We start from the raw sequence: 55,452 nt of genomic DNA on the forward strand, positions 1-55,452 counted from the left end.
ACAAGAACTCCCACGACGTGCGCGCCGTCCTCGACGAGCTGGGCGCCAAGCACAAGTTCATCAAGCCCCACTGCCCCTGGCAGAACGGCAAGGTCGAACGCTTCAACCGCACCCTGCAAACCGAGTGGGCCTACCGGCAGGTCTTCACCAGCAACCAGCAACGAGCAGCCGCCCTTGCGCCCTGGCTCGAGCACTACAACACTGAACGCCGCCACACCGCACTCGGCGGCCTCGCCCCGACCAGCCGACTGTCAACAACCTGACGGCCGAGTACACCTAGCACGCACCTCGGCCACCGGCGAGCAGCAGTTCTCGATGGTCCGACCGTGGCTGCGGCTGGCACTGCCGGACGGGTCGCGCATGGCCGCCGAGGCCTGGTTGTCGCACCGGCCCTCGGTGACGATCCGCAAGCACCCGTACATCGACACCGACCTGGCACAGATGAAGGCGCTGGGTGCGATCGATGACTCGCTGCACGCCTTCTTGTCAGCGGCCATCCGGGCCGGCAAGAACGTCATGGTCTCTGGTGACGCGGGCTCGGGCAAGACGACTCTCGTGCGAGCGCTGCTCAACGAGCTCGACCCCAACGAGCGCCTGGCCACGATCGAGGCGCAGTACGAGCTGCTGATGCACCGCCTGCCGCACCGGCACCAGCGCGTGTGGGCGGCGGAGGCACAGAGCGGCGGCGAGGTCGGTGTCGACGGTCGCCCTGTCGGCGAAGTCTCGTTGACCCGACTGATCGAGCTGAGCCTGCAGAAGAACGTCAAGCGCATCGTCGTCGGCGAGGTCGTCGGCGAGGAGGTCATGGCGATGATGGAGGCCATGCAGGGCGGACGCGGATCTGTCTCGACCGTGCACGCCCACTCGGCGCTGGACACCGTCGAGCGTCTGGTCACGCTGATCACCCGCGCCCGGGGCAACCTCGACACTGCCTTCGGCTACCGGCTGGTGGCGCAGAACGTCGACCTGATCGTGCACATCTCACTGGTCGACGAGTCCCACCTGGAGGGTGGACGCAAGTGGCGTCACGTCGACGAGGTCGTCGCCCTCGAGGTCTCGCGAGACACGCACGTGGCCCACACGAGGATCTTCGAACCGGACGAGTTCGGACGCGCCCGCCCCACGGGAGCGCTGCCCCCGTGGATCAGCGACGTGGAGCGTCACGGATTCGACGCCGGCTGGTTGGACCCTGCAGCCAGCACGTGGGGGCCAGCTCCCGACCTGCTGGTCCGCGATCGGGGAGCGCGATGACGGGCCTGGTGATCATCTCGGCGATGGGCCTGGCCCTTGGGTTGACCCTCGTGGTCGCCGGGTGGACCTCACCGCCCGCCCCGGCCTCTCGCCCCAAGCGGACGCGCACGGCGACCTTCAGCGCGACCGACCGGCGCAATCTGCTCATCGGGGCCGTGATCGGGCTGCTGCTGGCGTTGTACGGGTGGGTGATCGCGCTGGTCATCCTGCCCGTCTTTGCCGTGGCCCTGCCGTGGCTGATGCGCGTGGACCGCGGCACGACCCCGGAGCAGCTCGAGGCGGTCGAGGAGTGGGTGCGCTCTCTGGCCAGCGTCATCGGCGCGGGGCAAGGCATTGCCAGCGCGATCATCGCCACGCGCACCTCGTGCCCGCAGCAGATCCGGCCGCAGGTCGACATGCTCATCAGCCGCATCCATGCCCGACGTCCCCTGACGGACGCGCTCTACGCCTTCGCCGACGACCTGGACAACCAGGTCGGTGACTTCGTGGCCACGGCCCTCATCCAGGCAGCCCAGCACGAGGGGGCCGGTCTGCGCGAGGCCCTGAGCGGTATCGCCGCCGACGTCACCGAGGAGGTCCGCGCCCGACGGGACATCGAGGCCTCCCGAGCCGGGGCGCGTACCCAGGCACGGCTGATCACGATCATCGTGGTCACGGTGCTGGCGCTGTTCGTCTTCGTCACCCCCATCGGAGCCCAGTACCGCACGCCCAACGGCCAGGTCGGTCTCCTGCTGCTGGCGATGCTCTTCCTCGGCGCGCTGTACTGGCTCAAGCGCGTGGCCAGCGTCAAGCCGTTGGCCCGCTTCCTCGTCACGCCCACCCCGAGCGAGGGGCGGTCATGAGTCCTCTCGTGCTGGCCATGCTCCTGTCCGCCGTGACGGGCATCGGCGTGACCCTGGTCCTCGCGGGGCTGACGCCGTCCAGCCCGGCCCTGGACGCCGCAGTCGCGCGCCTGCGGCCGGACACGCTTCGCCCCGAGCGGGGCCGGACCACGCGAAGCAGCGAGCTGACGCGGACCGAACGGCTGGGCTCGTGGGCGCTGGCGCGCACCGAGCGGTACACCTTCCTGCGTGCTCCGGAGGCGGACCTGGCCCTGCTCCAGATCCCGGTCGAGGTGCACTACGGCAAAAAGGTCATCGCGACCTTCGCGTCGCTGCTGGCGTGCACCTTCCTGCCGATGCTCCTCGGGCTCGGCTTCGTCATCCCCTTCGGTATCGGGATGCTGTTCGCGGCCTTCGCGTGGTTCGTGCCGGACCTGAGCGTGCGCGACCGGGCCAAGGACAGCCGTGAGGACTTCGCCTACGCGTCCGTGTCGTACCTGCGTCTGGTGGCCATCGCCCGAAGGGCGGGTCTTGGGCTGGTGGCTTCCCTGGACTCGGCAGCGCACAAGTCCGACTCGTGGATGTTCCTGCGCATCCGTGAGGAGCTGCGGCTGGCCCGCTGGGCCGGCGAGACGTCGTGGGATGCGCTCGAGCGGCTCGCTGGGCGCACGGGGGTGCCCGAGCTGAAGGAGGTCGCGGACATCATCCGACTGGCCAACGACTCGGGCGCCAGCGTCAGCGACAACCTGCTCGCCCGCGCGGCCTCGATGCGTGACCGTCTCCTGACCCGCGAGCAGACGGCGGCCAACGCGGCCACGTCGTCGATGGGCATCCCGCTGGCCGCACTGGCCGTGCTCTTCCTCATCGCCATGCTCATCCCCGCAGCCATGCAGCTCTCCCCGGGCTGACCCCCTTCGACCTGACCAACTGACCGAAAGCACCACCACCAGGGAGGAACCCAATGCTTCGCTTCTTCACCGTCATCGCCATGCTGTGCATGGCTCCCGTGCGCCGCCTCGACCGGGCGGTCGAGGCACGCGGCCAGGACCCCGAGGCCGGACTGACGACCCTCGAGTACGTCATCCTCGGCGCGCTGGTCCTCGCCGTCGTGGTCACCGTCGCCGCGGTGATCACCGGCAACCTCGAGGACTGGGCCGACCAGATCCCCAGCCCGTAACCCGGTGAACGGCTGCCAGTCATGATGCTCTCGCCACGACACGTGGACGCGCCACGCACCTCGGGTCGGCTACACGCCGACCAGGGGGTCGTGACGCTCGAGGGTGCCGTGCTGGCTCCGGTCATCATCTTCGCGACGATGGTCATCGTCCAGGCGGCCGCGTACTTCATGGCCAACACCTCCGCGACCAACGCCGCGCAGATCGCGGTGGAGAGCGCGCGCGTGCAGGGGGCGGCCGACGCCGACGGTGTGACTGCCGGACGCAGGTACCTGTCAGGGGTGTCGGCCATGGAGGACGCCGATCTGAGGGTCTCCCGGTCGGCGACGACGGTGACCGCGACCGTGACCGCCCCGGCCCCCTCGATCGTCCCCTTGGTCCCCATGCCCGACGTGCGCGCCGAGATCAACGCTCCGGTGGAGCGGGTGACGCAGCCATGAGGTCGGACCGGGGGAGCATCAGCCTGGAGCTGGCGATCTGTGCACCGGTGCTGGTCGGCATGCTCGCGCTGGTGGGCATCTTCGGACGCACCGCGATGGCCACGTCGCACGTCGACGGGGCGGCCTTCAGCGCAGCCCGCGCGGCGTCGATCGAGCGCGAAGCGTCCCAGGCGCAGCCGGCAGCAGAGAGCGCGGCCCGCGACTACCTCGACCAGCAGGGCATGTCGTGCGAGGACGTCACGGTCACCGTCGACACCAGCGGCTTCGCGGCCCCGGTGGGCACGCCCGGCCAGGTCAGCGTGGACGTCTCCTGCCGGGTGCCGCTGTCGGACCTGGCGGCTCTCGTCCCGACCAACGACCGCACCTTCACCGGTGAGGCCGTCAGCCCGATCGACCGATACCGAGGAAGGTGAACGCAGTGGGGGAGACGCGACGGCGTCTGCGTGACGAGCGCGGCTATGCGGCGGTGTGGACCGTGGTCATCGGCAGCGCCCTGATGCTCGTGGGAGGGCTGGTCTACGACGTGGCCGACAAGGCCAACGAGGCCAGACGGGTGACGATGGTCGCCAACGAGACCGGCCGTGCGGCGGCCCAAGAGGTGACGACCGGCGTCATCTCCGGACGGTCCGACGGCGTCGACCCGCAACGCGCCGCGGAGGCCGCGGAGGCCTACCTTGACTCCACCGGCATGGACGGTCAGGTCACCGTCAGCGGCAGCCAGGTGAGCGTGACGACGACCCAGTCGTGGTCGCCGAAGATCATGCCCATCCTGCAGCCCGACACCCTCACGGCGACCGCCGTGACCGATCTCGAGCGCGTCACCCCCGGGAGCGCGCCATGAGCAACGCGCCCGCCTCCCGGACCACGGTGCTGGCACGCGGCCTGGCCTCACTGCTGGGCATCGTGCTGATCCTCGTCGGGCTGCCGCTCGCCCTGATCGTGCTGGGCGGCAACCCCCTTCCGTCGCAGCTGCCCAGTCTCGAAGAGGTCGGCGGCGCACTGACCCGCCCGGATGACGGCACGCTGCTCATCGGGATCGTGACCGTCGCCGGCTGGCTGGTGTGGGCGAGCCTGACGCTCTCCTTCCTCGTGGAGATCCCCGCTGCCATCCGCGGAGTCCCGGCCCCACGACTTCCCGGTCTGTCATGGCAGCAAGGTCGCGCCGCGGCCATGACGGGCGCCGTTGCCGCGATGCTCGCCGTCGGGGCACCCGCCGTGGCCCAGGCCGACCCCCGCCCCGTCGTCCGGGCCAGCGCGACGGCCCCGGCTGCTCAGCCCGAGTCGGAGTCCGTGCAGACCGTGACCGTCCGCGCCGGGGAGACCCTGTGGGGGATCGCCGAACGGGAGCTGGGCGACGGCCACCGCTACCCAGAGCTGGTCGAGGCGTCGGCTCACGTGGTGCAGCCCGATGGCGGTCGCCTGCGGGCGGGCGACACCATCCGCCCCGGCTGGCAGGTCGTGGTCCCGCAGACCGTCGTCAGCGGCCACGCCGAAGGGGAAGCAGCCCAGCCGAGCCCCGCTCAAGCGGACCTCGAGCAGCAGATGAGCGGAGCCACCCCTCCTCGGCACGATGCAGGTCCAAGCCCCGTGCGGGCACAACCTGCCGCTGACCTGCGAGGTGGCAGTGACGGCTCCGTGGGTACGGCACCAGTCGCCGACACTGCGAGTACTGCCGCCACCGTCGGGTTGGGCGTCATCGCGTGCGCCGGTGCTCTGGCGCTGGTGCGCTCACGACGACGACGTCAGCGACGCACCCGCCCGCCCGGCTGGCGCCTGGTCGTGCCGTCGACCGCTGCGAGCCGCGCACTGGCACGGCTTGAGGCCGAAGGCGACGAGGCTGCGCCGCGCGACCTGTATGCGGCGTTGGCTGATCTGGCACGTCGCTGCGCTCCCGGGGCGCTTCCCTCCCTTCGCGCGGCACGCCTGAGTGCCGAGACGATCGAGGTGTATGTCGTGGAGGAGGATCTGGCCGTGCCCCACCCGTGGGTCCCGGCCGGTGGAGGGACCTGGGTGCTCGACCGGTCCGGCGCGCCGGCCGGCACCGGTGACGGCTCCAGCCCGTGGCCCTGCCTGGTGACTCTCGGGCAGGACGACGACGGCGGTCACATCTTCATCAACCTCGAGCAGATCGGTGCGCTGCAGCTTGCCGGCGCCGGCCCCGACGTCGACGCGGTGCTGGCCGCCATCGCCATCGACCTGGCCACCTCGGCACATGATCGACCGCAGGTGAGCCTGGTGGGGGCCGGCGCAGACCTCGTGGAGGCGCTCGGGCTCCCGGACGTGACGTACACCCCCGACGTCGGTGAGGTCCTGGACCGCTGGGAAGGCAGTGCAAGGTCTGGATCGCCGCACGTCTTGCTGGTCGGTACCGATCTGAGCGCAGCCGAGGTGCAGCGGCTTCGAGCCCTGCGCTCGCAGGCACCTGCGGGGGCGCTGGCCGTCGTCTCGAGGTCCGAAGGCCTGTCTCAGTGGTCGCTGACCGTGGACGCCAGCGGGGGCACGCTCGCTGGGATCCTCGACCCCACCGGGATGATGGTGCGCCCACCACTCCTGGCTCGCCCCGACTACATGGACCTGCTTGAGCTGCTCCGCTCGACCTCCCATGAGCCGGTCCCGGGGCCCGGCTGGTCACAAGGCGCCCGTGTGGATCCCCTGACCCTGCAGACGCTGCCGCGCAAGAGCCTCGCCCGTCCCGCGGGGCCTGCCGACGAAGAGACGACCAGCCTCGCGCAGTTCACCAACGAGCACTCGCGCATACGGGTGCTGGGTCGTGTCGAGGTGACCGGCACCGGACCGCTGCCCGAGGACGAGGCGCTGGCCACCGAGCTGGTTGCCCTGATCGCCCTTCACCCGGGCTCCGACCTCGCGGGCGTCGCCCACCTGCTCGGGCTGCCGGAGCACGACGTGCACGGGGCCGTGCGCCAGACGCAGCAGTGGATGCATCCGTTGACGGACGGCGAGGCGAAGGGGGATGCCGTGCACCTGCAGCTGGAGGACGTGAGCGTCGACTGGCAGCACCTACGGAAGCTGGTGGGAACGACCTTGGCCGATGCGGACTCACCACGAGTCCGTGAGGCGCTTACACTCGTGACCGGCCAGCCCTTCGACGCCACACCCGAGGGCCGGTTCTCCTGGGCGATCAATGACCGGTGGGAGATCAGCGCCGCGGTGGCCGACATCGCCCACGAGCTCGCCCAACGATGCCTGCGCGCAGGTGACCCTGCAGGAGCTTCGTGGGCGGCTCGCAAGGGTCTGCTCGCCGAACCTTTGAGCGAGATGCTGTGGCGCGACGAGGTCCACGCAGCGTGGCAGGCGGGCCAACGGGACAAGGCGAGCAGCGTGCTTGACGAGGCCGAGTCCACGGTCGGTGACCTCTCCGGTCTCGCCCAGGAGGCCGCCGCCCTCGGGGAGGAGCCCCGCCCAGCGCCCGCCGGGCAGGCCACTCTTGCCCCGCAACGGCCGGAAGGGGTGAGGTCCCGATGAGCGCGCAGGTCACGCACGGGGCGGACACCGGCAGGTTGCGTGAGATCGCCGCTGGTCTGTCGGGGCTGTCCAAGCAGGTCGCGGGTGTCGAGCAGGCAGGGTCGTCGCAGCTGGGCACGTTGGTGGAGTCCTGGGTCGGCGACGACACGGAGGTCTTTGCCAGTGATTGGCGGGAGGCGTCGCCGCAGCTGACGGCTGCGGCGGACCGGTTGTCTGCGTTTGCCCGGCTCTTGGAGGAGCAGGCTGAGCAGCAAGATCAGGCATCCAGTGGCGGGGCGGTGCCCGGCGGGCACGGGCGAACGCCTCCTGGCCGTGATCCCCTCGACGATGTGCGTGAGCTTCTGCGAGGGCTCGACGGGAGGCGTCCTTCGTGGGTGAACGCGTCGACAGCGCTACCGACCGCTGGGCCCTTTGCCGACAACCCGATTAGCAACTGGTGGGCAGACGTCAAACGCAAGGTCGGGAAGGTTGGTGTGGAGATCCCGGTACCGCCCACCCCCGGCGAAGCGGTCGACGCGGCCAACGACTGGTGGCAACACGAGGTGATCTTCACCGAGCGCGGCGCGGACGCACTGGATGCGATTGATGGCGCAGCCGACTTCGTGGAGTCGGTCCCGAAGTTGGACTACGTGATCCCGGTTCCCGGCACCCCCTTCGCGATCCCATCCGACAACCCCTTGTCGCGGTTTGGTGCGTCCACCGCGGCCGACGAGATCCGCTCGTGGGGTGACATGGCCCAGGACCCCAAGGGGTACTGGAAGAGGGAGTTGTCCTCGAACGGCGGCCGCGCCAACCTGGCGGCCTCTGTCCTGCTCGGGCCTGTCGGTCGCCTTGGCGGCCGCGGTGCGAGGCGAGTGGCCGATGAAGTCGAAGACATCTACCGGGGGATCCGACGCGACCCGGTGAAGAAAGTCGGCTCCTACGACATCCCAGAGGGAGCAGTTCGCGTCGACAGCGGCAAGAAGTTCAACTGGAACAAGGAACTGAACAATCCGAAACCGAACAGCACCTACGTCGTCGACAACCGATTCGTGTACGTCACCGACGAGCACGGTCGAGTCACCGAGGCGCACGGTGTCCTGACCGACGAGCCTGGCCGCCGCAGCGGGTACCAGCAGCGCAAGGCTGGCGGGGATGACCGGCTGCCGGGCGACCAAGGCGGGCGCATCTTCGGCAAGGGCGTCGGCGGTCCGGGCGAGGGCATCAACTTGCTCGCCATGTCGAGACAGGCCAACCAGTCCGACTACGCCCGTCTCGAGAACCAGTGGCGCACGCTGCTGAAGGAGAAGCCGCCACCAGAACTCGAGGCCAAGGTCATCCCGGTCTACTCGGGCGACTCCAAGCGCCCCGACAAGTTCATGGTCGAATGGAGCAAGGATGGCGAGCAGCAAAAGCGAACCCTCATCAACAATGACTAGGAGGAGCGACCCGTGGACGTCCAGCAGGTAGCAGGCATGCAAGCGGCGATCGTGCGTGATGCCGTTGATCAGGCGCCAAGTGGCTGGACGCGAATCCAGATCGAGGTGTCGTCGTTGGACGGAGTCACCGTGTTTGATTCGCTTGCGGACTTGCCGAGCGCGCCCAAGCCCGTTCGTTATTTTCCCGACGAAGCCACGTTCTTGTCAGCTGACTTGCCGAAGGCGATGTACCAGCCGGGCAAGGGGACTTGGTTTTCGATGGAGTGCACTGTCGAGCCATCGGGGGAGTATCACTTCACGTTCAACTACGACCAGCCGGTGGTATTCGACGACCGTGAGCCCACGGACGACACATGGATGAACGACCTGCGCCGCTACCCCCGTGATTGGGACAACATCCCTGACTGGCATCTGGTGAAGCAGCGCTACACCGAGGACGAGTGGCTGGCCAGCGTCCAGCGGTACAAGGACTGGCTCGCAAGCGACGACCAGAGTCCCTTCACGGGCTGAGGGGCCGGTAGGGCCGCTCGGGCCAACCGCGAGCCGCAGGTCGTTGGTGCGGATGCATCGGCTCTGAGACCGCCTGTGCAGTGACACCTCGACCGCGGTCGTCTGGTGCGGCTCGTCGACGGCTGACGCCGTGGTGCCGGTTGGCAGGTGCCAGAAGGTGACCACGGATGTGGATGCGATACTTCATGGGCCTGCCGGGCTGCGAATGGTGTTGCGACGCATGGGGAGTGCTAACCGTCGCGCCGAGCCCGGGACCAATAGTGCGGTCCGGCTACGGGAGCGAAAAGTTGCTTGATGCAGACGACCGTGCCTCGAGGTGTGGGAGTGGAGCACCCGTGGTGGAGTGGGCTGGGGACCAGATTCGCGGCACCCGTCGCGGCCGACCGAGAGGACATCTATGCAGGGGATGCTGATCCGATCTTCTTCGGCATGGTTCGCATCCTTCCAACTCACAAGGATGCGGCGCGATATCTGGGCCGCTTCAGTACGTGAAGAACGGATATCTGGAGGAACTTGATGCACCCACGTGACGTGGCCACCCTTGAGGATCTCCGCGCGTATCTGGAGGGCGAGCGCCGTGAGTGGTTCACCATCGGCTGGCGAGATGACCGTGATGTCTACATGACCGATGGCACCACGCTGTTCGAGAGGTTGTCGGACGGCCGTGTCGAGGTGACTGGTTGGAGCCGCGGCACCCACATGTCCACCGCCGAGTACCCCGATCTTCGATCCGCGGTACAGGTGTTCGTCAACGACCATCTTGCGGACAAGGTGCGGCTCGAGCTGTCGGGGCAAGGGCTGTACGAGTTTGTGCAGGTCGTCAAGGCGACCTCGACGGACGGCCCGGTCCCGTCCGAGGGGCGCTGGGTTGTGGTGGTGTCGGAGGGTGCGTTCCATGTGGGTGGGATGACGATGGGGCGCTTCCGGCACTACGAGTCTTTCGAGGATCCTCAGCTGGCGGTGGATGTGCTGCAACGGTTGGTGCGGGGTCGGGGTCCGGTCGAGGTGGCTCCTGACGGGCAGGAGCTGGCTCGGCGGGGGCAGGTCACGGGGCAGGGGATCGTCGAGCGCACCCGGCAGCGGGGCCACGCGGGTGAGCCTGGGGTGGGGCCGGGGGATGTCCTGGATCGTGTGGGCCACGAGTCGGGGTCGCAGCTGTTTGCGTTGGGCACTCCCTTCGCGATGCGGTCGCAGCCGCCGGACATGGTGGGGGCGGAGTATCACCGCTACCGGGTGGTTGACGGTCTTCCGGATGCGCGGGAGGGCACGGCGGTGGCGTGGTTCGGGCAGCCGGGTGGCGGGGCGATGATCGTCGCGGAGCATCCAGTGCGGTGGTACCTCGACCATGGTCATCTGGTGGAGCTCGTCGACGGGTGAGGTCGTGCGGGCGTTCGGCAGCTGGCGGAAGGGTCGCCAGGGGTTTCGTCGCGGTAGGTCACGGGCCTCGCCGGCTTGCGGGCGGGTGTTGCGGCTCGTGGGGAGTGTGGCCCATCGCGCTGGGACGGGACCTGTACGTGCGGTCGTCGACAGGGTCGATCACTGGGGTGACGTGGACGACCGCGTCTCGAGGTGCGTGTGTGGGTTTCCCTTGATGGGGTGGGGTAGGGGCCAATGTTCGCGGCACCTGTCGCAGCCGACCGAGAGGACATCCATGCGCCCGACGCTTACTCGATACACCCAGGCTTTGGCATGCGCTGCCGCGCTGCTGACCTTGGCTGCGTGCGGTGGCGACGCTGACGGTGAGAAGACGAGCGCGTCGAGCAGTTCGACGTCCTCGGAGCCGACCTACGACGACGACTACGCATACGCTCAGGCGGAAAAGGCTCAGACGAAGCTTCGTGGCATTAAGCCCAACGAGCCAATTCCGAAGGGAGCAACGTGGGCCACTCGCTCGTACATCAAGGCGTACAACGAAGACGTCGCCGACCAGAAGAACGCCGGTGTAGTGGAGAGGGGCTCGGTCACCGTAGATGCGATGCACCCGTTGGATTCAAACCCCGAAGCGCCAGGTGGTTGGGATCTCACGATGTATCAATGCAGTACATCCACGGTCCGGTATTTTAAGGATGGGGAAGACGTCACCGCGCGTCCCGAAGACCCGAACAAGCCGATGCCGTCCGGGCCCCAGAAGAATGTCCACCTTCTCAGCTTCAAGACGCCTGATGATGGCCGGACCTGGCAGATTGACAATGCCCAACTCGTCTACGGCGCTGAGGTCAAGGAGACGCCGTGCGCAAGCGACTGACCCTAGCGGTCGGGGTTGCATTATCACTTACTTTCTCGACAACACTGCCATCCGCTGCCTTTGTGCCTACCAAGACCATCATCGACAAGAACGGTAAGGGTTCTCGGTGGAAAGTAGTGGCTGATACACCATCGGTTCCCAAGAGTCAGACCACGACGCAGCCGCAGGGCCCCGCCGAAGCGGTGTCAACTGCGTCAAGCAGGGATATCTGAAGGACCTTGATGCACCCACGCGATGTCGCAACGCTTGAGGATCTGCACGCGTACTTGCGTTCCGTGGGGCGCGATTGGGATTATCTCGGGTGGCTGGGTGATCCCGAGGTTCGGGAGACGGATGGGACCACGCGACTGCAGCGTCTGGGCGATGGTTCTATCGAGATCACGGGGTGGAGCCGTGGGAAGCAGAGGACCCGGTATCGCTTTCCGGATCTACGGTCCTTTGCGCAGGGGATGGTCAACTCCGATCTCGCGCACAACTTCCGGGCACATCTGTCGCAGCGCGGTCTATGCCGGGACGTGGCTGTGTCTCGGATGCCGGCGCCGAGCGAACCGGATGACGCCCCGCCCGAAGGGCGCTGGGCGGTGGTGGTGTCAGAGGGTGCCTTCCATGTGGGTGGGATGACGATGGGGCGCTTCCGGCACTACGAGTCTTACGAGGATCCTCAGCTGGCGGTGGATGTGCTGCAACGGTTGGTGCGGGGTCGGGGTCCGGTCGAGGTGGCTCCTGACGGGCAGGAGCTGGCTCGGCGGGGGCAGGTCACGGGGCAGGGGATCGTCGCGCGGACCCAACAGCGGGGCCACGCGGGTGAGCCTGGCGTGGGGCCGGGGGATGTCCTGGATCGGGTCGGTCACGAGTCGGGGTCGCAGCTGTTTGCGCTGGGCACTCCCTTCGCGAGGCGGTCGCAGCCGCCGGACATGGTGGGGGCGGAGTACCACCGCTACCGCGTGGTCGACAGGCTTCCGGATGCGCGGGAGGGCACGGCGGTGGCGTGGTTCGGGCAGCCGGGTGGTGGGGCGATGATCGTCGGGGAGCATCCGGTGCGGTGGTACCTCGACCACGGTCATCTGGTGGAGCTGATCGACGGCTGAGGGCGAGGTGATGGTCGGCCGGTGCCAGGAGGTGACCAAGAAGCTGGGCGCCGCAACTGGCGCTCGGCCAGCTTACGAATGGTGTTGGGGCGCATGGGGAGTGCTGCCCATAGCGCCGAGGCAGGCTCCCTTCGTACTGTCATCTACGAGAACCAGAAGCTGCGTGACGTAGACGACCATGCTTCGAGATGCGTGAGTGAGCTTTCCATGATGGTGTGGCTTGGGGACCAATGTTGGCGACACCCGTCGCGGCCGACCGAGGGGACATCCATGCGCCCGACGCTCACTCGATCCAGTCAGGCCTTGGCCTGCGCTGCTGCGCTGCTGACCTTGGCTGCGTGCGGTGGCGACGCTGACGGTGAGAAGACGAGTGCGTCGAGCAGCTCAACGTCATCGGAGCCGACGTACGACGACGACTACGCCTTTGCGGAGGCAAAGAAGGTCTCTCCCAAACTTCGCGCACACGACCCCAACACCCCACTGCCCGAGGGAACCGAGTGGGCCACGGCCTCCTACATCAAGGCCTACAACGGCTCAAGGGCGGAGATGAAGAAGCAGGGGATCAGAGAGAAGGGCACGGTTACGGTCGAATCCACCCATCTCGCGGAGTCGAACCCCGACGCAGTGGGCGGTTGGGATTTGACGGTGTACGAGTGCAGCACCTCTACCGTTCGCTACTACCAGGGGAGCAAGGACGTCACCTCTCGCCCTGAGGACCCCAGCAAGCCCGCTCCCAAGGGGCCCCAGGAGAATGTCCATCTCGTCAGCTACACGACCCCGGACGGCGGCAAGACTTGGCAGCTCGACAAGTCCCAACTGCTGCTCGGTAAGGACGCGAAGGAGTCACCGTGCGCAAAGTAGTTGTGCTCGGATCGGCCGCAGCCCTGACTCTGGCTGTGGCTCTGCCGGCGTCTGCCCTCCTCCCCACCGAAACCATCGTCGATATCAACGGGAACTCCGGACAAGCGTGGTTCAACGCCGACGATGAGGAGGGCGATGGGAGCGAGGACGAAGGTACTGGAACCGGCGCCGGGGCTGGAGACGGGAGTTCACCGGCGAGCACGCCCACCAATCAGCCTGCGGTGTCGCCGGCGAAGCCCCTGACAGAAGAGGAAAGGTCGCGCATCGCTGCAGGTCTCGGTGCGTGTGTTGGCGCGAAGGTTGCCTCTGGAACTGCTGTATCTGGATGTTTTGGGTCGGTACCGAAGGTTTCCCCCGTGGTTCCGGCCGCGCAGGTTGTACGACCGCGGGTGTCGGTGGCTTCTGTCCGTCAGGAGGCCGTTGACCAGATCACGTTGACCAAGCCTGATCTACAGGCGTCGGCATGCCTGGCCGACGCGGGCTCGTGTCGGGGCACGTCATCCCGGTCTACTCGGGCGACTCCAAGCGCCCCGACAAGTTCATGGTCGAATGGAAGCAGGACGGTAGACGGCAAGATCGAGTGATTGTCCGAAACACGTGAGGAGGCGCGGTGGACGCGGTGCAGGTGGGACAGATGCAGGAGATGATCGTTCGCGACCTCATGGAGCAAGCTCCGCCGGGGTGGACTCAGGTGAGAGCGGCGGCCACGTCGATCGATGGCTACATGCAGTTCTCGGCTCGTGCAGACGTACCTGGACAAGAACCCGACGTCATGTGGCCGGACACGGCAACCATCGTCACGTCGGATCTGAGTGAGGCAATGTACAAGTCCGGGAAGGGCACGTGGTTTTCGATGGCGTGCACCGTTGAGCCATCGGGGGAGTACCACTTCACGTTCAACTACGACCAGCCAGCCACATTCGGTGATCGTGAGCCCGCGGAGGAGTCGTGGATCAACGACCTGCGGCGGCACCCCCGCGACTGGGACAACATCCCTGACTGGCACCTGGTCAAGCAGCGATACACCGAGGACGAGTGGCTGGCCAGCGTCCAGCGGTACAAGGACTGGCTCGCAAGCGACGACCAGAGTCCCTTCACGGGCTGAGGGGCCGGTAGGGCCGCGCGGGCAACCGCGAGCCGCAGGTCGTTGGTGCGGATGCATCGACTCTGAGACGGCCTGTGCGGTGACACATCGACCACGGTCGTCTGGTGGAGCTGATCGACGGCTGAGGGCGAGGTGATGGTCGGCCGGTGCCAGGAGGTGACCAAGAAGCTGGGCGCCGCAACTGGCGCTCGGCCAGCTTACGAATGGTGTTGGGGCGCATGGGGAGTGCTGCCCATAGCGCCGAGGCAGGCTCCTTTCGTACTGTCATCTACGAGAACCAGAAGCTGCGTGACGTAGACGACCATGCTTCGAGATGCGTGAGTGAGCTTCCCAAGACCCTCAAGAAGGGCACCGACGTCCGGACCGACCAGAAGGGCAAGCCGATCAAGGCCGGAACCGAGATGGTCAACCTTGTGACGATGAAGCGCGGACGCCACCACGACGACCCGTGGAAGGTCGACGCCACGCAGGTCGGCTACAAGAAGTCTTGCAGCAGCTAGAGGGAAACATCGTGAGGACTGCAATCGCGTCGCTGGCGCTACTCGGCCCAGGACCCCAAGGGGTACTGGAAGAGGGAGTTGTCCTCGAACGGTGGCCGCGCCAACCTGGCAGCCTCTGTCCTGCTCGGGCCTTTCGGTCGCCTTGGCGGCCGCGGTGCGAGGCGAGTGGCCGATGAAGTCGAAGACATCTACCGGGGGATCCGACGCGACCCGGTGAAGAAAGTCGGCTCCTACGACATCCCAGAGGGAGCAGTTCGCGTCGACGGCGGCAAGAAGTTCAACTGGAACAAGGAACTGAACAATCCGAAACCGAACAGCACCTACGTCGTCGACAACCGATTCGTGTACGTCACCGACGAGCACGGTCGAGTCACCGAGGCACACGGTGTCCTGACCGACGAGCCTGGCCGCCGCAGCGGGTACCAGCAGCGCAAGGCTGGCGGGGATGACCGGCTGCCGGGCGACCAGGGCGGGCACATCTTCGGCAAGGGCGTGGGCGGGCCGGGCGAGGGCATCAACCTGCTGGCGATGTCGAAGCAGGCCAACCAGTCCGACTACGCCCGTCTCGAGAACCAGTGGCGCACGCTGCTGAAGAAGAAGCCGCCACCAGAACTCGAGGCCAAGGTCATCCCGGTCTACTCGGGCGACTCCAAGCGCCCCGACAAGTCCATGGTCGAATGGACGAAGAACGGCGAGACCCAACCCCGAGAGTTCATTGCGAACGAATAGGAGTGCCAATGAACATTCAGAAGGTGCATGAGCTGCAGGAGTCCATCGCACGGGACATGCTCGCTGCCGCCCCGTCCGGGTGGACCAAGGCGAGTGGCTACGTCACGACCATCAACGGCCACTCATGGTTGGACTTCTTGGCCGACGTGCCTGGCCGGGACGCGCCCGTCCGATATTTTCCGGACGAAGCATCTATTGCTGCCGCTGACCTCGATCGTGCGATGTACGAGCGTGGGAGGGGGACATGGTTTTCGATGGAGTGCACGGTCGAGCCATCGGGGGAGTACCACTTCACGTTCAACTACGACCAGCCAGCCACATTCGGTGATCGTGAGCCCGCGGAGGAGTCGTGGATCAACGACCTGCGGCGGCACCCCCGCGACTGGGACAACATCCCTGACTGGCACCTGGTCAAGCAGCGATACACCGAGGACGAGTGGCTGGCCAGCGTCCAGCGGTACAAGGACTGGCTCGCAAGCGACGACCAGAGTCCCTTCACGGGCTGAGGGGCCGGTAGGGCAGCTCGGCCAACCGCGAGCCGCAGGTCGTTGGTGCGGATGCGTCGGCTCTGAGACCGCCTGTGCAGTGACACCTCGACCGCGGTCGTCTGATGCGGCTCGTCGACGGTTGACGGCCCTGCTCCCACACGGCCCCTCGAGGTGACACGATGAGCGCGCGGGGAGACCGCACCATCTCGTCCCAGGAGGATGCACGCGTGGAGCAGGAACGGTCGGGGGAGGACGCGCAGCCGGACGGTGTCGAGGCCGAGGTCGTCGAGGAGCCCGTCCACGAGGAGCCCGACGCGGAGCCGGAGCAGGACGAGGCGACGGACCCCCCTTCGGACGTCGCTTCGAGACGCTCGCAGAGCGAGCTCCTCAGCGAGCGTGATGGGGACTCGCAGAGCGAGCTCCGCCCACGCGGAACGTGGGACCCAAGCGAGCGTGATGGGGACTTGCAGAGCGAGCTCCTCAACGAGCGTGCTGAGAGCGAGGACGAGGTCGTGCACACGACCGACGGGGAGGTGCGGCAGGCCGACGAGGCCGACGACGACGCCGAGACCATCCCCGTCGCCGAGACGCGCACACCCGACCCGACCCATGAGCACGAGGCGCCCGAGGAGGAGTCGCGGGTGCGGGTGTCGCTGTCGCCGACCCTGACGATCCTGCTCGGGCTGGCCGCCGGAGCCGTGGCGATCTCCGGCCTGCGGGAGGTGTCGGGCATCATCGCGCCGACCTTCCTCGCGATGACCCTGATCATCGCCGTCTATCCGGTCTACAAGGTGCTGCGCCGCTTCCTCGGCTCGATCATCTCCGGGCTGCTGCTCATCGTCATGCTCTACGGGATCCTCGCCTTCCTCGGAGCGTCCATCGGCCTGGCGGCCAGCCGCTTCGCGACCGAGCTGGCCAGGCCGGAGTACACGAGCACCTTCACCGGGCTGGTGCGCGACGGACGCGACCTGCTGCTCGAGCGGGGCATCGAGGCCCAGGAGATCGACGAGGCGATCTCGAACTTCGACCTGCGCAACCTCACCGGCCTGGCGACCTCGCTCGCCAACACGATCACCGGCCTGACGACGACGATGCTCTTCCTGCTGACGGTGATGATCTTCCTCGTCATGGACGCCGGCGGCTTCAAGGGGCGCCTGTCGGCCATCCACCGGCACAAGCCCGACGTCGCCGACGCCCTCGTCGACTTCGGCTACCGGGTGCGCAAGTACTGGATCGTCTCGACCGTCTTCGGCATCATCGTCGCCGTCATCGACTACTTCGCGCTCGTTTGGCTCGGCGTGCCCTTGGCGATGACCTTCGGTCTGCTCGCCTTCGTCACCAACTACATCCCCAACATCGGCTTCGTCCTCGGCCTCATCCCGCCGGCCTTCATCGCGCTGCTGTCGGGCGGGGTGTCGACGATGATCTGGGTCATCGCGATCTACTGCGTCGTCAACTTCGTCATCCAGTCGATCTTCCAGCCGAAGTTCACCGGCGACGCCGTCGGCATCAATGCGACGACCGCCTTCCTGTCGCTCGTCTTCTGGGCCTACGTCTTCGGGGCCCTCGGCGCGCTGCTCGCCATCCCGTGCACCCTGCTCGTCAAGAGCCTGCTCATCGACCGTGACCCCAGGGCCCGCTGGATCAACCAGTTCATCGCCAGCGACCCGCGCGAGCGACGCAGCGCCCAGCCGACGTAGGGGAGCGGGCCACCCCTGCCGTAAGGTGACCTGTCGTGGCTGTCGACTTCGAGACCGAGATCAAGCACCTGCGCACGACCATGGCGTCCGTGCGCGAGGTGACCGACCTGCCTGCGCTCGAGCAGCAGATCAGCGACCTCGAGCAGCAGGCCGCCGCCCCCGACCTGTGGGACGACCCCGAGTCGGCGCAGGGCGTGACCTCCGCGCTGTCGCGGGCCAACGCCGAGCGCGACCGCATCGTCGGCATGGACTCGCGCATCGACGACCTCGAGACGCTCGTCGAGCTCGGGACCGAGGAGGGCGACGCCGACACGCTCGCCGAGGCCGAGACCGAGCTGACCAAGGTCGCCAAGGCGGTCAGCGAGCTCGAGGTCCGCACGCTGCTGTCCGGGGAGTACGACGAGCGCGAGGCCGTCGTGACGATCCGCGCCGGCGCCGGTGGCGTCGACGCCGCCGACTTCGCCGAGATGCTCATGCGCATGTACCTGCGCTGGGCCGAGCGCCACGGATACCCGACCAAGGTCATGGACACCTCCTACGCCGAGGAGGCGGGCCTGAAGTCGGCCACCTTCGAGGTCAACGTCCCCTACGCCTACGGCAACCTCTCGGTCGAAGGGGGGACCCACCGCCTGGTGCGCATCTCTCCCTTCGACAACCAGGGCCGGCGCCAGACCTCCTTCGCCGCGGTCGAGGTCATCCCGCTCATCGAGGGCACCGACTCCATCGAGATCCCGGACAACGAGCTGAAGATCGACGTCTTCCGCTCCTCCGGCCCCGGCGGCCAGTCGGTCAACACGACCGACTCCGCCGTGCGCATGACGCACATCCCGACCGGCATCGTCGTGTCGATGCAGAACGAGAAGTCGCAGATCCAGAACCGCGCCGCCGCGCTGCGCGTCATGCAGTCGCGACTGCTCCTGCAGAAGAAGGCCGAGGAGGCCGCCGAGCGCAAGGAGCTCGCCGGCGACGTCAAGGCCAGCTGGGGCGACCAGATGCGCTCCTACGTGCTCAACCCGTACCAGATGGTCAAGGACCTGCGCACCGAGCACGAGACCGGCAACCCGTCCGCGGTCTTCGACGGTGACATCGACGGCTTCATCGAGGCCGGCATCCGCTGGCGCATCGAGCAGGCCAAGTCCGAGGACTGATCCTCCCGCTCCCCGGGACTCGATGGGGAGTTCTCCCCACTGCGTGACGCCCGTCATGCCTCTACGGTGGTCCACGGACCATCAGGGGGTGGCGCATGGAACCGAAGGGGACGGCCGTCAAGGCGACGGCCATGAGTCGTGAGGCGTGGGACGTCGTGCTCGACGCCGGGCGCCGGCCGGGGGCGTCGAGCGCCGTCTGGGCCGAGCTGGGTGAGCGGGGCATGGCGAAGGGGAGAGACCTCACCCCGCTGTGGAGAGACGTCGTCGCGGGCCTGTCGCGCGCCGACGCCCGGCTGGAGGTCCTGGCCCGTTCGGGGGCGATGCGGTTCCGTACGACCATCTCGGTGATGGGGACCCTCTGCCTGCTGGAGACGTCTCGTGAGCGGGTGGTCGCCGAGGGTGAGGTCACTCGAGAGCCCCGGGTGCTGGTGCAGATCGTGCGGCCCGACGCGGTGTTCGACGCGGTGTCGCGGGTGCTGCCACCGGTCGACGCGCTGCGGGCCGATGACCGGGTGGCCGACGAGGTCGGCGTCCCCGTCCCGGCGACGGATCTTCCCTTCGGCGGAGAGGCGGTCTCGCTCGACGAGCGCGGCGCGGGACCGGTGGGCGCGACCGCCGGTGTCGGCGCGCCGACGGGTGACGGGGGCTGGTTGTCCACGGCGGAGCTGACCGAGGGGCACCAGGGCGACGACCTGCGGCCGGACGAGGCGATGGTTCGGGCCTTCGCCGCTCTGCTCGGTGAGATGTCCGACGAGCCCAGTGCTGACGAGTCTGCGGATGCTCTGGCGTCCGTCCCGGGGGTGGACCCGAGGCTGGCCGAGATGCTGCGGGAGCCGGAGACCGAGGTGGTCGTGCTGCGCAGTCCGGGGCGTCGTGGGGCCCGCTCAGCGGAAGGCGCCCTGCAGATGCTGGGTGGGCTCGCCCTTCGTCAGTGGGTCGTCACGGACGAGGGTTTGGTCGCCGTTCGCGCGGACGTCGGTGGAGTGCGGGTGCTGGGTGTCGAACCGGGCGATCTTGCCGACGAGGTGCGCCGGCTGGTGGCCGGAGACGTCGCGGACATCGAGGCGGTCGCGGAGTACTTCGGGGAGGACTCATGAGCGTGCAGGAAGGGCTGGAGCCCAAGGCTGTTCGTGCGGCCGGTGAGCGCATCGAGTCGCTCGGCAAGCAGGTCTCGGGCATCCAGGACGACGGCAACGCGATGCTCAAGGTGCTGTCCGCGGTGTGGGAGGGGCCCGATCTGGGGACCTTCGAGAGCGGGTGGTCGGAGGCTGGGCCGCAGGTGGCGCAGGCGGCCGAGACGCTGCGTGCCGCGGGGGCTGAGCTGCGTCGGCAGGCCGAGGACCAGGTGCGTGTCAGCGATGGCGAAGGGAGTCGCGGCGGCGGTGGCGGCGGGTGGGGTTGGCCCGACTGGGACCTGCCGGACTTCGACTTCCCGGACCTGAACCCCTTCGACGGGTGGGACTGGGACCTGCCGGACATCGACTGGCCGGACATCGATCTGGGCAAGCTGTTCAGCGACTTCTGGGACGGCTTCCTCGACCTCCTCGAGGGCATCGGCGACTGGTGGGACGACATCCCTTGGTGGGGTCAGCTGATCATCGGGGTCGTGGCGGTGATCGTCATCGCTGTCGTCCTCTTCTTCGTCGGCCTCGAGGTCGCCGCGATCGTGGCGGCGCTCGGCACGATTGCGATGATCGTCGGGGCGATCATGACTGTCCTCGACCTTCTCGACGAGATCGCCGAGTTCCTGCGTGACCCGAAGGCGGCGATCGAGAAATTCCTGAACGACCCTCTCGCCGCTCTGGACGACCTGATCTGGTTGGTCGTCGGCGCGCTGCCCTGGGGTATCGGCAAGGTCTTGCAGCGCTTCCGCAAGCCGCTCAAGGAGCTCTTCGAAAACGCCGCTCCCTGGCTGAAGAGGAAGTGGGACGACGTTGCGGCCTGGGGTAAGAAGAAGTGGGACGACGCGGAGGGCGCCATCCGTCGAAAGTACGACGAGTTCTTGGACTGGGCATCAGCCAGGCGCAACAAGAAGGACCTTGGAGGTGGCCTCGACGTACACGAAGGGCGCACGACTGAGGGGTCGAAGCGGGGACCGGGGCACGTCCAGCGGGACCACGTCGGCAAATCGGATCAAGACATGATCAATCGGGCGAACGGGGACAAGCCAGTGCCGACTTCGAGTTACCCGTCGAATGCTCGCGCCGAGCGTGCAATCGCGGACAACGTGAATGAACACGAGAAGCAGATTCAGAAGTGGCTGAGGAATGCGAAGCCGAATGAGTCGAAATCGTTCGACTCCCAGCACGACTACCCCACTGGACGGCACGTTCCGAAGGGCGGGACGAGCGCTTCCGACGTAACTGGTAGCAGAGTCGTCATCGTGCCTGACCCGAAGATGCCGAAGGGGTACCGAATCCTGACGTCCCACCCGATTCCCTAGGTAGGCTGATGAGCATGTCGCTTGAGCTCAGTTTCCCGGCGTTGCACAACTTGATGAGCGCTGGCTTCAATCAGGACTTTTGGGAGCTCGATGGGTCACCCCAAGCAGTAGTCAGCGCCTTCACCCCTGAGCCGATATTTTGCGCTCGGATCCCCGGCGAGGTGGATCGGCTTGTGGCTCAATTCGAGGGCGAGGCATTGGACGATGCCCTGCAAGAGATGGGTAACTGCTACGACTATGCCAAGGACGGCCTGACCGGAGGAGACTGGCTCGCTGCCGTGGTGGCACAGGTCCGGGCCGAGGCTCCGACGACTGACGAGATCAGCGCGCTGGTGGGACGTGACGTCACGCAGGTGCTGTGGTCGGCGCCGATCAGTATCCGGACTGCCAGTTCGGAAGTCGTGTTCGAGGGAGAAGTGAGTGTCGATAACGGAGTTGACTACTACGACGTTCCAGCAGATGGAGAGCCCAGCATCGATGGTCTGGTTGGCCACGAGATCCTTGCGGCCTTCGTGGAAGACGACCAAGCTTGGCTGGCCACAGCCCAGGTGCGGGTCATCGGTGCGATGGCCGCCGTTTCGTCTCCTTCAGCCTGAAGTGCTGGGGCGCACGTGCGTGTCGGCTTCGTCGATGGCTGGACCTGACCCGGATGTCCTGCAGCCAGCCGCGTCAGGCCAACGCCGCTCATGATCTCAAGCATCGACCCGACGACTGGGAAGGCAGCCAGTCCACTTGATCAGGAGTGCCGGTAGCGGGGAGGCGGCCCTCTCGCCTGAAGGAGCGACGCGTGGATCTCAAGCTCGAGTACCCGGCGCTGGCCGACCTGCTGTCAGGCGGCTTCAACCAGGACTATGAAGACATCTTCGGTGATGCGGAGGACGTCCTCGCCATGTACGCGGCGGACCCGGTGTTCTGCGCGCGGGTGCCTCGGGAGGTCGACCAACTGGTCTCGACCAACGAAGGGGCGGCGCTCGACGAGGCACTTGCTGCCCTGCACAACGGGTACGCGTACGAGGCCCACGGACAGACGGCTCGGGAGTTCCTCGAGATGGTCGCCGAGCGGGCGCTGGAGCGCACGGTCGCCCCGGTCGCTCCGTATTCGGAGCTCGTGGGCCAGAAGGTCAGCTCGGTCGTGGAGGGCCCGCCGGTGGGCGTGGTCGTCGGTGACACGGTGGTCGTTTTCACCTCCGGGATGATGTGCTCTGCGTCTGGGGGACGTGGTCTCACCGATGTCGACCAGGCACGTCTCGCGATCGGCCAGCCCGTGCTGTGGGTGGGGGAGAGCAACGGCGGGATCAGCATTGCCACGGCGCGGGTGCGGATCTTCACGCCAGCGGGCCCGAACGCGCCGGAGCCGTCCTTCGAGATCCGGCAGGCCGCGGGACACGGGCTACTGCGAAGGGAGGCGGACAACCGGTGAGGCGATTCGATGCCATGGAGGACCCCACGGTGGCAGCTTGGGTCAACGGACTCGAGCCGTCTGGGACGGTGGGCTTGTACGTCAAGTACAAGGTGGGAGTGGCTGGCCTTGTCGCCGTCGCAGACATCGCCTTCCCAGAGCTCATCGAAGTCGACGGGCTGGTGTTCATCAAGGCTCGATATTCGGGCTTCTCCCAGAAGACGCTCGATGACTGGCGTGAGCGTCTGGGAGACGATCGAGCAGCCTTGTCCCGTGTGGTCAACCACTTCGTTGTCTGGGACGAGATCGAGGTGGAAGGGGAGGGCTCGGACGACAGCGACAACATGGCGGCTGAGTTCATCGCCGAGTGCTGGCGGGCGAGGGCAGCAGCCGACTTCCCTGATCGGAATATCGTCGTCGAAGTCGTCGACCAGTACGGGCCCACCGTGGTGATGTACGAACCGAACGCCTAGCGACATGGGGCCAGATGCCATGAATGACGAGCTCGGAGTCCTCGACGAGACGTACGCAGCGCTCTTTGACACCTTCCTCAGCGGTGCCGTGGAGGCTGCGGCCTTTCGGTCGCAGTTCTACGCGACGGTGACATCGGACGCCCGCCTCGGGGACGACGTCCGCTACGCCATCCTCCAGCGGGTCTTCTTCGGCCTCGAGGATCTCGTGCTGGATGGGGATCTTCCCGACGGCGAAGAGCGTGATCACGACGAGATCGACGAGGCCGCCTTCCGGGAGATCCTGGCCAAGGCCGCCCGCGACCTCAAGCATCGACCCGACGGCTGGGAAGGCAGCAACGGCCAGATCCAGGGTGCGGGTGGCCCGGGAGGTTCAGACCTACCTGATGGGTCGAAGGAGGCGACACATGGATCTTGAGCGTGAGTACCCAGCGCTCGTTGACCTGATGATGTCGGGCTTCCATCTGGACTTCTGGGACTTCCACGAGTCGCCGGAAGCTGGACAACAACTACGACTACGAAGAGGAGGGCATCACTGCATCGGCGTGGCTGACCGCGGTGCGGGACCAGGTGGTCGCCGAGACGCCTTCGGTCGAGATGATCGACGCGCTCGTGGGCGCGCGCGTCCTCGGTGCGACAGGCGGGAAGGTGCTCACGGTCCAGGCGGACGCCGGCTCGATCCGCTACCGCGGCGGCGCTCTGGTCCATGCGTTGGGCCGTGGCCGAGTGTGCGCTCGGGGTGAGGGGTCGTACTTTGTCAGGACGGCCGTCGGGGAAACATCCTCGTCGCCTTCGACACCGGGGAGCGGCTGCGGCTTGCCACGCGCTCGCTCCAGCTGGTCAGCGACACAGAGGGGCGCAGGCCCCATTGGACGTTCACTCCGGTCACCTCGTGAGGTGTTGAGGACCTAGAGGCGGGCCGTGACGGTCATAGCCTGACCTCATGCACCTGCACCTCGCCCCCGACGCCGACGGCCTGAGACTCGAGCTGGACGACGACGCCCGCCGCTTCCTGCGGGCCAACATCATCGAGGCCATGCAGGAGCTCGGTGAGGACGAGTACGACACCCGGACGGGGTTCACCCTCGACGAGGCCCGACGGGTCGCCGACCTGCTGAGCCCACCTGCGCCGGGCACCGCGGACCCGTCGTCACCCGGCCCGATCGACTGAGGGCGGCCACCTAACGCGCCGAGGTCACGCGGGTGTCACGGCCTCGCAGCGAAGCGACATATCCTGCAGGCGGCCGTTCACCCCCTTCGTCCGCGTAAGGCCCCGAGCACCTGATGATCCGTTTTGAGAACGTCACCAAGAGATATCCCAACCAGAGCCACCCCGCTCTCGACGGGATCGACCTCAACATCGACCGCGGTGAGTTCGTCTTCATCGTCGGCGCCAGCGGCTCCGGCAAGTCCACCCTGGTGCGCCTGACAATCCGCGAGGAGGTCGTCAGCTCCGGCCGGCTGCTCGTCGGCGGCCACGACCTGCGCAAGATGCCGCAGCGCAAGGTGCCGCAGCTGCGCCGCCAGGTGGGCACGATCTTCCAGGACTTCCGGCTGCTGCCCAACAAGACGGTCCAGCAAAACGTCGCCTACGCGCTGCAGGTCATCGGCCGGCCCCGCCGCGCGATCCGGGCGCTCGTGCCCGAGACCCTCGAGCTCGTCGGCCTCGCGGGCATGGAGAAGCGGATGCCCCACGAGCTCTCCGGCGGTGAGCAGCAGCGCGTGGCCATCGCCCGCGCGGTCGTCAACAAGCCGCCGGTGCTCCTCGCCGACGAGCCCACCGGCAACCTCGACCCGGCCACGAGTCTGGACATCGTCCAGCTGCTGCGCCGCATCCACGACTCCGGCACGACGATCGTCATGGCCACCCACGACAACGTCATCGTCGACGAGATGCGCAAGCGCGTCGTCGAGCTCGAGGACGGCGTGATCATCCGCGACGAGGAGGGCGGCAGCTACGTGCCCAAGGCCGTCGACTCCCGCGACCGCGACGAGCGCGAGGCCGACCGGGCCCACGACGACCACGACGACGACCACGACGACGGGGCGCTGGCGCCCCAGGAGGACCGACCGATCGGCGAGGTGCACGCCCTGGACGACTGGGACGACGACGCGGAGGACCTGCTGCGATGAAGCCGTCTGTCTTCGCCGACGCCTGGGAGGGCCTGCGGCGCAACAAGTCGATCGCCGTCTCGGTCATCCTCGTGACGATGATCTCGCTCTACCTGCTCGGCGTCGGCCTGCTCGCGCAGCGCCAGGTCGACCAGATGAAGGGCTACTGGTACGACCGCGTCCAGGTCTCCATCTACATGTGCACCGACACCTCGGCCCAGCCCAACTGCTCCACGGGGGCGGCGACGCAGGACCAGCGCGAGTCCGTGGCCGCCCAGCTCGAGGAGATGGAGCCGCTCGTCAAGGACGTCTACTGGGAGTCCGAGGAGGAGGCGTACTCGCGCTTCAAGCAGGACTACAAGAACTCCCCGCTCGCCGGGCACATCCGGGTCGGGGACATCCCGCCGAGCTACCGCGTGCAGCTGTCCGACCCGGAGGAGTTCGAGACCGTCGCCTCCGCCTTCGAGGGAGCGCCGGGCGTGGCCAGCGTGCCCAACCTGCGCGAGGTCTTCTCCCCGCTCTTCCGCGCGATCAACATCATCACCGCGGTGATGGTCGGGCTGGCCGCGCTCACCCTCGTCTCGGCGGTGCTGCTCATGGCGACGACGATCCGGCAGGCGGCCTTCACCCGCCGCCGTGAGATCGCGATCATGAAGCTCGTCGGCGCGTCCAACCGCACGATTCGCACCCCCTTCATCATCGAGACGGTCGCCTCCGGGCTGATCGGGGCGCTGATGGCGATCGGCCTGCTGTGGGTGTCCGCCTGGGCGCTCTTCGACAGATATCTCCTGCAGGAAAACTCGGGGACGGCCTTCATCTCGTCCAACGACGTGTGGGTCATCGCACCCTTCCTGCTCGTCGGCGTCGTCGTGCTCGCCATCGGGACCTCGACGGTGACCCTGTGGCGCTACCTGCGGGTGTGATGCGCGGCCACGCCGAGCGGCGCAGGGTCCTGTTCACCGGCCCCCCTCGGGTCTACCGTTGAGCGCGATGCCCCGCCCAGCCCGTCCCCTCGCCACCCGACGCGCCCGTGCCCTCACCGGTGCGGCCCTGTCGGTGTGCCTGCTCACCGGAGCCGGCTACGCCTTCGCCGCCGACCCCGACCCGCAGCAGGAGAAGGACCGCGTCGACGGCCAGCTCTCCGACGCCCAGGGCGACCTGCACGAGACGTCCAAGGACCTGCTCGACGCCTACACCAAGCTCAAGTCCACCCGCTCGAAGCTCCCCGGCGCCCGCAGCGCGGCGAAGTCGGCCGAGCAGGCGGAGACGACGGCCAAGGGCGAGTACGACGACGCGGTCGCGGCCTACGACCTGGCCAAGGCCAACGAGGACAAGGCCGAGCGGGACCTGAAGTCGACGAGCTCGAAGATCACGACCTCGCGCCGAGCCGTCGCCAGCTTCGCCGGGCAGGTCTACCAGCAGCAGGGCATGGGCAGCATGTCCGTGGCCGTCGGCAGCGAGGACCCCGGCGCCTTCGTCGACAAGATGATCATGGCCGAGTCGGTCGGCGACTCGCAGAGCTCGGCGCTCGAGGAGCTGAGCACCTCGCGGGCCAACCTCGTCTCCACGGGCGACAAGCTGAGCGCCCTGCGCAAGAAGACCAGCGACGCCAAGGCGACCAAGGAGACCAAGCTCGCCGCGGCCCGCACCGCCAGCGACAAGGCCGACCGCACCCAACGCAGCCTCGAGACCCTCGAGAGCGACCAGACGACCCAGGCCGCCGACCTGCGCGCGGCCAAGCGCGAGGACCAGAAGAAGGTCGACGGACTGCAGGCCGAGTCCGACAAGCTGACCAAGATCCTCGAGGAGCGGGCCCGCAAGGCGCGCATCCGCGAGGCCGAGATCCGCAAGGCGCGCGAAGAGCAGGCGGCCCGCGAGGCCGACGCCCGGCGTCGCGCCCAGCAGTCGACCTCGAGCGACGACACCGGGTCGGCCGCGCCGGCCGACCCCAACCCGCCGGCCCCGACGAGCAGCGGCGTCCTGCAGGCCCCCAGCAATGCGCCGGTCAGCTCCGAGTTCGGCCTGCGCTTCCACCCGATCCACCAGACGTGGCGGCTGCACGCCGGGCGCGACTACGCCGGCGCCTGCGGGTCCCCGGTCTACGCCGCAACGGACGGCACGGTCATCGCGGCCAAACCACCGAGCTCGACCGGTGGCTACGGCAACCAGATCGTCATCGACCACGGCATCAAGCGCGGCTCCTCGCTCGCGACGACCTACAACCACCTGCAGTCCTTCGCGGTCCGCAGCGGTCACGTCAGTCGCGGTCAGGTCATCGGCTACGTCGGCACGACCGGCACGTCAACCGGCTGCCACCTGCACTTCGAGACCCGGGCCAACGGCACCCCGGTCGACCCTCGCGGCTGGCTCTGACCTCCCTTCGGGCACAAAACCGGTGGCGATCCGGTTGTCCCCTCGGGGTAGCGTGACCCCTCGACCACCACGAGCAGCGAAGGGGGAGACCCATGGCCAAGAAGACCGAGACGGGTGAGCTCGTCGTCGCACGCAACCGCAAGGCGCGTCACGACTACCTCATCGAGGACACCTACGAGGCCGGCATCGCGCTCATGGGCACCGAGGTCAAGGCGCTGCGCATGGGGCGGGCCAGCCTGATCGACGGCTACGCGATCTTCTACGGCGACGAGCTGTGGCTCGAGGGCGTGCACATCCCCGAGTACGTCCAGGGCACGTGGACCAACCACACGCCGCGCCGACGCCGCAAGTTGCTGCTGCACCGCGCCGAGCTCGACAAGATCATGGTCAAGGCGCAGGGGAGCGGTCGGACCATCGTGCCGCTGTCGCTGTACTTCAAGAACGGCCGGGTCAAGGTCGAGATCGCCTTGGCGACGGGCAAGAAGGCCTACGACAAGCGGCACACGCTGCGCGAGCGGCAGGACCGGCGCGAGGCCGAGCGGGCGATGTCCGACCAGTTCAAGCGGCGGCGCTGACCCGCGACGTGGGTCGAGGAGCGACGAAGGAGCCTCGAGACCTGGGTGTCGAGGCTCGCTGGCGCTCGCACCTCCACCAGCGGGGTGGGGGCGCTCGCAGATCCACCAGCGGGGTGGGGGCGCTCGCACCTCCACCAGCGAGACGGGAATGTGTTTGGCCCCGGCCGCCGTTGAGTCCATACTGAGTGACCACAACTGAACAGCGTGACGTGTCCATCCCATGGGGGTGATCGGTTTCGACACTGGCCGGTCCTTCAGGGGAAGCGGGTCGAGGATGCACGGTCATCTCGTCAACGCCCCGTGCAAACCCAATAGGTGCCAATTCCAAGCGCACCGACTTCGCCCTCGCCGCCTGAGCGAGCCCGAAGTCCGTTGGCCTAGGTGTGATCTCGACCTAGATCCCAGCGTCAGCTAGAGATCTTGCTGCAGTGCCATGTCGCGGGGCACTGCGGGACTGCTACGCGACTGGGCCTGTCGGGGAACGTGTGCGCGCGAGCCCCGGGGCCGAGAAAATCCATAGCGCACTGCACCCGGAGAAGCCCTGATTGTCTGCCAGTGGACGCGGGTTCGATTCCCGCCACCTCCACCATCTTGGGCACGTCACGCACCCCTTCGAGACGCTTGCAGAGCAAGCTCCTCAGGGAACGTTGGGAAGCCGCCCTGAGGGACGGCGCATGACGAAGGGCGGGACCGTCACGGTCCCGCCCTTCGCCATGTCCGTGGTCAGCGGGTCACTTGAAGGCGTCCTTGACCTTTTCGCCGGCGGCCTTGAGGTCGCCCTTGGTCTCCTGGACCTGGCCCTCGGCCTGCAGGTCCTCGTTGTCGGTGGCGTCGCCGGCCGCGCCCTTGGCCTTGCCGACGAGCTGGTCCTTGGCGTTGTCGATCTTGTCGCCGATGCCCATGAATCCTCCTGATGTGGTGGGTGGTCCTCCACGCAACCACAGGATCCGGGTGCGCGCCACCCCCTTCGGTCTGCTGCCGAAGGTCGGGTGCGCCTGCGCTCAGCCCTGCGAGGTCTCGTTGGCGGCGACCTGCGCCTTGACTTCGTCCATGTCGACGTCCTGGACGGCATCGAGGAGCTGGTCGAACTGCGCCTTGGGCAGCGCCCCGGCGCTCTGGTGCAGCAGGATGCCGTCGCGGAAGGCCATGAGGGTCGGCACGGACGAGACATTGGCCATCGACGCCAGCTCCGGGTTGTCGTCGATGTCGACCTTGCCGAAGGTGATGTCGTCCCGGGCGTCCGCCGCCGCCTCGAAGACCGGGGCGAACTGACGGCACGGGCCGCACCAGCTCGCCCAGAAGTCGACGATGACCGTTCCCTCGCCGGTGACGGCGGAGCGGAAGCTCTCGAGATCGAGTTCGGTGATCTTGCTCATGACCTCAACTGTAGGCCGGACCGGCCTGGGGGTGGTGCCGGTGGTGTGCTGTGCTGTCACGGTGACCCCCTCGACACCTCGGCGACATCTCGTCACCGCAGCGGTGGCGCTGGCCGTCGTGGTGCAGGCCGTCGTGCTCTACGCACCCGAGGCGCCCGGCCCGCCATCCCCGATACCGCACGGGGACAAGGCGGTTCACGCGATGGTCTTCGCCCTGCCGGTCCTCGTCGCAGGTCTCGGGCGAAGGGGGTGGTGGCCCGTTGTCGTGGCGCTCTGCGCCGTCCACGCCCCTGTGAGCGAAATCATCCAGCACACCGCCCTCGCGCAGCGCTCGGGCGACCCGTGGGACGTCGCCGCCGACCTCGCCGGGACCGCGATGGCCGCAATAGGGGTACTATTTGTGGTTCGGCGCCCACGACGTCGCCGACCATAGAAGCTCGCACGATCGCCTCGACCTCTGCTGTGTCGACCCGCGCCGGAGTTGCGGGTTTACCCATCACACACAGACCGAGAGAGTCGACCCGTGCCTGCGAAGAAAAAAGCCCGCTGGACCACCGCCCAGAAGAACGCCGCCAAGAAGAAGGCCGTGACCAAGGGTCCGAAGAAGCCCTATCACCGCGGCCAGGCCCCTCGGGGCAAGGACCGCTGGCGCGACCGCGACGACGTGCCCGCCGGCGACCGCCCCAAGCGCGTGCGACGCGACGGGACCGAGGACCGCGGCCAGCGGACCTGGGAGCGGCGTGAGGACCGCGGCGGGCGACCGCGCCGAGACGACCGCTCCGACGAGCGGGGTGGCTACCAGCGCCGCGACGACCGAGGCGACCGTCGCCGTGGCGCGAAGCCGCGCTTCGAGCGCGAGCAGCAGCGGCGCGGCTGCGCCCCTCGGACCGAGCAGGTCGAGGACCCGGACGTGCTGCGTCAGGAGGCGGACACCTGGACGTCGTCCGCCCGCACCTCGCTGACCGGCCCCGTCGAGGTCGCCGAGGACAACGGCTTCGCCGCACTCGGGCTGCCCGAGGTCCTCGTGGAGCGGCTCGCCCGCGATGCCATCACCACCCCCTTCGCCATCCAGGCCGCTGCGATCCCCGATGCCCTCGCGGGCAAGGACGTGCTCGGCCGCGGTCAGACCGGATCGGGCAAGACGCTCGCCTTCGGCCTGCCGATGCTCGCCCGTCTCGCCGGCGGCCGTGCGCGCAGCCGCAAGCCACGTGGTCTGGTCCTCGTGCCGACCCGTGAGCTCGCCATGCAGGTGAGCGACTCGCTCGAGCCGCTCGTGCACGTGAGCGGTCTGCGGATCAAGCTCGTCGCCGGTGGACTGTCCTACACGGGTCAGACCGCGGCCCTCGACAAGGGCGTGGACGTCCTCATCGCGACGCCGGGGCGTCTGGTCGACCTGCTCGACCGGGGCGCCCTGACGCTCGACGAGGTCGAGGTCGCCGTCCTCGACGAGGCCGACCACATGGCCGACATGGGCTTCCTGCCCGACGTCACCCGCATCCTCGACGACTGCGCCGACGGCGGGCAGCGCCTGCTCTTCTCCGCGACGCTCGACCGCGGGGTCGGTGACCTCGTCGACCGCTACATGAGCGACCCGGTGACCCACAGCACCGACGAGGCCGCCGCGAGCGTCTCGACGATGGACCACCACCTGCTGCTCATCGAGCCCAACATCAAGAAGCAGATCACCGCCCGGATCGCCTCGCGGCCCGGCCGCACCGTGATCTTCGCCCGCACCAAGCTCGGCTGCGAGCGGATCGCCGGCGAGCTGCGCGACGCCGGCGTAGCGGCCGCGCCGCTGCACGGCGGGCTGACCCAGTCCGCCCGCAACAAGACGATCGGCGCCTTCCGCAGCGGCACCCTGCCGGTGCTCGTCGCCACCGACGTCGCCGCGCGCGGCATCCACGTCGACAACGTCTCACTCGTCATGCAGGTCGACCCCCCGGGCGACCACAAGGACTACCTGCACCGGGCGGGCCGCACGGCGCGCGCCGGGGAGGCAGGCGTCGTCGTCACGCTCGTCCTGCCGCACCAGCGCAAGGAGGTCACCCGGATGGCCGACCAGGCCGGCATCGAGGCGCGTCCGACCAAGACCGCGCTCGACGACGAGGTCCTCACGGCCATGGGCGCCACCGAGCCGAGCGGCGAGCCGATCTCCGACGCGGACTTCCGCAAGCTCGTCGACCCCCGACCGGCCCGCCGACACTCCGGCACCCGCGGACCGCGCGGAGCCCGGGAGCACCGCGGCGGCGGTCGTGGTGGTCGCGGTGCCAGTGGTGGCGGCGGCCGTGGCGGTCGACAGGGTGGTTACCGGGGTCGCCCGCGCGACTAGGGTCGGAGCATGGACACCTCGCTCGCCGGCAAGCTGCTCGTGGCGACGCCCGACCTGACGGACGACCTCTTCGCCCGCAGCGTCGTGCTCGTGCTGCAGCACGACGACGAGACCGCCGAGGGCGTCATCCTCAACCGTCCGCTCGACACCCCGGTCGACGACGTCCTGCCCGGCTGGCAGTCGGGTGCCAGCGCGCCGCAGCGGGTCTTCCAAGGTGGCCCCGTCCAGCTCGACTCGGCCATCGGCATCGCCGGGCTCCCGGGTGACCAGGAGCCCCCGCCGGGGATCAAGCGGCTCTTCGGGGCGATCTCGCTCGTCGACCTCGACTCGCCGCAGGAGATCATCTGGCCCCAGGTGAGCGCCCTTCGGATCTTCGCCGGCTACTCCGGCTGGAGCGCCGAGCAGCTGGCTGGGGAGCGCTCCCGGGGCGGCTGGTACGTCGTCGACGCCGAGATCGGCGACGTCTTCGACGAGGACCCCACGACCCTGTGGCGGCGGGTGCTGCGGCGCCAGGGCGGCTCGCTCGGATGGGTGTCGACCTACCCGGTCGACCCGGACCTCAACTGACCTCGCGCGGGCGGCTGGCAGCGTTGCTGTCACCTGTCGGCGTTGGCGCCACCCGGTTGCCCGGAGAAGGGGGACCGGGTGACACCAACGCCGTCAGGCTGACCGGGCGCGTCCTACGATGGAGGCATGAGCACGCCTGCCGACCCCAGCCAGCCCGGAGGCCCGATCGCCGACCCCGGCGGTCCCTCGACGTCGACCTCGGTCCTCGAGCGGACGGAGCCCACGCCGCAGCTGGCCGAGCCGGGCGACCACGAGCGCTTCAGCCACTACGTGCGCAAGGAGAAGATCCTCGAGAGCGCTCTCTCGGGGGAGCCGGTCAAGGCGCTGTGCGGCAAGACGTGGGTCCCCGGTCGCGACCCGGAGAAGTTCCCCGTCTGCCCCATCTGCAAGGAGATCTACGACGGTCTGCGCGACCCGCAGGACGGAGAGGACTGACCGCCGGAGTGGAGTCCTTCTACCGTCAGCTCGACGAGACCACCTTCGACTCCCGCGGCGACCTGCGGTCGACGCTCGACCACGCCCGGGACGCCGAGGCCTCGCAAGACGCCGCGCACGCCCGAGCCTGGCGGATCACGCGGGCGCACGAGGACTTCCCGCGCCTCACCGGCGACGCGCCGAGGGCATCGGTGCGGTGCCCGGTGCCACCGACACCTCGTCGCGCTTGGAGCTGCCGGGCATGCACGCCGACGGCTACGTGGCGGTCATCGAATGGCGCTTCGTCGAGGGTGGGGTCGGTACCGGCGGCACCGCGACCGCGTGGGGGCGCCAGCTCGTCCCGCTGCTGCCCGACGAGGAGCCGAGCCCGTGGGAGCGCACGCTCGTGCTCGCCGACTCGGGCGGCGGGATCACCATGACCGTCGACCCGCGACGGCACGGTCCGCACGACGCTCGCCGACCATCACGGTGAGATCGGCACCGGCCTGCAGACGATGGTCGCCCAGGACGCGCGGTCCTGACGGACCGTTTGGGAGGACGTCACCTCGGCGATCTAAGGTGACCCTGCGATGAGTCAGTCTGCTGCTTCCCACCTGTCACCCGCCTTCCCGAGACGGGCGGCGTGGGGTACCGCCGGAGCCCTGCGTGCCTGGCAGGCCGAGGCCCTCAAGCTCTACCTGCAGTCCGGTCGCACCGACTTCCTCGCCGTCGCGACCCCGGGGGCCGGCAAGACGACCTTCGCGCTGCGCGTGGCGACCGAGCTCCTGACCGCCGGCGAGGTCACCGCCGTGACCGTCGTGGCGCCGACCGAGCACCTCAAGACCCAGTGGGCCGACGCGGCCGCCCGCGTCGGCATCCACCTCGACCCGAAGTTCTCCAACACCACCGCGGTGACCTCGAGCGACTACGACGGGGTGGCCGTCACCTACGCCCAGGTGGCGTCCCGCCCTTCGGTCCACGAGGACCGGACGAAGGCCGAGCGCACGCTCGTCATCCTCGACGAGATCCACCACGGCGGTGACAACAAGTCGTGGGGTGACGGCATCCGCCAGGCCTTCGAGCCGGCGGTCCGGCGGCTCTCGCTCACCGGGACCCCCTTCCGCTCCGACACCAACCCCATCCCCTTCGTCGGCTACGAGTACGGCGACGACGGGATCCTCCGGTCGAGCAGCGACTACACCTACGGCTACTCCGAGGCCCTGCGTGACGGCGTGGTCCGGCCGGTGCTCTTCATGGCCTACGGCGGGGCGATGCGCTGGCGCACCCGCGCCGGCGACGAGGTGGCCGCGCGGCTCGGCGAGCCGATGACCAAGGACCTCGTGGCCCAGGCCTGGCGCACCGCGCTGGACCCGAAGGGGGAGTGGATCCCGTCGGTCCTCGCCGCCGCCGACAAGCGGCTGACCGAGGTGCGTCGCGGTGTGCCCGACGCCGGCGCGATGGTCATCGCGACCAACCAGACCCAGGCCCGTGCCTACGCGCGGATCCTCACCGAGCTCACCGGCGAGAAGCCCACCGTCGTCCTGTCCGACGACAACGGCGCCTCGCAGAAGATCGAGGACTACTCCGCGAGCACGTCGCGCTGGCTCGTCGCGGTGCGCATGGTGAGCGAAGGGGTCGACGTGCCCCGCCTGTGCGTCGGCGTCTACGCGACGTCGACGTCGACCCCGCTCTTCTTCGCCCAGGCCGTCGGGCGCTTCGTGCGGGCCCGTGGTCGCGGTGAGACCGCGAGCGTCTTCCTGCCGAGCGTCCCGGTGATCCTCGCCCACGCCGGCACCCTCGAGGAGCAGCGTGACCATGCCCTCGACCGGCCCGAGGCGGCCGAGGAGGAGGCGCCCCTGTGGTCGGAGGAGGAGGGCATGCTCGCCGCCGCCAACCGCGCCGATGGCGCGAGCGACGACCTGCTCGGGTCCTTCGAGGCGCTTGAGTCCGACGCGCACTTCGACCACGTGCTCTACGACAAGCAGCAGTTCGGTCTGCACGCCGAGGTCGGCTCCGAGGACGAGCAGGACTACCTCGGCCTGCCCGGGCTGCTCGAGCCCGACCAGGTGCACGCGCTGCTCAGCGAGCGGCAGACCAAGCAGTCGAAGAAGACGGGCCGCACCCGCAAGGACGACGACGCGCCGATCGCGGCCCACCGGGCCCTGGCCTCGCAGCGCAAGGAGCTCAACACGCTCGTCGCCGCCTATGCGACCAAGACCGGTGCACCCCACGCCAACATCCACATGGACCTGCGGCGCGCCTGCGGCGGGCCCGAGCTCGCGCAGGCGACGAGCGAGCAGGTGACCGAGCGGATCGAGCGGATCCGGCGCTGGTTCGTCGGGCGTCGGTGACCCTCTGAGCGCCCCGCCCTCCCCCTATCGGGCGGACGGTGTGGGCATCATGGGTCCATGACCGTCTTCGCGTGGATCCTCGTGGGCCTGGGTGTCCTCGTGCTCGTCCTGACTCCGCTCCGACTGCGGCGGTCCAAGGGCGAGCGTGGGATGACCGACTTCTCCGGGTGGGCGCTCAACGCCCACTCGATCACGCTCTTCGTCGGGCTGGGGCTGATCTCGCTCCGGCTGCTCGACGTGCACTCGTCGACGGGCGCGACGTGGTTGGCCATCATCTGCATGGTCATCGCCTCGCTCATCGGGCTGAGTTTCCTCGGCCGGTGGCGGCGGACGGGGTCGCGGCACTCCGAGGCCTTCGAGGGCGACTCGTGGACGCGCGGGCCCTGGTTGTCGCAGGTCGCCCACTTCGGGGTGACGATCGGGACGATCCTCTTGGCCTGGCTGCTGCTCGCCGACAAGATCTAGACGCGAGGCGCCCGGCCGGGCGGTCACTGCCGACGCGCGGCCGCCTCGACGAGGGGACCGGTGCGCATCTCGAGGTGGGTCACGAGGCAGATCGACGTGCTCGCCCGCACGACGTGCACGTCGTCGATGATCGCGTCGATGACCCGGCCGAGGTCGGCATTGTCCGTGGCGACGATCCGGATGATCAGGTCGCCGACGCCCGTCGTGCTGTGGATCTCGAGGACTTCCGGGATCGCGGTGAGGTGGTCGACGACGGCCTGGTGCCCGAGCCGCTGGCGGATCTCGAGGGTGCACAGGGCCGTGACCGGGTAGCCCAGGGCCGCCGGGTCGATCGTCGGGGCCAGGGTGCGGATCACTCCCTTCGTCCTGAGGCGGTCGAGGCGCGCCTGGACGGTGCCGCGGGCCACGCCCAGCTCTCGTGAGGCTCCGAGGACCCCGATCGTCGGGCTCGTCGAGAGCAGGGCGAGGAGGCGGGCGTCGAGGTCGTCGACGACCTTGGACGGCGTGGGAACGGTGCTCATGGTCACATTGTCTCCTCGACACCGACATGACGGCAACAGATTGCGCAGCGTGTGCACCCTTCGCCGGGTCCGTTGCACAGACGGGAGCGCGGCGGCATCCTGACGCCATGTCCAACACCGCGGTTGAACTCACCAGGCAGGAGCGCGAGGCCGAGCTCGACCTCGACCAGCTCAAGCAGCTCGTCGGGCTCGTCGACTACGACGAGGAGCGTGATCCCTTCCCGGTGACGGGCTGGGACGCCATCGTCTTCGTCGTCGGCAACGCGACCCAGACGGCGCACTACTACCAGAGCGCCTGGGGCATGGAGCTCGTCGGCTACTCGGGGCCGGAGCACGGCAACCGCGACCACAAGGCCTTCGTCCTCAAGTCCGGCTCGATCCGCTTCGTCGTCAAGGGCGCGGTCAGCCCGGACAGCCCACTCATCGCCCACCACACCGCGCACGGTGACGGCGTCGTCGACATCTCGCTCGAGGTCCCCGACGTCGACAAGTGCATCGCCCGGGCCAAGGCGGCCGGTGCCACGGTGCTGCAGGAGCCCGAGACGGTGAGCGACGAGCACGGCTCGGTGCGCACCGCCGCGATCGCGACCTACGGCGAGACCCGCCACACGCTCGTGCAGCGCGTGAATGTTGCAGGCGACGGGTCGGTGTACACCGGCGTCTACCTGCCGGGTTACGTCGCTCGCAGCTCCGCCTTCGTCAAGCGCGAGGGCGCGCCCAAGCGGCTCTTCCAGGCGCTCGACCACATCGTCGGCAACGTCGAGCTGGGCAAGATGGACGAGTGGGTCGGCTTCTACAACCGGGTCATGGGCTTCGTCAACATGGCCGAGTTCGTCGGGGACGACATCGCGACGGAGTACTCCGCGCTGATGTCCAAGGTCGTCGCCAACGGCAACCACCGCGTGAAGTTCCCGCTCAACGAGCCGGCGATCGCGAAGAAGAAATCGCAGATCGACGAGTACCTCGAGTTCTACACCGGGCCCGGCGCCCAGCACCTGGCGCTCGCGACCAACGACATCCTGCGCACCGTCGACGAGCTGCGCACGGAGGACGTCGAGTTCCTCGACACCCCCGACGCCTACTACGACGACCCCGAGATGCGGGCGCGGATCGGGCAGGTCCGGGTGCCGATCGAGGAGCTGAAGAAGCGCAAGATCCTCGTCGACCGCGACGAGGACGGCTACCTGCTGCAGATCTTCACCAAGCCCCTGGGTGACCGGCCGACGGTCTTCTTCGAGATCATCGAGCGGCACGGGTCGCTCGGCTTCGGCAAGGGCAACTTCAAGGCGCTCTTCGAGTCGATCGAGCGCGAGCAGGACAAGCGCGGCAACCTCTGACGTCACCACGTCGGGACAGGGGCGAGGAGCGGACGACAGCGCTTCTCGCCCCTGTCGTGCGGCAGCGTCCGCCAGTTAGGATGAGGTAACCCTCACCTCATCTGGAGCACCCATGAACCAGCCGTTGTCGCTCGCCCTGCGCGCCGAGACGGCCTCGGCCCACGACGACGCCGAGGGCTCGGCCTTCGTCGAGCAGGACATGGCCTGTCTGTGCGGCGGTGACGTCGACGGCCGTCTCGCCGACGGGGACATCCACATCGTGCCCGACCTGTCCGGCGGGCAGATCAACGCGCGGATGGTGCAACGGCACTACGGCATCGACCCGGCGGGTCTGAGGTTCTACCACTTCGAGGAGATCCCCAAGCCGAAGCCCTACAAGGACTCCTACCGGGCCACCCTGGACTCGCTGGTGCTCGACGAGGCCACGCGACGCCGGGTCCTCGACGCGGCGGTCGACAGCTTCGAGCTCAACCGGCGGGTCTTCGCCGACCTCGGCGCGGCGCGTGCCTCCGAGCACGCAGCCGCCGGCGGGCCTGCGTGACCTGGTCCCAGTTCCTCCCGGCCTTCGCGGCGCTCTTCGTCATCGTCATGCTCCGGGCCAATGCGACCTACTGGCTGGGCCGCGGGGCCGCCGCCGGGAGCCGCCGATGGCGCAAGGTCGAAGGGGATGGCTCACCCGCCTGGCAGCGTGCCCGCGACCTCGTCAACCGGTGGGGGCCGATCGCCGTGGTCCTGTGCTTCTTCACCGTCGGCATCCAGACCGCGGTCAACGCGACCGCCGGGGTGACCCGGATGCCGCTCCGCAGATACCTGCCGGCAGTGACCCTCGGCTCGATCGTGTGGGCCACGATCTACGCGACCGTCGGGCTGGCAGCCGCGCGTGCGTGGCTCGCGGCCGCGGCCCGCTCTCCGGTCGGCGCCACCCTCGCCGCCGTGGCCCTCGTCGCCGTGGTCGTCACCATCGTGGTGGTGCACCGGCGGCGCGCGCGGCGCCCGGCGCCCTCGGTGGTCGACGGCACGGACCGAGGGATGTCAGAGGCGACGCGGGGGCCGTGAGATCGTGAGGGCATGAGCACCCCCGACCGCGCCGGCTGGTACGACGATCCTGACGACGACTCCCGGCTGCGGTACTTCGACGGCATCATCTGGAGCGACCGCACCGAGCCCAAGAGCACGCGGGTGGCCCGGGTACCGGCCGACCCGGCCGCCGGCGTCGGGGGCGGTTCGCCCGCCGGTGACGTCCCCGGGCACGGAGCTCCAGGCACCGATGTCTTCGGTCGCCAGACCCAGCAGCCGAGCGCGCCCCAGTGGCAGCAGCCGACAGCGCACGGCCACCCCGGCCACTCGGGTTACTCCGGGTACGCAGCAGCCCCCGAGCCGACGACCGAGGACGGGCAACCCCTCGCGAGCTACGGCGCCCGTGCGGGCGCCTACCTCATCGACGGACTCGTCGTCGCGGTGCTCAACCTGCTCGTCACCGGCTGGGCGTGGTGGCTGTGGATGGCCGACTACTGGGACTTCGTCTACGGCGCGGCCCTCGACGGCAACCAGGACGCCGTCAACGACCTCACCCCCGCCGAGCTGACCGGCATGTTCGACTGGCAGTACTTCTTCATCGCCGCGGGGCTCTCGCTGCTCCTTCAGGCCGTCTACCACGTCGGCTTCCTCAGCACCCGCAGCGCGACGCCGGGCAAGATGCTGCTCGGCATCTCGGTCCGCAAGGTCGAACGACCGGGGCGGATCAGCGCGGGCACTGCCTTCATGCGGATGCTGCTGCCGCTGTCGGTCGGGGTCTTCTCCCTCATCCCGCTGGTCAGCTATCTCGTCTTCTTCGTCACCCTCGCCGACCTCATCTGGCCGGCCAAGGACCCGCGACGTCAGGCGCTGCACGACAAGATCGCCGGCACCCAGGTCGTCCGGGGCCGTCAGCAGCGCTGACGGACGCGCTCAGTCGACGGCGTCGCCGAAGTGGAGCAGGACCGCGCGGATCAGCGCGCCCATCCGGCTGCGCTCGGGGACGAGCGGCTCGACCCCCTTCGCCCGTAGCGGTGCCGCGGTGACCGGTCCGACGGCGGCGACGAGCAGGTCGTCGCGGGAGCGGCGTACGATCTCGTCGGCGACCCCGGCCTCCTCGGCGGCGGTCCACCACGAGGCCACGGCAGGAGCCGAGGTGAAGACGACGACGTCGATCTCGCCGGCAGCCGCCTCTCGGGTGGATGCGGTCACCGCTGCGGGGTCCGGCGCGGGACCCCAGCGGTAGACGACGAAGGGAGCGACCCTCGCCCCGGCCTGCGCGAGCGCGTCGTCGATGCCGTCGGAGCCGTTGCCGTGGTGCTGCACGGCGACCGTCGTGCCCTCGACACCGCGGTCGAGGAGGTGCTCGATGATCTCGGCGGCGGTCTCGGACTCGGCAACCCAGTCGGCGCGCAGACCACGGGAGATGAGCGCTCCCTTGGCCTTGGGGCCGCGCGCGACGATGTAGGCGTCGGCGAGGGCCGCGCGCAACGCGTCGTCGAGACCGGCGACCTCGGCGGCCTCCATCCACCCCCGCAGGCCGGCCCCCGTCGTGATGACGAGCGCGTCGGGCGGGTCGGCCATCAGGGCGCGGGTGTCGTCGACGAGCTGCTCGTCGTCGCTGTGGTGGACGATCGTCATCGCGGGCGCGTGACGGATCGCGGCGCCGCGGCGGGCGAAGGCGTCGGCGAGGTCCTCGCTGCGGCGGTCGGCGGTGATCAGGACGGTGCGCCCGGCCATGACCGGGGGCAGGGGTGCGCTCACGAGGCGTCCGTCGTGGCGCCGGCGGAGATCATCTCGGTGAGGGCGGCCTCGGTGGTCGCGGGAGCGACCCCGGCGATCGAGTCGGTGAGCAGGCGCACGGCGAAGCCCTCGCGCAGTCCGTCGAGGACCGTGGCGCGTACGCAGTGGTCGGTGGCGATGCCAGCGACGTCGAGGTCGGTGATGCCGTGGTGGCGCAACCAGCCGGCGAGATCGGTGTGCCCGTCACCGGCGGCGACCCCCTCGAAGCCGCTGTAGGCGGCGTCCGTCATCCCCTTGCGGAAGACCTCGTCGACGTGCGCCAGAGCCGGCTCGAGCGCGGGGTGGAACTCCGCGCCCGGGGTGTCGGCGGCGCAGTGCACCGGCCAGGTCGTCGCGTAGTCGGGCTCGCCGTCGACCGCCCAGTGCTCGCCCGGGTCGTGGTGCCAGTCGGCGGTGGCCACGACGGCGGTGTAGTCGCGGTGCCCGAGGTCGTGCCCCTGCCAGTCGTCGAGCACGCGTTCAGCCGCCCGTGCGGCGACCGCGGCTCCACCGGTGACGGCGAGGGAGCCCCCTTCGCAGAAGTCGTTTTGGATGTCGACGAGGACGAGTGCGCGGCCCATGCCTGTCAAGGATGCCATGTCGCTCAGTCGAAAAGGCCCCAGAAGCTGTCGAATGCCGTGATCGTCGCGGGGGAGTCGACGGTGACCGCCGTGGCGAGGAAGGCGGCCCGCCCAGTGGCCGGGTCGGCGTAGCCGATGGTGCCCAGGCCGCCGGCCCAGCCCACCTGCCCGCCGGGACGGACCTCGACAGTGAGGGCCCAGTCGCAGCCCGGCTCGATGAACCCCGCTGCGGTGCGGCGCTGCTCGTCGGTGAGCGTGCCGGTGCGCAGGGCCGCGAGGGACCCGGGTGAGAGGACGGTGGGCCCGCCGACGAGCGAACGCAGGAAGGCCAGCTGGTCGGGCACGGTCGAGACGAGCCCGGTGGCGAGGGACGCGAAGGGGGGTGGGTCCACGTAGGTGCCCGCCGGGAGCTCGACGGGCCGGGGCCCGCCCTCCTCGGGGGCCAGCGGTGCGGCCAGGCGGCTGGCATGGGCGGTGTAGCCGGTGTCGGTCATCCCGAGCGGCTGCAGCACGTGCTCGGCGAGCAGCTCGGCGACGCTCGATCCGGTGGCCCGGGAGAGCAGCACCCCGAGGACGTCGCTGCTCGTGTGGTAGCGCCAGGCCGTGCCCGGCTGGTCGGCCAGCGGCAGGCTGCCGAGCCGGCGCATGAAGTCGTCGGGTGACATCGGTGGGCAGAAGGGGCCGGGGGCGACCTGCTCACGGGCGAGGGCGTCGGCAAGCGGGCCCGGTTCGCTCACCCACCCGAAGCCCGGGGTCATCGTCAGCAGGTGGCGCAGCGTGATCGGTCGCTCGGCGGGGACGGTGGCGGTGAGGTCGGCCTCGGGGCCGACGAGGACGCGCGGCTCGGCGAGCTCGGGCAGCCAGGGCGCGACCGGCTCGTCCAGGGTGAGCGCTCCGAGCTCGACCATTCGCAGCGCGAGCACGCCCCCGATCGGCTTGGTGCACGAGCTGAGGGCGACCTGGGTGGCCGGCGTCATCGGCGCTCCGCCGGGGGAGAGGGCCCCACCCACGCGCGGGCGGGCTCCGTCGGCATCCGCCACGCCGACCGCCCAGCCCGCGAGCTCGCCGGCACCCTGCAGCCGGTCGAGGGTGCGGGTGAGGTCCTCGAGTGCGTTCATCGCCCCACCGTGGCACGGATCTGCCGGGCGCGGCGAAGGGGGAGTGCCCCCCTTCGGCAGCACACTGGAGCCATGACCTCGTGCACGATCCCCGACCTCCCCGAGCTGCACCCGACGCTGGCCCACCGCTTCAGCCCGGTGCGCTTCCGGGAGGACGCCGTCGTCGAGCGAGCACACGTCGAGACGATGCTCGAGGCCGCTCGGCGGGCGCCCTCCGCGGGCAACTCGCAGCCGTGGCGCTTCGTCGTGGGGGTGCGGGGGGACGACGTGCACGAGCGCATCGTGCGCCACTTGACCCGTAGCTCAGGGGCGTGGGCGCCCGCCGCGTCGGCGATCGTGGTCAACCTCGCCGTGGTGGGCATCGAGGACGCGCCGGGCTGGGAGTACTCGGAGTTCGCGACCTATGACCTCGGTCAGGCGGTGGCGCACATGTGCGTCCAGGCGCTGACCATCGGGCTGGACAGCCACCAGTTCCGGGCCTTCGACCGCGAGGGGGTGGCGGCGGAGCTTGCCGTCCCGCCGCACCTCGAGGTCGTCTCGATGACGGCCTTCGGCGTGGCCGATCATCGCCCGGGCGAGATCCCGTCACCCGGGACCAGTCGGGAGCGGCTCGCTCTCGAGGAGATCGTCTGGCTCGAGGCCGGCGACGGGGCCTGATCAGTCCCGGGCGGCCAGCTCACCGTCGGACCTCAGCACGCAAAACAGGTTGCCCTCCGGGTCGACGAGGGTCACCCACCCGGTGCCGGGACCGTAGTGCCCGCGAAGGTCGGCGTGGAGGCTCGCGCCGTGGGCGAGCAGGCGCTCGACCTCCTCGGCCTGCGTCAGGCCGGTCGGCCGCAGGTCGCAGTGCATCTTGTTCTTGCCGGAGTCGGGCCGGGCACCTCGATGAAGAGCACCCGGTGGTCCGTCGCCGCGAGCGGATTGCCTCAGGCCGTGGCCAGGCGGTAGCCCCGCTTGACGACGGTCTCGACGACGCGGCGGTCCCCGATCGCCTCGCGCAGCCGGCCGACGGCCACCTCGACGGCGTGACCGCTGGCGGAGTCGCCCGGCAGCACCTCGAGGACGTCGGCGCGGGTGACGACATCCCCCTTCGCGTCGATGAGCAGGTGGAGCACGGACAGGCCGCTCGGGGAGACGGCGAGCACGCGATCACCCAGGACGGCGGCGGTGCTGCGCAGCTGCAGCGGTCCGGCGACGGTCTCGACGGCGGTGGCCATCATCGCCTCGTAGTGACCGACGACGGCGCGCACGAGCGACCCCAGCCGCGCCCGCTCCGGGAGCAGCGGGGCGATGCCGACGTGCTCGAGCGGACGTGCGGTGACCGGCCCGACGGCGGCGACGACGAGGCGCCCGGTGCTGGCCCGGCCGATGATCGACGGCAGGACGCCGGCGTCCTGCGCGGCGTCGAGCCAGGCTGCGGCGGCGGGGGCGGAGGTGAAGACGACGACGTCGACGTCACCGACCGCCGCCTGCTGCACGCCGCAGGTCACCGCGTCGGCGTCCGGTGGTGGGCCCCACCGGTAGACGACGAGGGGAGTCACCGAGGCACCGGCGGCGGCGAGGTCGACGTCGAGCTCCTCGCACCCGGCGCCATGGTGCTGGACCGCGATCCGTTGTCCGGCAACGCCCTCGGTGATGAGGAAGTCGCGGATCTCGGCGGAGGTCTCCGACTCGGCGACCCAGTCGGCGTCGTGCCCGGCGGCCTGGATCGCACCCCGGGCCTTGGGCCCGCGGGCGATGATCCGGGTGGCGTCGAGCACGTCGTGCAGCTCCTCGCCGAGTCCGGCGGCGTCGGCCGCCTCGACCCACCCGCGGAACCCGATCGCCGTCGTCACGACGACGACGTCGGGCGTTGCGGCGAGCAGTGCCCGGGTCCGCTCCACGAGCTCCGCGTCGGCGGTGTGCGGCACGATCGTCAGCGCCGGGGTGTGCACGACCCGGGCACCGCGCCGCTCGAGGGCGGCGCGCAGGTCACCGGCTCGCCGGTCCCCGGTGACGAGGACGACGCACCCGGCGAGCAGCTGCGGCAGGCTCACGTGACGCCACGGTCGAAGGGGGAGCCCGTCACCTCGTCGCTGGACGGCTCGATCCAGACCTCGCCGTCGACGACCGCCACGGGCCAGGTCCGCAGGTCGACCGGGTCGCTGCCGGCACCGTCGAGGCAGGCGCCCGTGCGCAGGTCCCACACCTGCTTGTACATCGGTGAGATGACCGTCGGGACCCCGCCCCGCGTGCCGACGAGCCCGCGGGCGATGACGTGGGCGCCGCTGTAGGGGTCGAGGTTGTCGATGCCGTGAACGACGTCGTCGTGGGTGCGGACGAGCGCGACCTGCAGTCCGTCTACGAGGGCGACGGCGCCACGCTCGGGGACGAGATCGGTGAGGGCGCACAGACGCACCCGGGTCTGCGGGGGAGCAGTGGTCATGAGCGGACCTCCAGGGTCGTGCCGGCGATGAGGACGGACGCGTCCGAGCGTTCCTGCGGGGTGGCGGGGCGGGCCTGGCCGCGCTCGCCGACGTAGGCGAGCGAGTCGTCGACGGCGTCCGGGGCGTTGACGAAGGACGCGAAGCGGGCCAGCTTGTCGGGGTCGGCGAGCGTGGCCGCCCACTCGTCGCGGTAGTTGCCGACGTGCGCGGCCATCGCGGCGTCGAGGTCGTCGGCGATGCCGAGGCTGTCGTCCATGACGACGGCACGGATCGCGTCCAGACCCCCTTCGTGCTCCTCGACCCAGGGGGCGGTGCGCTGCAGGCGGTCGGCGGTGCGCACGTAGTACATGAGGAAGCGGTCGATGGTGCGCACGAGCGTCTCGGTGTCGAGGTCCTCGGCGAGCAGGCGGGCGTGCTTGGGGGTGAAGCCGCCGTTGCCGCCGACGTAGAGGTTCCACCCCTTGTCGGTGGCGATGATGCCGACGTCCTTGCCGCGGGCCTCGGCGCACTCACGGGCGCACCCGGAGACGCCGAGCTTGATCTTGTGCGGTGAGCGGAGGCCCCGGTAGCGCAGCTCGAGGTCGATCGCGAGGCCGACGGAGTCCTGCACGCCGAAGCGGCACCACGTCGAGCCGACGCAGGACTTCACCGTGCGCAGCGACTTGCCGTAGGCGTGACCCGACTCGAAGCCGGCGTCGACCAGCCGCCGCCAGATGCCGGGCAGCTGGTCCATCCGGGCACCGAAGAGGTCGATCCGCTGGCCGCCGGTGATCTTCGTGTAGAGGCCGAACTCCCGGGCCACCTCGCCGATGGCGATGAGCCCCTCGGGCGTCACCTCGCCGCCCGGGATGCGCGGGACAACCGAGTAGGAGCCGTCCTTCTGCAGGTTGGCCATGACGTGGTCGTTGGTGTCCTGGAGGGTCGCCTGCTCGCCGTCGAGGATGTGCCCGGTGCCGAGCGAGGCGAGGATCGAGCCGATGACCGGCTTGCAGATGTCGCAGCCGCGGCCGGTCCCGTGGCGCTCGATGATCTCGCTGAAGGTCCGCAACCCCTGGACCCGGACGATGTCGAAGAGCTGGGCACGCGACTGCTCGAAGTGCTCGCACAGCGCACTGCTCACCTCGACGCCGGCGGCGGCGAGCTCGCTCGTCACGAGCTTCTTGACCAGCGGCAGGCAGGAGCCGCAGCTCGTGCCCGCGAGGGTGCACGCCTTGACCCCCGCGAGGTCGGTGCAGCCACCTTCGCCCACGGCACAGCGGATCTCACCTGCGGTGACGTTGTTGCAGGAGCAGACCGCGGCCTCGTCTGGCAGGTCCCCGGCGGGTGCCGCGGCGGCCCCCTCGGGCAGGAGGTAGGCCGCGGGGTCTCCGCCGAGCTCACGGCCGACCATCGGGCGAAGGGAGGAGTAGGCGCTGGCGTCGCCGACGAGGATGCCGCCGCGCAGGGTGCGGGCGTCGTCACTCATGACGAGCTTCTTGTAGACGCCCGCGACGGGGTCGGAGATGACGACCTCGAGCGAGCCGGGCTCCTGCGCGAAGGCATCGCCGAAGCTCGCGACGTCGACACCGAGGAGCTTGAGCTTGGTCGACAGGTCGGCCCCGGGGAAGGTCCCCGCGCCGCCGAGCAGCCGGTCGGCGACGATCTCGGCCATCGTGTAGCCGGGGGCGACCAGACCGAGGCAACGACCGCCGATGCAGGCGACCTCACCGATCGCGTGGATCGCGGGATCGGCTGTGGCACAGGCGTCGTCGACGACGACTCCGCCGCGCTCGCCGATCTCGAGACCGGCCTCGCGGGCCAGTTCGTCGCGCGGACGGACACCCACGGCGAAGACGACGACGTCGACGTCGAGCGAGGGACCGTCGCTGAACCTCATCCGGGAGACGGCTCCGCGCTCGCCGACGATCTTCGACGTCGCGGTCGAGGTGCGCACCGAGACGCCGAGACCCTCGATGAGCCGCTTGAGGCCTTCGCCGCCTCCCTCGTCGACCTGCAGCGGCATGAGGCGCGGCGCGAACTCCACGACCGTCGTCTCGACCTCGAGCGCCCGCAGGGCACCGGCCGCCTCGAGGCCGAGCAGGCCGCCGCCGACGACCGCGCCGCGCACCGGCCGGTCGAGTTCCTCGCGGCGGGTCTCGACGAACTCGCGCAGGTCGGCGACGTCGTCGATCGTGCGGTAGACGAAGGCCCCGCGCAGGTCCTTGCCGGGCACAGGCGGCACGGCGGCGTAGGAGCCGGTCGCGAGGACGAGGGAGTCGTAGGGCAGGACCTGGCCGGTGCTCGTCGTCACCGTCCGCGCGTCACGGTCGATGTTCTCGGCCCGGACACCGCGGCGCAGCGTGACGAGCGGGTCGTCCCACAGCTCCTGCCCGCCGAGGGCGAGGTCCTCGGGGTGGCGCCCGGTGAAGTAGGAGGTGAGCGCGACGCGGTCGTACGGCGCACGCGGCTCCTCGCACAGCAGCGTGACGGCCCATCGGCCGGCATCGTCACGGGCACGGAGCGCGTCGACGAGCCGGCGCGCGACCATGCCGCCGCCGACGATCACGAGCTGCTGCGGCCCGGTGGTGGGGGTGGTGGTCTCTGGCATGGTGCTCAACTTAGGAAGCCCTCGTTTCGGCTCGGTCTTGGTCGTGTTTCCCCGGTGTGAACCCGTCCTCACCAGGCGTGGTCGGGGGCTGTGAGGGGCCTGCGTCGGCGCCGAGCCAGTCGAGGATCCCGCACACGGCGTCGGTGCAGCCGCCGCAGCCGGTCGTCGCCCGCGTGCTCGCGGCCACCTGCTCCAGCGTCGTTGCGCCGGAGGCGAACTCGGTGCGGATGTCCCCCTTCGTCACGCCGTTGCAGCGGCAGATCGTTGCCCGGTCCGGGATGAGCGAAGGGGAGTCCCGTCGCGTCGTCGTGGCCGCAGGCGCGACCGCCGGCAGCAGCAGGTGCGCCGGGTCGGCCGGCAGGGGCGTGCGGCGGGTGTAGGTGGTGATCAGGTCGGTGCCGACGCGACCCGCGCCGACGGTCGTGGCGCCCAGGAGCAGGCCGTCGCGCACGACGATCTCGAGGTGCCGGCCGGCAGAGGGGTCGCTGAGCCGCACCACGCGCAGTCCGGGGTCGTCGGCCCGGCCGCTGCCGCACACGCCCATCGTCACGATGTCGACACCGTGGGTCTTGGGCTTGACGACGTCGCCGACGCCGGTGGTCACGGTCTCGGGGTCGCGACCGGTGAGCAGGTCGGCGAGACGACGGGCCTGCTCCCACCCCTGGGCGACGAGGCCGGTGGCGCCGCCGGGAGGTTGGGCGCAGTCACCGATGGCGTGCACGTGCGGGTCGCTCGTCGTCAGGTCGGCGTCGACGAGGATGCCGCGGTCGACGTCGATCCCGGCCGCCTCGGCCAGCTGGGTGTTGGGCACGGTGCCGGTCGACAGCACGAGCAGGTCGGCGGCGAGCACCTCGCCGTTCGTCAGGTGCACCCGTCGCAGCCGGCCCTCCTCGATGACGACCTCCTGCGCCCCGACGCCGACGCGCTGGTCGACACCGGTGCGGCGCAGCGTCGACTCGACGACGCGGCTGGCGGCCTCGTCGAGCTGACGCTCCATGAGGGCGGGGGAGGGGTGGACGACGGTGACGGCGAGGTCGCGTCGGGCGAGCCCGCTCGCGGCCTCGAGACCGAGCACGCCGCCCCCGAGGACGATGGCGCGTCGGGCGTTGAGCGTCGCCGCGATGATCTCGCGGGCGTCGTCGATGGAGCGCAGCACGTGGACGCCGCTCGGCAGGTGACCGCCGGCTGGATCGTCACCGAGACCCGGGATCGTCGGGACCCGGGCGGCCGCACCTGTGGCAATGACGAGCTCGTCGTAGGGGACGCGCGTGTCGTCGGCGAGGACGACGTCGCGGCGCCCACGGTCGATCGCCCGCACCGCGACGCCGCGCTGTACCGTGACGCGCGGGTGGTCGGGCGCGGGGAGGACGATCGCCGAGAGCCCGCGCGTGCCCGCGACGACGTCGCTGAGCAGCACCCGGTTGTAGGGCTCGCAGGCCTCGTCGCCGAGCACCGTGACGAGGTGTTCGCCGGCGTGGTCGGCGGCCGTGAGGTCCTCGACGAATCGGGACCCGACCATCCCGTAGCCGATGACGACGATGTGGCTCATGCGCTGACCTCCAGCGGCTCGGGGACGTGATCGGCCGTGCCGGCGGCGACGTCGACGGCGCACACCTTGAACTCCGGCATCGACGAGATTGGGTCGACCGCGTCGTTGGTCGCCCGGTTGACGCTCCCGGCACCGGCGAAGTGGAAGGGCATGAAGACCGTGTCCGGCCGGACCCGGTCGGTGATCCGCGCGGGAGCGGTGACCGTGGCCCGCGCGGTGCGCAGGTCGAGCTGGTCGCCCTCCTCGATGCCCAGGCGGTGGGCGAGGAGTGGGTGCACCTCGACGAAGGGGGTCGGTTGCGCTGCGAGGAGCGCTGCCACCCGGCGGGTCTGTGCCCCCGATTGGTAGTGCTCGAGGACGCGCCCGGTGATGAGGAAGAGCGGGGCATCGCGCCGCAGGTCCTCGGCCGGGCCGACGTGGTCGACGGGCACGAGCCGGGCACGGCCGTCGGGCGTGGGGAAGTCGTCGAGGAAGGCGCGCGGGGTGCCCGGGTGCGGGGCCTCCCCTTCGCCGGTGGCCGGGCAGGGCCAGTGCAGGTCGCTCTCGCGGTCGAGGCGGGCGTGGCTCAGCCCGGAGTAGTCGGCGCGGCCGCCCCCGCTCGCCCTGGCCAGCTCGTCGAAGACCTCCGACGGGACCGTCGACCACGTGCCCGGGGCATCGAGGCGAGCGGCGAGCTGCGACCACACCCACAGCTCCGAGACGACGCCCTCGGGTGGGTCGATCGCCTTGCGGCGCCGGATGATCCGGCCCTCCAGGTTGGTCATCGTGCCCTCCTCCTCGGCCCACTGCGTGACGGGCAGGACGACGTCGGCGAGGGCGACGGTCTCGGAGGGGACGACGTCGCAGACGACGAGCAGGTCGAGTGCGCGCAGTCGATCGGCGACGGCATCGGCGCGGGGTGCGCTCACGACGGGGTTGGCCCCGTGGACGAGAAGTGCCCGGGGTCCGCCGGGGGTGCCGAGGGAGCGCAGCAGCTCGACGGCCGGCAGGCCCGGGCCGGGCAGGTCGTCGGCGTCGACGCCCCAGACCGCGGCGACGTGCTCGCGGGCGGCCGGGTCGGCGATCATCCGGTAGCCGGGCAGCTGGTCCGCCTTCTGCCCGTGCTCGCGCCCACCCTGGCCGTTGCCCTGACCCGTGAGGGCGCCATAGCCGCTCCCTTCGCGTCCGACGAGGCCGAGCGCGAGGGCGAGGTTGATCGCGGCGGTGACCGTCGCGGTGCCCTGGGTGGACTGCTCGACGCCGCGCCCGGTGAGGACGTGGACGCCCGCGCCTCCCCGTGCGGGGCTGGCCGCCGCGAGCAGCCGAGCGGTCGCCCGCAGGTCGTCAGCGGGTACCCCGCAGACCTGCTCGGCCCGCTCGGGCCACCACGCGGCGACGGAGCGGGCGACGTCGTCGAGCCCGCTCGTCCGCTCGGCGAGGTAGGCCTCGTCGGCGAGCGACTCGCCGAGAACGACGTGCAGCAGCGCCTGGAGCACGACGAGGTCGGTCCCGGGGACGGGCTGCAGGTGGACGCCCTGCCCGTCGTCGGTGAGGTCGGCCGTGGCCGAGCGGCGCGGGTCGACGACGACGAGCCCACCGGCCGCGCGAGCTCCCGCCAGGTGCCCGACGAAGGGAGGCATCGTCTCGGCGACATTGCTGCCGAGGAGCAGGATCGCGCCGGAGGTGTCCAGGTCGGTGATGGGGAAGGGCATGCCCCGGTCCATACCCAGCGAACGGTTGGCGGCGGCCGCGGCAGAGGCCATGCAGAAGCGGCCGTTGTAGTCGATGTGCTTGGTGCGCAACGCGACCCGGGCGAACTTGCCGAGCTGGTAGGCCTTCTCGTTCGTCAGCCCGCCACCGCCGAAGACGGCCACCGCGTCCGGCCCGTGCTCGGCCGCGATCGACCGCAGCCGGTCGGCGAGGAGGTCGAGCACCTCGTCCCAGCCCATCGGGTGCAGCTCGCCGTCGGAGCCGCGCACCAGGGGAGTGGTGAGCCGGTCGGGTGCGCGCAGCACCTCGGCCGACGTCCACCCCTTGCGGCACATGCCGCCCCGGTTGGTCGGGAAGTCGCGGCCCTCCACCTCAATTCGCTGGTCTGGGTCCCACGTTCCGCGTGGGCGGTGGGAGGCCGTCTGCGGCCGACCCTCGAGACCTGCCGTCCCGAGACCCACCGGCTCCATCGTCATCGCGCACTGCAGCGCGCAGTAGGGGCAGTGGCTGTCGACCATCAGATGCCCTCGCCGGCCAGACGCGAGCCACGGCGGACGTAGACCGCCCAGGTGAGCGCGGCCATGAGGACGTAGGCGGCGATGAAGACCCCGATGGCGGGCACGAGCGAGCCGAAGCCCGTCGTCGACATGGCGAAGCCACGCGGCACGAGGAAGCCGCCGACGGCACCGACGGCACCGGCGATCCCGATGCAGCCGGCGGCGCTGCGCCGGGCGATCGCGAGCTCGGCCCCGTCACGCACCCCGGCCCGGAAGACGGCCGGAATCATCCGATAGGTCGCGCCGTTGCCGATGCCGGCCCCGGTGAAGAGCACGAGGAAGGCGAGCAGGAAGAGGACGAAGGAGTGCGCGGAGAGGGCGAGGATCGCCAGCCCCGCGGCGAGCCCCATGACGACGAAGGCCGCGATGGTCACCCGCGCGCCGCCGAGCCGGTCGGCGATGGTCCCGCCGAGCGGCCGGCTCGCGGCACCGAGAACCGCGCCGACGAAGGCGATCGACGTCGTCACCTCGGGGAACTGGCTCGTGAGCAGCGTCGGGAAGGCCGCCGAGTAGCCGATGAAGGAGCCGAAGGTGCCGATGTAGAGGAAGGAGATGATCCAGGTGTGGGGGTGGGTCGCGGCCTTCGCCCAGCTGCGGTGGTCGGACCGCGCGGTGCTGAGGTTGTCCATGCCGCGCCAGGCGCCGAGCGCGGCGAGCAGCACGAGCGGCACGAAGAGCAGGCCGGCCCGCTCGAGGTGGATCCCGGCGCCGATCGCGATCACGGCGGGGACGACGAGCTGCACGATGCCGGTGCCGAGGTTTCCGCCAGCGGCGTTGAGCCCCAGGGCCTTCCCCTTCTCCGCCTCGGGGAAGAAGAAGGAGATGTTGGTCATCGACGAGGCGAAGTTGCCCCCGCCGAAGCCGGCGAGTGCGGCGATGCCGAGGAGCAGCGCGAAGGGGGTCTCCGGCCGGCCCACGACCCAGGCCAGGGAGAGAGTGGGCAGCAGGAGCAGCAGCGCGGAGATGATCGTCCAGTTGCGCCCGCCGACGAGCGGGACCATGAAGGTGTAGGGGACGCGCAGGAAGGCGCCGACGAGGCTCGGCACCGCGATGAGCCAGAACTGCTGGTCGAGGGTGAGGGCGAAGCCGACGCCGTTCAGCTGCGGGACGACGACGCTCCACAGCGCCCACACGCAGAAGCCGAGGAACTCGGCGAGCACCGACCACCCGAGGTTGCGGCGGGCGACGGCCTGACCCCCGGCGGCCCAGAAGCCCGCGTCCTCCGGGTCCCAGTGGTCGATCCAGCGCCCGGCTCGGCGGACGGGACCAGCGGCGGGTGTTGCGGCAGCGGTGCTCGTGGGCAGCGTCGTGGTCATGCCGGGAGGCTCGCAAGGCCGTGTTTCGCGCCCGGTCTGCGGACGTAAAGGCCGCGTTACCCTGCCCGCACACCCGGGGGCGCTGCGCTGTGAGGGCGGGTCGAGACCGCTACGGGGTCTCGGTGAGGAAGACCGTCTCCACCGCGGGCTGACCCTGGCTCAGCTGGTGGGCCGAGCGGGGCAGCTCGGCGACCGAGGCCTCGTGCCGGGCACGCGCGCCCTCGAGGCTGGCGTGCTCGCGCCCGACGACCTCGCCGCCCTCGACGAGCCGCACGAGCAGGTCGCGGTCGTCGGCGTCGCCGATCGGCTGCTCGCCGATGCCGAGGACCTCGGCCTCGACGACACCGAGCGGGTTGCGCCGACGCAGCGCGTACTTGCGGCCGCCGACCGACTGCTTGTCCTTGCTCTTCTTGGCGACGCCGATCATCCGCCCTTCGTCGTCCTCGCGGGCGACGAGCTTGTAGACCATCGACGCTGTCGGGTGGCCCGACCCGGTGACCACCCGGGTGCCGACGCCATAGGTGTCGACGGGGGCGGCTGCCAGCGCCGCGATGGCGTACTCGTCGAGGTCGGAGGTGACGACGATCTTGGTCTCGGTCGCGCCCAGCGCGTCGAGCTGCTCGCGGACCTCGCTCGCCTGGACCACGAGGTCACCGGAGTCGAGACGCACGCCACCGAGGGAGGTGCCGGCGACGTCGACGGCCGTCCTCACCCCTTCGGTCACGTCGTAGGTGTCGACGAGCAGGGTGGTGCCTGCACCCAGCGAGGCCACCTGCGCCTCGAAGGCCTCGCGCTCGCTCTCGTGCAGCAGGGTGAAGGCGTGCGCCGCGGTGCCGCCCGTCGGGACACCGTGCCGCCGCCCCGCCTCGAGGTTGGAGGTAGAGGAAAATCCGGCGATGTAGGCCGCCCGCGCCGCCGCGACCGCCGCCTCGTCGTGCGTGCGACGGCTGCCCATCTCGATGACCGGCCGCGACCCGGCGGCACCGGTCATCCGCGACGCGGCCGAGGCGACGGCGGAGTCGTGGTTGAGGATCGACAGGATCACCGTCTCGAGGATCACGCCGTGGGCGAAGTCGGACTCGACGACGAGGACGGGGGAGTAGGGGAAGTAGGTCTCGCCCTCCGCATAGCCCCAGACGTCCCCGTCGAAGCGGTAGTCGGCGAGGAAGCCGAGAGTGTCCTCGTCGACGACCCGGCGCTCGCGCAGGTCGCGCAGCTCCTCCGGCCCGAAGCGGAAGTCCTCGATGGCGTCGAGCACGCGACCGGTGCCGGCGAGGACCCCGTAGCGGCGCCCGCTCGGCAGCCGCCGCGCGAAGGTCTCGAAGACGCAGCGACGCGACGCCGCGCCGCTGCGCAGGGCGGCCTGGAGCATCGTCAGCTCGTAGTGATCGGTGAGCAGGGCGGTGCTGGGTCGGATCGTCACGCCGGCCACTCTAGGCTGGAGGGCGTGTCCATCGCCCCAGCCGAGCAGCAGACGTCCGAGCCCGACGTCGTCGAGGCCGTCGACACCCCGTGGATCACGTTGGTGTGGAACGACCCCGTCAACCTCATGTCGTACGTGACCTGGGTCTTCCAGACGCACTTCGGCTATCCGAAGCAGCAGGCCGAGAAGCTCATGATGGACGTGCACCTCAAGGGCCGCGCCGTCGTCGCGCACGGCCCCAAGGAGCAGATGGAAGCCGATACGGAGGCGCTGCAGGGCTACGGCCTGTGGGCGACCTTCCAGAAGGACACCTGATGGCCCACGCCTTTGCCGCGGACGGGGACGACCTCGTCGCGATCATGGACGACAACGAGCGGGCGGTCGTCGCCGGCCTGTGCCTGCAGGTCATGGACCTCGTCGCCCCCGCCTCCGTGACGAAGGGGGAGCACGCCGACCCCTTCGAGGCGATCGTCGCGGGGCTGGGTGATCTCGCCACGGATACCGAGCAGGGTGCTGCGGGCGTCGGGGTCCCCGACCGGGCCTTCGGCCTCGACGAGGACCGTGACCCGGCGCTCGACCGGCTCTTCCCGACGGGCAACCGCGAGGACGAGCAGGAGGCGGCGGAGTTCCGTCGCTTCACCGAGCAGGGGCTGCGCCAGCGCAAGCACGACGGGCTCGCTGCGACGGTGCGGCTGCTCGAGGCGGCCGCCGGCGACCGCTGGGTCGTGCCCCGCCGCGAGGCACCCCTCGTGCTCGTTGCCCTGACCGACGTGCGCCTCGTCATGGGGGAGCGGCTCGGGCTGCGCACCGACGAGGACGCCACTCGGCTCGAGGAGCTCGTCGAGACGCTCGACCCCGACGACCCGGCGGTCTTCGCGCTGAGCGTCTACGACTTCCTCACCTGGCTGCAGGAGTCCCTCACCCAGGCGCTCGTCGGTGAGGCGCCGGAGTGAGCGGGAGCCCTTCGCCGATCGGCATCTTCGACTCGGGCTTCGGCGGGCTCACCGTCGCCCGTGCGGTCATCGACCAGCTGCCCCACGAGTCGGTCGCCTACCTCGGCGACACGGCGCGAGCGCCCTACGGTCCCAGGCCGATCGCGCAGACCCGAGAGTTCGCCCTGGAGTGCCTCGACCGGCTCGTCGACCACGGCGTCAAGCTGCTCGTCATCGCGTGCAACACCGCCTCGGCCGCGGTGCTCCACGACGCCCGCGAGCGCTACGACGTACCGGTCATCGAGGTGATCCGACCGGCCGTGCGCCGGGCGGTCCTCGCCACCCGCAACCACAAGGTCGGGGTCATCTCGACCGAGGGTACCCACCGCTCCCGCGCCTACCTCGACGCCTTCGCGGCGGCGCCGCACACGCAGGTCTACTCCCAGCCCTGCCCGCGCTTCGTCGAGCTCGTCGAGGCCGGCACGACCTCCGGGCCGGAGGTGCTCGACGTCGCCCGGGGCTACCTCGACCCCCTTCGTCGGGCAGAGGTGGACACGCTCGTCCTGGGGTGCACGCACTACCCGCTGCTCACCGGTGCCCTGTCCTACGTCATGGGCGAGGGTGTCACCCTCGTCTCATCGGCCGAGGAAACGGCCAAGGACGTCTACCGTGTCCTTGCGGACCACGACCTGCTGCGTCCCGAGTCGCTGCCGGCTCCGGGGCACGGCTTCACCACCACGGGAGACCCGGATCGCTTCCGGTCGCTGGCCCGCCGCTTCCTCGG

61 protein-coding genes and 1 other RNA gene (1 of these 62 only partly in view) are annotated in these 55,452 nt (G+C 69.8%); 48 read left to right on the top strand and 14 right to left on the bottom strand.

Annotated elements, in window-relative coordinates:
• The 33 genes from B9B60_RS13315 to ssrA all read left to right on the top strand — a co-directional run.
• Nucleotides 1–263 (top strand): integrase core domain-containing protein (locus tag B9B60_RS13315; protein ID WP_143445587.1); only part of this gene is annotated, 263 nt, incomplete at its 5' end.
• A gap of 52 nt (nt 264–315) precedes the next feature.
• Nucleotides 316–1,251 (top strand): ATPase, T2SS/T4P/T4SS family, encoded by a 936-nt coding sequence (locus B9B60_RS13320; RefSeq protein ID WP_084452126.1) that lies wholly within the window; start codon nt 316–318, stop codon nt 1,249–1,251.
• On the top strand, nt 1,248–2,093 hold the full coding sequence (locus tag B9B60_RS13325; protein WP_084452128.1) for a type II secretion system F family protein: 846 nt from the start codon (nt 1,248–1,250) through the stop codon (nt 2,091–2,093). The genes B9B60_RS13320 and B9B60_RS13325 overlap by 4 nt, the downstream gene beginning before the upstream one ends.
• Entirely contained in the window at nt 2,090–2,980 is an 891-nt protein-coding gene (locus tag B9B60_RS13330; protein WP_084452130.1) for a type II secretion system F family protein, read from the top strand. Before B9B60_RS13325 ends, B9B60_RS13330 begins: the two co-directional genes overlap by 4 nt.
• Before the next feature lie 53 nt (nt 2,981–3,033).
• Complete coding sequence (locus tag B9B60_RS13335; protein ID WP_084452132.1) at nt 3,034–3,249, top strand: hypothetical protein; 216 nt, start codon at nt 3,034–3,036, stop codon at nt 3,247–3,249.
• Between the two features lie 42 nt (nt 3,250–3,291).
• Nucleotides 3,292–3,687, top strand: coding sequence for a TadE/TadG family type IV pilus assembly protein (locus B9B60_RS13340; protein WP_084452134.1), 396 nt, complete (start codon nt 3,292–3,294; stop codon nt 3,685–3,687).
• On the top strand, nt 3,684–4,100 hold the full coding sequence (locus tag B9B60_RS13345; RefSeq protein ID WP_084452136.1) for a TadE/TadG family type IV pilus assembly protein: 417 nt from the start codon (nt 3,684–3,686) through the stop codon (nt 4,098–4,100). The genes B9B60_RS13340 and B9B60_RS13345 overlap by 4 nt, the downstream gene beginning before the upstream one ends.
• A gap of 5 nt (nt 4,101–4,105) precedes the next feature.
• Nucleotides 4,106–4,528, top strand: coding sequence for a TadE/TadG family type IV pilus assembly protein (locus B9B60_RS13350; protein ID WP_084452138.1), 423 nt, complete (start codon nt 4,106–4,108; stop codon nt 4,526–4,528).
• Complete coding sequence (locus B9B60_RS13355) at nt 4,525–7,170, top strand: LysM peptidoglycan-binding domain-containing protein (protein ID WP_084452140.1); 2,646 nt, start codon at nt 4,525–4,527, stop codon at nt 7,168–7,170. Before B9B60_RS13350 ends, B9B60_RS13355 begins: the two co-directional genes overlap by 4 nt.
• A complete protein-coding gene (locus B9B60_RS13360; RefSeq protein ID WP_084452142.1) occupies nt 7,167–8,588 on the top strand; it encodes a DNA/RNA non-specific endonuclease in 1,422 nt (473 codons plus the stop codon). Before B9B60_RS13355 ends, B9B60_RS13360 begins: the two co-directional genes overlap by 4 nt.
• Before the next feature lie 12 nt (nt 8,589–8,600).
• Complete coding sequence (locus tag B9B60_RS13365; RefSeq protein ID WP_084452144.1) at nt 8,601–9,098, top strand: hypothetical protein; 498 nt, start codon at nt 8,601–8,603, stop codon at nt 9,096–9,098.
• 531 nt (nt 9,099–9,629) lie between these two features.
• Nucleotides 9,630–10,475 (top strand): TNT domain-containing protein, encoded by an 846-nt coding sequence (locus tag B9B60_RS13370; RefSeq protein ID WP_159451212.1) that lies wholly within the window; start codon nt 9,630–9,632, stop codon nt 10,473–10,475.
• A 274-nt stretch (nt 10,476–10,749) separates the two neighbouring features.
• Nucleotides 10,750–11,343, top strand: coding sequence for a hypothetical protein (locus tag B9B60_RS13375; RefSeq protein WP_084452148.1), 594 nt, complete (start codon nt 10,750–10,752; stop codon nt 11,341–11,343).
• A 221-nt stretch (nt 11,344–11,564) separates the two neighbouring features.
• Nucleotides 11,565–12,431, top strand: coding sequence for a TNT domain-containing protein (locus tag B9B60_RS13380; protein WP_084452150.1), 867 nt, complete (start codon nt 11,565–11,567; stop codon nt 12,429–12,431).
• A 270-nt stretch (nt 12,432–12,701) separates the two neighbouring features.
• The gene (locus B9B60_RS13385) at nt 12,702–13,292 is read left to right on the top strand and encodes a hypothetical protein (protein ID WP_084452152.1); all 591 of its coding nucleotides are present in this window, start codon (nt 12,702–12,704) and stop codon (nt 13,290–13,292) included.
• A 610-nt stretch (nt 13,293–13,902) separates the two neighbouring features.
• Nucleotides 13,903–14,397, top strand: coding sequence for a hypothetical protein (locus B9B60_RS13390; protein ID WP_084452153.1), 495 nt, complete (start codon nt 13,903–13,905; stop codon nt 14,395–14,397).
• Between the two features lie 317 nt (nt 14,398–14,714).
• Nucleotides 14,715–14,897 (top strand): hypothetical protein, encoded by a 183-nt coding sequence (locus B9B60_RS13395; protein ID WP_084452155.1) that lies wholly within the window; start codon nt 14,715–14,717, stop codon nt 14,895–14,897.
• 165 nt (nt 14,898–15,062) lie between these two features.
• A complete protein-coding gene (locus tag B9B60_RS13400; protein WP_159451213.1) occupies nt 15,063–15,626 on the top strand; it encodes a DNA/RNA non-specific endonuclease in 564 nt (187 codons plus the stop codon).
• Nucleotides 15,627–15,634: 8 nt separating this feature from the next.
• Nucleotides 15,635–16,132 (top strand): hypothetical protein, encoded by a 498-nt coding sequence (locus B9B60_RS13405; protein WP_084452158.1) that lies wholly within the window; start codon nt 15,635–15,637, stop codon nt 16,130–16,132.
• Nucleotides 16,133–16,293: 161 nt separating this feature from the next.
• Nucleotides 16,294–17,814, top strand: coding sequence for an AI-2E family transporter (locus B9B60_RS13410; RefSeq protein ID WP_084452168.1), 1,521 nt, complete (start codon nt 16,294–16,296; stop codon nt 17,812–17,814).
• Between the two features lie 35 nt (nt 17,815–17,849).
• Entirely contained in the window at nt 17,850–18,962 is a 1,113-nt protein-coding gene (gene prfB / locus B9B60_RS13415) for a peptide chain release factor 2 (protein WP_084452170.1), read from the top strand.
• A gap of 95 nt (nt 18,963–19,057) precedes the next feature.
• Entirely contained in the window at nt 19,058–20,059 is a 1,002-nt protein-coding gene (locus B9B60_RS13420) for an ESX secretion-associated protein EspG (protein ID WP_084452172.1), read from the top strand.
• Entirely contained in the window at nt 20,056–21,405 is a 1,350-nt protein-coding gene (locus B9B60_RS13425; RefSeq protein WP_084452174.1) for an RNase A-like domain-containing protein, read from the top strand. The genes B9B60_RS13420 and B9B60_RS13425 overlap by 4 nt, the downstream gene beginning before the upstream one ends.
• Before the next feature lie 14 nt (nt 21,406–21,419).
• Nucleotides 21,420–22,001 carry a contact-dependent growth inhibition system immunity protein gene (locus B9B60_RS13430; RefSeq protein WP_143445589.1) on the top strand — a complete coding sequence of 194 codons (582 nt, stop codon included), beginning with the start codon at nt 21,420–21,422 and terminating at the stop codon, nt 21,999–22,001.
• A 191-nt stretch (nt 22,002–22,192) separates the two neighbouring features.
• Nucleotides 22,193–22,825, top strand: a complete 633-nt coding sequence (locus B9B60_RS13435) for a contact-dependent growth inhibition system immunity protein (RefSeq protein WP_084452176.1) — start codon at nt 22,193–22,195, stop codon at nt 22,823–22,825.
• Nucleotides 22,822–23,277: a hypothetical protein gene (locus B9B60_RS13440; RefSeq protein WP_084452177.1), complete on the top strand. Its 456-nt coding sequence runs from the start codon at nt 22,822–22,824 to the stop codon at nt 23,275–23,277. The genes B9B60_RS13435 and B9B60_RS13440 overlap by 4 nt, the downstream gene beginning before the upstream one ends.
• Nucleotides 23,278–23,296: 19 nt before the next feature.
• Nucleotides 23,297–23,692 carry a hypothetical protein gene (locus tag B9B60_RS13445; protein WP_084452178.1) on the top strand — a complete coding sequence of 132 codons (396 nt, stop codon included), beginning with the start codon at nt 23,297–23,299 and terminating at the stop codon, nt 23,690–23,692.
• A gap of 525 nt (nt 23,693–24,217) precedes the next feature.
• Nucleotides 24,218–24,445 (top strand): hypothetical protein, encoded by a 228-nt coding sequence (locus tag B9B60_RS13450; RefSeq protein ID WP_084452179.1) that lies wholly within the window; start codon nt 24,218–24,220, stop codon nt 24,443–24,445.
• A 113-nt stretch (nt 24,446–24,558) separates the two neighbouring features.
• Complete coding sequence (gene ftsE, locus B9B60_RS13455) at nt 24,559–25,407, top strand: cell division ATP-binding protein FtsE (RefSeq protein WP_084452180.1); 849 nt, start codon at nt 24,559–24,561, stop codon at nt 25,405–25,407.
• Entirely contained in the window at nt 25,404–26,309 is a 906-nt protein-coding gene (gene ftsX / locus B9B60_RS13460) for a permease-like cell division protein FtsX (protein WP_084452181.1), read from the top strand. The genes ftsE and ftsX overlap by 4 nt, the downstream gene beginning before the upstream one ends.
• A gap of 67 nt (nt 26,310–26,376) precedes the next feature.
• Nucleotides 26,377–27,759 carry a M23 family metallopeptidase gene (locus B9B60_RS13465; protein ID WP_084452182.1) on the top strand — a complete coding sequence of 461 codons (1,383 nt, stop codon included), beginning with the start codon at nt 26,377–26,379 and terminating at the stop codon, nt 27,757–27,759.
• A gap of 92 nt (nt 27,760–27,851) precedes the next feature.
• Nucleotides 27,852–28,334, top strand: a complete 483-nt coding sequence (gene smpB / locus B9B60_RS13470; RefSeq protein ID WP_072625115.1) for an SsrA-binding protein SmpB — start codon at nt 27,852–27,854, stop codon at nt 28,332–28,334.
• 222 nt (nt 28,335–28,556) lie between these two features.
• Nucleotides 28,557–28,923: a transfer-messenger RNA gene (gene ssrA, locus B9B60_RS13475) on the top strand.
• A gap of 142 nt (nt 28,924–29,065) precedes the next feature.
• On the opposite strand, the gene B9B60_RS13480 is transcribed toward ssrA, so the two are convergent.
• Together B9B60_RS13480 and trxA are read right to left on the bottom strand one after the other, a co-directional pair.
• Nucleotides 29,066–29,236, bottom strand: a complete 171-nt coding sequence (locus B9B60_RS13480) for a CsbD family protein (RefSeq protein WP_084452183.1) — start codon at nt 29,234–29,236, stop codon at nt 29,066–29,068.
• 99 nt (nt 29,237–29,335) lie between these two features.
• A complete protein-coding gene (gene trxA / locus B9B60_RS13485; protein WP_084452185.1) occupies nt 29,336–29,710 on the bottom strand; it encodes a thioredoxin in 375 nt (124 codons plus the stop codon).
• Between the two features lie 61 nt (nt 29,711–29,771).
• Here trxA and B9B60_RS13490 point away from each other — a divergent pair, with 61 nt between their 5' ends.
• From B9B60_RS13490 to B9B60_RS13520, 7 genes are all read left to right on the top strand, one after another.
• Nucleotides 29,772–30,143, top strand: a complete 372-nt coding sequence (locus B9B60_RS13490; protein ID WP_143445590.1) for a VanZ family protein — start codon at nt 29,772–29,774, stop codon at nt 30,141–30,143.
• A 90-nt stretch (nt 30,144–30,233) separates the two neighbouring features.
• Nucleotides 30,234–32,039 (top strand): DEAD/DEAH box helicase, encoded by a 1,806-nt coding sequence (locus tag B9B60_RS13495; RefSeq protein ID WP_234993876.1) that lies wholly within the window; start codon nt 30,234–30,236, stop codon nt 32,037–32,039.
• 9 nt (nt 32,040–32,048) lie between these two features.
• Complete coding sequence (locus B9B60_RS13500; RefSeq protein ID WP_084452188.1) at nt 32,049–32,606, top strand: YqgE/AlgH family protein; 558 nt, start codon at nt 32,049–32,051, stop codon at nt 32,604–32,606.
• A 126-nt stretch (nt 32,607–32,732) separates the two neighbouring features.
• Entirely contained in the window at nt 32,733–33,041 is a 309-nt protein-coding gene (locus tag B9B60_RS13505) for a DUF3039 domain-containing protein (protein ID WP_072625111.1), read from the top strand.
• A 196-nt stretch (nt 33,042–33,237) separates the two neighbouring features.
• Nucleotides 33,238–33,513 carry a hypothetical protein gene (locus B9B60_RS13510; RefSeq protein ID WP_084452189.1) on the top strand — a complete coding sequence of 92 codons (276 nt, stop codon included), beginning with the start codon at nt 33,238–33,240 and terminating at the stop codon, nt 33,511–33,513.
• A 97-nt stretch (nt 33,514–33,610) separates the two neighbouring features.
• Nucleotides 33,611–35,371, top strand: coding sequence for a DEAD/DEAH box helicase (locus B9B60_RS13515; RefSeq protein ID WP_084452190.1), 1,761 nt, complete (start codon nt 33,611–33,613; stop codon nt 35,369–35,371).
• 57 nt (nt 35,372–35,428) lie between these two features.
• Nucleotides 35,429–35,836 (top strand): hypothetical protein, encoded by a 408-nt coding sequence (locus tag B9B60_RS13520; protein ID WP_084452192.1) that lies wholly within the window; start codon nt 35,429–35,431, stop codon nt 35,834–35,836.
• A gap of 23 nt (nt 35,837–35,859) precedes the next feature.
• Here the strand turns inward: B9B60_RS13520 and B9B60_RS13525 are convergent, their stop codons facing one another.
• A complete protein-coding gene (locus tag B9B60_RS13525; RefSeq protein ID WP_072626278.1) occupies nt 35,860–36,357 on the bottom strand; it encodes an Lrp/AsnC family transcriptional regulator in 498 nt (165 codons plus the stop codon).
• A 107-nt stretch (nt 36,358–36,464) separates the two neighbouring features.
• On the opposite strand from B9B60_RS13525, the gene hppD reads away from it, so the two are divergent.
• The 4 genes from hppD (at nt 36,465) to B9B60_RS13545 (ending at nt 39,632) form a co-directional block, all read left to right on the top strand.
• The gene (hppD, locus tag B9B60_RS13530; RefSeq protein WP_084452194.1) at nt 36,465–37,694 is read left to right on the top strand and encodes a 4-hydroxyphenylpyruvate dioxygenase; all 1,230 of its coding nucleotides are present in this window, start codon (nt 36,465–36,467) and stop codon (nt 37,692–37,694) included.
• A 112-nt stretch (nt 37,695–37,806) separates the two neighbouring features.
• Entirely contained in the window at nt 37,807–38,235 is a 429-nt protein-coding gene (locus B9B60_RS13535; protein WP_084452196.1) for a biliverdin-producing heme oxygenase, read from the top strand.
• Complete coding sequence (locus B9B60_RS13540; RefSeq protein ID WP_084452199.1) at nt 38,232–38,750, top strand: DedA family protein; 519 nt, start codon at nt 38,232–38,234, stop codon at nt 38,748–38,750. The genes B9B60_RS13535 and B9B60_RS13540 overlap by 4 nt, the downstream gene beginning before the upstream one ends.
• Before the next feature lie 12 nt (nt 38,751–38,762).
• Nucleotides 38,763–39,632 carry an RDD family protein gene (locus B9B60_RS13545; protein ID WP_084452365.1) on the top strand — a complete coding sequence of 290 codons (870 nt, stop codon included), beginning with the start codon at nt 38,763–38,765 and terminating at the stop codon, nt 39,630–39,632.
• A gap of 9 nt (nt 39,633–39,641) precedes the next feature.
• Here the strand turns inward: B9B60_RS13545 and B9B60_RS13550 are convergent, their stop codons facing one another.
• The 3 genes from B9B60_RS13550 to B9B60_RS13560 are packed head-to-tail and all read right to left on the bottom strand — an operon-like array spanning nt 39,642 to nt 42,189.
• Nucleotides 39,642–40,472 carry a uroporphyrinogen-III synthase gene (locus B9B60_RS13550; RefSeq protein WP_234993877.1) on the bottom strand — a complete coding sequence of 277 codons (831 nt, stop codon included), beginning with the start codon at nt 40,470–40,472 and terminating at the stop codon, nt 39,642–39,644.
• The gene (locus B9B60_RS13555; RefSeq protein ID WP_327078593.1) at nt 40,469–41,089 is read right to left on the bottom strand and encodes an isochorismatase family protein; all 621 of its coding nucleotides are present in this window, start codon (nt 41,087–41,089) and stop codon (nt 40,469–40,471) included. The genes B9B60_RS13550 and B9B60_RS13555 overlap by 4 nt, the downstream gene beginning before the upstream one ends.
• A gap of 5 nt (nt 41,090–41,094) precedes the next feature.
• A complete protein-coding gene (locus B9B60_RS13560) occupies nt 41,095–42,189 on the bottom strand; it encodes a serine hydrolase domain-containing protein (protein WP_084452203.1) in 1,095 nt (364 codons plus the stop codon).
• A 72-nt stretch (nt 42,190–42,261) separates the two neighbouring features.
• Between B9B60_RS13560 and B9B60_RS13565 the strand changes: the two genes are divergently transcribed.
• Entirely contained in the window at nt 42,262–42,846 is a 585-nt protein-coding gene (locus B9B60_RS13565; protein WP_084452205.1) for a nitroreductase family protein, read from the top strand.
• Here the strand turns inward: B9B60_RS13565 and B9B60_RS13570 are convergent, their stop codons facing one another.
• The 8 genes from B9B60_RS13570 to B9B60_RS13605 all read right to left on the bottom strand — a co-directional run bounded on the left by B9B60_RS13570 (nt 42,847) and on the right by B9B60_RS13605 (nt 53,745).
• Nucleotides 42,847–43,119, bottom strand: a complete 273-nt coding sequence (locus B9B60_RS13570) for a VOC family protein (protein ID WP_159451218.1) — start codon at nt 43,117–43,119, stop codon at nt 42,847–42,849.
• Nucleotides 43,116–44,225, bottom strand: coding sequence for a uroporphyrinogen-III synthase (locus tag B9B60_RS13575; RefSeq protein WP_084452207.1), 1,110 nt, complete (start codon nt 44,223–44,225; stop codon nt 43,116–43,118). Before B9B60_RS13575 ends, B9B60_RS13570 begins: the two co-directional genes overlap by 4 nt.
• The gene (gene nirD / locus B9B60_RS13580) at nt 44,222–44,614 is read right to left on the bottom strand and encodes a nitrite reductase small subunit NirD (protein ID WP_084452209.1); all 393 of its coding nucleotides are present in this window, start codon (nt 44,612–44,614) and stop codon (nt 44,222–44,224) included. Before nirD ends, B9B60_RS13575 begins: the two co-directional genes overlap by 4 nt.
• A complete protein-coding gene (gene nirB / locus B9B60_RS13585) occupies nt 44,611–47,202 on the bottom strand; it encodes a nitrite reductase large subunit NirB (RefSeq protein ID WP_084452366.1) in 2,592 nt (863 codons plus the stop codon). The genes nirD and nirB overlap by 4 nt, the downstream gene beginning before the upstream one ends.
• 10 nt (nt 47,203–47,212) lie before the next feature.
• Nucleotides 47,213–48,751 (bottom strand): FAD-dependent oxidoreductase, encoded by a 1,539-nt coding sequence (locus tag B9B60_RS13590; protein ID WP_084452211.1) that lies wholly within the window; start codon nt 48,749–48,751, stop codon nt 47,213–47,215.
• Entirely contained in the window at nt 48,748–50,958 is a 2,211-nt protein-coding gene (locus B9B60_RS13595; protein ID WP_084452212.1) for a molybdopterin oxidoreductase family protein, read from the bottom strand. The genes B9B60_RS13590 and B9B60_RS13595 overlap by 4 nt, the downstream gene beginning before the upstream one ends.
• A complete protein-coding gene (locus B9B60_RS13600; protein WP_084452214.1) occupies nt 50,958–52,313 on the bottom strand; it encodes an MFS transporter in 1,356 nt (451 codons plus the stop codon). Before B9B60_RS13600 ends, B9B60_RS13595 begins: the two co-directional genes overlap by 1 nt.
• Before the next feature lie 109 nt (nt 52,314–52,422).
• Entirely contained in the window at nt 52,423–53,745 is a 1,323-nt protein-coding gene (locus B9B60_RS13605) for a nicotinate phosphoribosyltransferase (RefSeq protein WP_084452216.1), read from the bottom strand.
• Nucleotides 53,746–53,760: 15 nt separating this feature from the next.
• Here B9B60_RS13605 and clpS point away from each other — a divergent pair, with 15 nt between their 5' ends.
• The 3 genes in view from clpS to murI are tightly spaced (each overlapping or abutting the next) and all read left to right on the top strand, a layout consistent with a single transcriptional unit that may run on beyond the window.
• The gene (gene clpS, locus B9B60_RS13610; protein WP_084452218.1) at nt 53,761–54,051 is read left to right on the top strand and encodes an ATP-dependent Clp protease adapter ClpS; all 291 of its coding nucleotides are present in this window, start codon (nt 53,761–53,763) and stop codon (nt 54,049–54,051) included.
• Nucleotides 54,051–54,689 (top strand): DUF2017 family protein, encoded by a 639-nt coding sequence (locus tag B9B60_RS13615; RefSeq protein WP_084452220.1) that lies wholly within the window; start codon nt 54,051–54,053, stop codon nt 54,687–54,689. Before clpS ends, B9B60_RS13615 begins: the two co-directional genes overlap by 1 nt.
• A protein-coding gene (gene murI / locus B9B60_RS13620; RefSeq protein WP_084452221.1) for a glutamate racemase crosses the window boundary here: on the top strand, nt 54,686–55,452 show its 5' portion. It continues 46 nt past the right edge of the window; the window shows 767 of its 813 coding nt (coding positions 1–767); the start codon lies at nt 54,686–54,688; its stop codon lies beyond the right edge, outside the window. Before B9B60_RS13615 ends, murI begins: the two co-directional genes overlap by 4 nt.

The sequence above is a fragment of the Janibacter indicus genome, assembly GCF_900176385.1.
Lineage (GTDB): Bacteria > Actinomycetota > Actinomycetes > Actinomycetales > Dermatophilaceae > Janibacter > Janibacter indicus.

Coding starts and splice junctions, on each gene's coding strand:
- B9B60_RS13335 (WP_084452132.1), top strand. CDS start 3,034: ATGCTTCGCTTCTTCACCGTCATCGCCATGCTGTGCATGGCTCCCGTG.
- B9B60_RS13465 (WP_084452182.1), top strand. CDS start 26,377: ATGCCCCGCCCAGCCCGTCCCCTCGCCACCCGACGCGCCCGTGCCCTC.
- B9B60_RS13425 (WP_084452174.1), top strand. CDS start 20,056: ATGAGCGTGCAGGAAGGGCTGGAGCCCAAGGCTGTTCGTGCGGCCGGT.
- smpB (WP_072625115.1), top strand. CDS start 27,852: ATGGCCAAGAAGACCGAGACGGGTGAGCTCGTCGTCGCACGCAACCGC.
- B9B60_RS13500 (WP_084452188.1), top strand. CDS start 32,049: ATGGACACCTCGCTCGCCGGCAAGCTGCTCGTGGCGACGCCCGACCTG.
- B9B60_RS13410 (WP_084452168.1), top strand. CDS start 16,294: ATGAGCGCGCGGGGAGACCGCACCATCTCGTCCCAGGAGGATGCACGC.
- ftsX (WP_084452181.1), top strand. CDS start 25,404: ATGAAGCCGTCTGTCTTCGCCGACGCCTGGGAGGGCCTGCGGCGCAAC.
- B9B60_RS13505 (WP_072625111.1), top strand. CDS start 32,733: ATGAGCACGCCTGCCGACCCCAGCCAGCCCGGAGGCCCGATCGCCGAC.
- hppD (WP_084452194.1), top strand. CDS start 36,465: ATGTCCAACACCGCGGTTGAACTCACCAGGCAGGAGCGCGAGGCCGAG.
- B9B60_RS13595 (WP_084452212.1), bottom strand. CDS start 50,958: ATGGTCGACAGCCACTGCCCCTACTGCGCGCTGCAGTGCGCGATGACG.
- B9B60_RS13385 (WP_084452152.1), top strand. CDS start 12,702: ATGCGCCCGACGCTCACTCGATCCAGTCAGGCCTTGGCCTGCGCTGCT.
- B9B60_RS13515 (WP_084452190.1), top strand. CDS start 33,611: ATGAGTCAGTCTGCTGCTTCCCACCTGTCACCCGCCTTCCCGAGACGG.
- B9B60_RS13325 (WP_084452128.1), top strand. CDS start 1,248: ATGACGGGCCTGGTGATCATCTCGGCGATGGGCCTGGCCCTTGGGTTG.
- B9B60_RS13555 (WP_327078593.1), bottom strand. CDS start 41,089: ATGGCATCCTTGACAGGCATGGGCCGCGCACTCGTCCTCGTCGACATC.
- trxA (WP_084452185.1), bottom strand. CDS start 29,710: ATGAGCAAGATCACCGAACTCGATCTCGAGAGCTTCCGCTCCGCCGTC.
- B9B60_RS13405 (WP_084452158.1), top strand. CDS start 15,635: ATGAACATTCAGAAGGTGCATGAGCTGCAGGAGTCCATCGCACGGGAC.
- B9B60_RS13565 (WP_084452205.1), top strand. CDS start 42,262: ATGACCTCGTGCACGATCCCCGACCTCCCCGAGCTGCACCCGACGCTG.
- B9B60_RS13420 (WP_084452172.1), top strand. CDS start 19,058: ATGGAACCGAAGGGGACGGCCGTCAAGGCGACGGCCATGAGTCGTGAG.
- B9B60_RS13615 (WP_084452220.1), top strand. CDS start 54,051: ATGGCCCACGCCTTTGCCGCGGACGGGGACGACCTCGTCGCGATCATG.
- B9B60_RS13600 (WP_084452214.1), bottom strand. CDS start 52,313: ATGACCACGACGCTGCCCACGAGCACCGCTGCCGCAACACCCGCCGCT.
- B9B60_RS13450 (WP_084452179.1), top strand. CDS start 24,218: ATGCACCTGCACCTCGCCCCCGACGCCGACGGCCTGAGACTCGAGCTG.
- B9B60_RS13535 (WP_084452196.1), top strand. CDS start 37,807: ATGAACCAGCCGTTGTCGCTCGCCCTGCGCGCCGAGACGGCCTCGGCC.
- B9B60_RS13525 (WP_072626278.1), bottom strand. CDS start 36,357: ATGAGCACCGTTCCCACGCCGTCCAAGGTCGTCGACGACCTCGACGCC.
- B9B60_RS13380 (WP_084452150.1), top strand. CDS start 11,565: ATGCACCCACGCGATGTCGCAACGCTTGAGGATCTGCACGCGTACTTG.
- B9B60_RS13590 (WP_084452211.1), bottom strand. CDS start 48,751: ATGAGCCACATCGTCGTCATCGGCTACGGGATGGTCGGGTCCCGATTC.
- B9B60_RS13375 (WP_084452148.1), top strand. CDS start 10,750: ATGCGCCCGACGCTTACTCGATACACCCAGGCTTTGGCATGCGCTGCC.
- B9B60_RS13355 (WP_084452140.1), top strand. CDS start 4,525: ATGAGCAACGCGCCCGCCTCCCGGACCACGGTGCTGGCACGCGGCCTG.
- B9B60_RS13445 (WP_084452178.1), top strand. CDS start 23,297: ATGAATGACGAGCTCGGAGTCCTCGACGAGACGTACGCAGCGCTCTTT.
- B9B60_RS13520 (WP_084452192.1), top strand. CDS start 35,429: ATGACCGTCTTCGCGTGGATCCTCGTGGGCCTGGGTGTCCTCGTGCTC.
- B9B60_RS13330 (WP_084452130.1), top strand. CDS start 2,090: ATGAGTCCTCTCGTGCTGGCCATGCTCCTGTCCGCCGTGACGGGCATC.
- B9B60_RS13360 (WP_084452142.1), top strand. CDS start 7,167: ATGAGCGCGCAGGTCACGCACGGGGCGGACACCGGCAGGTTGCGTGAG.
- B9B60_RS13560 (WP_084452203.1), bottom strand. CDS start 42,189: ATGAACGCACTCGAGGACCTCACCCGCACCCTCGACCGGCTGCAGGGT.
- B9B60_RS13345 (WP_084452136.1), top strand. CDS start 3,684: ATGAGGTCGGACCGGGGGAGCATCAGCCTGGAGCTGGCGATCTGTGCA.
- nirB (WP_084452366.1), bottom strand. CDS start 47,202: ATGCCAGAGACCACCACCCCCACCACCGGGCCGCAGCAGCTCGTGATC.
- nirD (WP_084452209.1), bottom strand. CDS start 44,614: ATGACCACTGCTCCCCCGCAGACCCGGGTGCGTCTGTGCGCCCTCACC.
- B9B60_RS13545 (WP_084452365.1), top strand. CDS start 38,763: ATGAGCACCCCCGACCGCGCCGGCTGGTACGACGATCCTGACGACGAC.
- B9B60_RS13430 (WP_143445589.1), top strand. CDS start 21,420: ATGTCGCTTGAGCTCAGTTTCCCGGCGTTGCACAACTTGATGAGCGCT.
- ftsE (WP_084452180.1), top strand. CDS start 24,559: ATGATCCGTTTTGAGAACGTCACCAAGAGATATCCCAACCAGAGCCAC.
- B9B60_RS13320 (WP_084452126.1), top strand. CDS start 316: ATGGTCCGACCGTGGCTGCGGCTGGCACTGCCGGACGGGTCGCGCATG.
- B9B60_RS13480 (WP_084452183.1), bottom strand. CDS start 29,236: ATGGGCATCGGCGACAAGATCGACAACGCCAAGGACCAGCTCGTCGGC.